We start from the raw sequence: 57,671 nt of genomic DNA, 5'->3' as shown, positions 1-57,671 counted from the left end.
GGAAAAATCGTTATATCGCAAATGTGCAAATTACGGCGAGTGAGATTGTCGGCGTTGAAGAACGGGCAGGCTATTATGATAAAGCTGGGGCACTTCGTGATATGTTCCAGAACCATATGCTGCAATTGCTCATGATGATGGCGATGCAGCTTCCAAAAGGCAGTACACCTGAAGAGATCCGCGGGAAGAAAAGATATGTCATGGAGCGCCTCATTCCGTTAAGTAAAGACGAGGTTAATCAATACGTTATCCGCGGACAATATGCTGAAGGTGAAATTAAAGGTAAATCTGTTGCAGGATACTTAGATGAACCAGGAATTAGCCAATCCTCACAAAATGAGACGTTTATTGCAGCGCGATTGTTTATAGATGATCCATTGTGGAATGAAGTTCCGTTCTATATCCGTACCGGCAAGAGAATGAAAGAGAAATCAACAAGAATTGTTATAGAATTTAAAGAACCGTTTAATGATAACAATAACAAAAATAAAGGGAATGACGTTCCAAATCTACTCATCATCGAGATCGGTCCGAATGAAGCCATTACGCTTCAGTTGAATACGAAGGATCAGTTGCAGAAAGGGAAACTTGAACCTGTCCTCGCTACTTATGAAGCCGGAACTTCAGACGTACCAGAAGCTTACGAAAATCTGATCTTTGATGCGCTTCGTGGTGACGCCACTTTCTTCGCTCACTGGAAAGAAGTCGAGCTGTCATGGCAATGGGTTACACCAATCCAGGAAGCTATGGAGGAGGGGCTAATGCCACTTCATACCTATGCTTCAGGTTCTTATGGTCCAAATGCGGCTATGGAGCTTTTGGGTGAAGACCGCTGGTGGTTTGATGATGCAGATCAGGAGTCAGATGTTCTCGACGCTCAAGCAGAAGTTGCAGCAGCGCAGGAATCTATACGGCCAGGGGCTTAAGCCCCTGCCTGTTTTTTTTGCCAATTTAGCTAAAATACATCATAAGAATCTATAAATCGGAGGGAATTTACATGAAAGTAGGATTAGTTGGGTTAGGAAAAATGGGTTTTAATTTGGGTCAAAATTTGCTGGATCATGGACATGAGGTTGTTGCTTTTGATCTGAATGCACCTGCTGTAGAAGAAATGAAAGCTAAAGGCGCTAGTGGAGCAGTTACGCTTCCTGAATTGGTGCAGCAATTGGAAACGCCAAGAATCATTTGGATCATGGTTCCGCATCAGGTCGTTGATTCTGTAATCGCTGAACTCACTCCACAATTGTCTAAAGGTGATATCGTTATTGAAGCAGGAAACTCGCACTACAAGGAATCTATTCGCCGGTATGAGGAATTGAAGGAGCACGGAATTCACTTTATGGATGCAGGTACCTCTGGTGGTATGGAAGGGGCGCGTAATGGCGCTTGTTACATGGTTGGCGGAGATCCCGAAGCTTGGGAAGTTGTGGAGCCAATTTTCCGTGATACAGCTGTAGAAAGCGGCTTTTTATATGCTGGTAAAGCAGGTAGCGGCCATTTTCTAAAAATGGTGCATAACGGTATCGAATACGGCATGATGGCTGCGATCGGTGAAGGTTTTGAGGTTCTGGAAAAGAGTGAATTTGACTACAACTTTGAGGAAGTAGCTCGGGTGTGGAATCACGGCTCTGTAATCCGTTCATGGCTGATGGAACTTGTGGAACGCGCCTTCTCGAAGGACGCTAAACTAGATGAGATCAAGGGCATTATGCATTCGTCTGGTGAAGGCAGATGGACGCTTGAAACCGCCTTTGATCTACAAGCGGCGACTCCGGTTATCGCAATGGCGTTATTGATGCGTTACCGTTCCCTTGAGACCGACACATTCACTGGCAAAGTAGTTGCTGCACTGCGTAACGAATTCGGTGGACACGCTGTGGAAACTAAATAAGATTGGCCGACTCTGAAATGAGTGTTTACAAGCTCGAATTTCCCGCAATTTATGTTGCGGAGAAATTTGGGCTTTTTATTTTAAGGGGAATAGATAATGGGAAGTATAGATGGAGTACGAATTTAATGCAGTTTACATATTTTAGGGGTAGAAGGGGAAGTTAGGAAGCAAGGGGGAGATTTCATGCAAAGTGGAATTCGTGAGCGACTTCATTTTCTAAATAAATTTCTGCATGCGCCCCGACAATATGGTAGTGTGACTCCCAGTTCACATTGGCTGGCCCAGACGTTGCTTGATCCAGTGCCTTGGAACCAAGTGCATTCTATGGCTGAGTTGGGTGCGGGGACTGGTGCAATCACAAGGTTTATTCCGCGTGGAGAAAAGACCGGTATGAATGTTTTTCTATTTGAAATAGATCCTGATTTTCGCAGGCAATTAAGAGAGGAATTCCCCGGATGTTTCTGCAACAACGATTGTCTCCGGCTGCGTCTTGCGCTTCATAACAGCAGTCTGGAGAAGCTGGATTGTATCGTGAGTAGTTTGTCTTTGATGAATTTCTCGAAGCCAGACCGCACTAGGTTTATGGAACAGATCATTTCTTCTTTAAAAGAAGGAGGGTGGTTTATAACCTATGAATATTTTCCGCGGATGAAAACAGAGTTGAGCCAGCATTTTGAGATCCTACACACGAAGTGGGTGCTGCTGAATTTTCCGCCAGCGCTTGTATATATTTGCAGGAAAAAAACCACAACGCAAGTGCAACGCGAAAATCCCAAATCAACAGTCAACGTAGTCCCAATCTCTCAGGTTTATACAAAAAGATAATCATCTCCATACAACAAATGCCGTCACCCATTACTCATTGGGGAACGGCATTTTTAATTGGGCGCCGAAGGCGTTTGAGCCCGATTAATAGAGAAGCTCGATATTCTCTTCGTTCAGGCGTTTCAGCCAAACCTCAGAAGGCTGGCGGTCTGTGATCAAAAAGTCAATTTGGCCAAGCTCGATCAGCTTCGTAAAGGCGGTCTTATCGAATTTGGTGTGATCGGCCAGGAGTATGACCTTGTTAGCTTGACGTAGCATATATTTCTTGAGCTCACACTCCGGTTCATTAGAATCTGTGATGCCTCGCTCCATATCAATTCCTTTACAACTGATAACCGCAGTGTCCACATTGTATCTTTGAATGGTGTCATGTGCTACAGGACCCACGAGTGACATGGATCGGTAACGTAAAGAACCACCGGTAGAGATGATATCCATCCCTGAATTCGAGAACTCATGCAAAATATTAATCGAGTTCGTGATAATGGTCAGATTGTTTTTATTGCCAAGCAGTTTTAGAAACTCAAAGGCTGTGGAGCTAGGATCCACCATTAACGTATCTCCATCATTGATTAAATCGAGCGCCTTGAGGGCGATTCCCCGTTTGATATCTGTATTCAGCGCATTGCGTGTAACAAAAGGCAAATCCTCGTTCGTGTGACGATTCAGCATGGCCCCGCCATAGGTTCGGCTCAGAATGCCATCCTTCTCCAGCTTCTCCAAATCTCTGCGTATCGTCTCTTCTGTAACTTCAAACATCCGGCTTAGATCAGAGACTAATACTCGTTTATCCTGATGAACAAGATCTATTATTTTTTTTCGTCTTTCAGCTGCAAGCATAGGGATCACCTTTCCGAAATCTGTATATTCCTTAATCATAGCTCCAAATATCTGTGTTTTGCAATAAAATCAACGTAGAATCATGTTTGTTTTCCAGTAATATTCACAAAACGGATATAAAACAAATAAAAACAACATAAATAATATTTAAAATGTTGACAACAAAGATTCGGGAGCATACGATGAAGGAGAAAAGAAGTCCTGTAGTGGTAATTAGATTTGAAAGATACCAGAGCCGGCCCAGTTGCGATTCAGAGGCCAGCCTGAGGCGCTGCAGCCGGAATACTACGCTCTAGCTTGCAGAGTTGTGTGTAAAACTTTGGTGTTGATAAATTAACTTTAGGAGGCTGGTCAAGCAATGAGCACGCATGTGTATTATGTTCCATCGATCAATATTATGGGCAAGGGATGCTTGCAGGAGATTGGTCCATACATCCAAGAACTTAAATTAAAAAAGGCGCTTGTAGTTACGGACAAATTCCTTATGAAAAGTGGCATTGCTGGTAAATTGCTGGCGGTATTGGACGAAGCGGGGATTGAATATGCCATCTATGATGAAGTGAAACCCAATCCCACCTGTAAAAATGTCCACGATGGCGTAGATTATCTCAAGTCGCAGAATTGTGATTATCTGATTTCCATCGGCGGTGGATCACCACAGGATACTGCCAAAGCCATTGGTATCATTGCCACAAATGGCGGTCATATCAAAGAATATGAAGGTGTACACAAGTCTAAGCATAAATCACTGCCGATTGTCGCCGTGAATACCACTGCTGGTACTTCGGCTGAAGTGACCATTAACTATGTAATCACAGACGAAGATCGCAAAGTGAAGATGGTTATGGTAGATAAAAACAGCCTTGCGACGATTTCAGTCAACGATCCTGAGCTTATGATTGATAAACCCGCTGCACTTACCGCGGCCACGGGTATGGATGCACTGACTCATGCGATTGAAGCGTTGGTGACGCCAGGAGCTTATCCGGTAACTGATGCTACGGCACTAGCCGCAGTGGAGCTAATTTTTGCTAACCTGGCTCGTACTGTGAAGAATGGCCATGATATCGAAGCGCGTGAACAGATGGTATACGCGATATTCCTTGGCGGATTGGCTTTCAATAATGCGGGGCTTGGTTATGTGCATGCGATGGCGCATCAATTGGGCGGCGTATACGATCTGCCGCACGGCGTATGTAACGCGATGCTGCTGCCTTTTGTGGAAGAAGAAAATGCCAAATATGTGCCTGAGAAATTCAGATCCATTGCTAAAGCGATTGGACTTAATGTAGAGAACCAAACGGATAAACAATGCGCGGATTTCGTAATTGAGTCGATCAAGGCGTTGTCTAAAGAAGTAGGGATTCCAGCCAAATTATCCGAGCTTGGTGTAGAAGAAGTAGATCTTGATCTTCTGGCTGAAAATTCGATGAAGGATGCTTGTGCACCAGGGAACCCTTTTATTCCTACTAAAGAAGAAGTTATTACACTGTTCAAAAAAATATTATAAATCACCCCTTATCATAGGAGATTGTTTATGAATAATCACATCGCCGTTGACATCGGTGCCTCAAGTGGGCGATTGGTGCGCGGAATATTGCAAGAAGGTATTCTTTCCTTAGAAGAGCTTCATCGCTTTAGCAATAGCTTTACGGAACAAGAGGGTTCCTGTTTCTGGGACATTGATTATTTAGTAGAGCAGATTATGATCGGGCTTCAGAAGGCTAAAACCGATGGAATTACTACCTGTACGCTCGGTATTGATACATGGGGTGTAGATTATGTGCTGGTAGATGCGGACGGGAATCGTGTTCAGGAAGTATACGCCTACCGGGACCGCAGAACGGATCTGGCTGTGGATCTGGTGGCAAAGCAGCTTTCACCACAAACCGTCTATGAAAAGACAGGAATCCAGCAGTTATCCATCAATACCTTGAATCAGTTATATGTTCATAATGAAGAAGAGTTAGCGCAAGCGGATCAAATTTTACTTGTACCAGATTATCTATATTACCGACTGACTGGCCGCAAGATCAATGAGGTTACTATTGCATCTACAACACAGCTGTTGAATCTGGAAAGCCGGGATTTTGACGATGACCTATTAGAATTCTTGAATATCAGGAAAGATCAATTTGCAAAATTAACTGAGCCTGGTGTAGTGGTTGGTCCTCTTGACGAAGCTTTAATCCAACAATATGACCTGCCAGAATGCCAACTGATCTGTGTGGCTTCCCATGATACGGCCTCAGCAGTGCTAGGTGCTCCACTTCAAGAAGGCTCAGCTTATATCAGCAGTGGAACTTGGTCTTTACTCGGTGTAGAAAGAACGGAGCCTCTAAATTCTCTACAAGCCATGCAGGCCAACTACACCAATGAGTGGGGAGCCTACGGAACTTATAGATTCCTCAAAAATGTAATGGGCTTATGGCTTATTCAAGAGGTTCGCAGATTACTGAACAATTGTTATAGTTTTGCAGAGCTTGCAGAGCTTGCGCAGGGAGAAGAGGGGTTTCGTAGCCTCATCCCTTGTAATGCACCAAGGTTTCTAAATCCATCCAACATGATAGAAGAAATCCGCAGTGCCTGTATGGAGAGTGGGCAGCCCGTTCCGGAGACACCTGGACAGTTAGCACGTTGTGTTTTTGACAGCTTGGCGTTATCCTATCTAACTTATTTGGAAGAGTTGGAGGAGCTGACAGAACGTCGGATCGAGGGGTTGCAAATTGTCGGCGGAGGGGCGAACAACCGGCTTTTATGCCAACTAACAGCTGACGTTATCGGCAGGGAAGTAAAGGCTGGACCAACGGAAGCGACTGCTCTAGGAAATATAGTAGTGCAGATGATTAGCACAGATTCCATTGCAGACATAACTGAGGCAAGAGCTATTATCGAACAATCTTTTGAAATAACATCATACATTCCGCAGCCGATCAAGCATTTTGATAACATTCTAAATCGCTGGAGAAGCCTTCATCTGTCCAGAGTGAATGAGCTTATCTAAGCGAAACAGACATTGCACTATTTTAGGAGGATAAACAGCATGGATCAGAGCATTATCACTAGCTATAACGAAGCCAAAAAACTATACGCCACCCACGGTATTGATGTGGATAAAGTGCTGGAGCGACTCGCGCAAATTAAAATTTCCATACATTGCTGGCAGGGTGATGATGTAAAAGGTTTTCTTTTTAAGGAAAAAGAACTAAGCGGGGGCATTGCGGTAACGGGAAGTTATCCGGGCCGGGCGGGTACACCAGATGAACTACGTCAAGATTTAGAAAAGGCGTTATCTCTTATTCCTGGTAAACATAAGGTTAACCTGCATGCTATTTACGCAGATACAGATGAACCTGTAGATTTGGATGAACTAGAGCCACGACATTTTCAATCCTGGGTGGATTGGGCGAAGGAGCAGGGCTTAGGGCTTGATTTTAACCCTACTTGTTTCTCACATCCGAAAGCAGCCGATGGATTCACTCTCAGTCATTCGGACGCGGAGATTCGGGATTTCTGGATCAGACACTGTAAAGCTTCACGTACGATCGCTGAGCATTTTGGGCGGGAGCTGGGTCAGCCTTGTGTGACGAATTTTTGGATTCCAGACGGTTATAAAGATACGCCAGTAGATCGGCTAGCTCCAAGAGTACGTTTAAAAGAGTCGTTGGATGAGATTTTTAGTCAGGAAATAGATCCGCTTTATAATATGGATGCCTTGGAAAGTAAACTGTTTGGAATTGGCTCTGAAAGTTATGTGGTTGGCTCTCATGAATTCTATATGGGTTATGGTTTAACAAATGGAAAAGCAATCTGTCTGGATGCGGGACATTTTCATCCTACAGAAGTGATTTCGAATAAATTATCTTCGATTCTGATGTTCAGTGAGCAGCTGCTGCTGCATGTTAGCAGACCTGTCCGCTGGGACAGTGACCATGTGGTAACGATGGATGATGAGCTGCTGGAAATCGCCCGTGAATTAGTTCGCGGGGATTTACTTCCTCGTACAAATATTGGATTGGATTTCTTTGATGGCAGTATCAATCATCTCGCGGCATGGGTCATTGGCACCCGCAACACTATTAAGGCGTTGCTGCGTGCGATGCTGGAACCCGTGGAAGAACTTAAGCAAATCGAGCAGTCCGGGGATTATACTTCACGTCTTGCTGTGGTAGAAGAGTTCAAATCGTATCCGTTTGGAGCGGTCTGGGATTACTACTGTGCATCACAAGGTACACCGGTGCGTGAGCAATGGCTTACTGAAGTCAAAAATTATGAACAGGACGTTTTGTCTTTAAGATAAAAGTGGATACGGAGAGCAGCAAATACAAAGGAGAGAATAGACTATGGGTACATCCTTGTTAGAGTCAAAAGGTTATATTGCCAGCAGTGAAGCTCCATTTATTCAGGAAATGTCAGAGATCACCCGTCATATGTGGGAGCTTGGCTGGGATGAACTGAATGGTGGGAATGTCAGCTATTTGCTGGATGAGAATGAGGTGGCTAAGTATATTAATGTACTGGAGCCGTTGCGCACGATCAAACTCACCTTTCCGGTAAAAGAATTAGCAGGCAAGTATTTTATCGTAACAGGTTCGGGCAAATATTTCAGAAATGTGATTAAAGACCCTGAAGCGAATCTGGGTGTGTTAAGGGTTAGCGGCAATGGCGAAAGTGTGGAAGTATTGTGGGGATTGCGGAATGGTGCAGTTCCTACGAGTGAGCTCGCTTCGCATTTTATGAGTCATATTGAACGCTTGAAAGTAGATCCCACACACCGTATCGTGCTGCATACACATGCTACAAATGTTATCGCGATGACCTTCACGCATGATCTGGACGAACTGAAGTTTACCAAAACACTATGGGAAATGTGCACAGAGTGCCTTGTTGTTTTCCCTGATGGGGTCAGCGTTATTCCGTGGATTGTTCCGGGCAGCAGTGAGATCGGCCGTGAGACTGCCAAAAAAATGAAGGATCACCGTTTAGTCATCTGGCCGCAGCATGGGATTTTTGGCACGGGCTCCACCATGGATGCTACCTTTGGTCTAGTAGAAACGGTTGAAAAGGCTGCAACGATCTACAACTTGATTGGCGGTAGAGAAATCAAACAAAAGATCACAGACCAACAGCTATGGGATTTAGCTAAAGCATTTGGAGTTACACCTAAAGCGGGGATTCTTGAAGTCTAGAGAGTCATTATAATTTGGTGAAAACCGGGCATTCGTAGATTCTGCGAGGTCCGGTTTTTTTTGTCTTTTTCTTAAAATTTGCATTTCCCATCTTTTGGGTAGATAATAAGCTTACTTAAAGTAATCAATTAATAAATTGGAGGTAACATATGAATACAGAGCAACTATTTTCACCTTTTCAAGTGGGGAATCTTTCGCTGTCGAACCGATTTGTAATGGCGCCGATGACACGCGCGCAGTCTCCGAATGGTGTGCCGGGAAGCAATGTTGCCGCTTATTATCGTAGACGTGCAGAGGGTGGAGTGGGATTAATTGTTACTGAGGGTACTGCGGTAAATCATCCAGCGGCTGTCAGTCACCAAGATATTCCTAATATACATGAAGAAGCATCTTTAGAAGGCTGGAAGAAGGTTGTGGAAGAGGTTCACGCAGCTGGGGGCAAGATCATCCCGCAGCTTTGGCATGTGGGGATGGCGCGTACAATCGGCGAGTATCCTAACGTAGAAGCCCTTCCTGTAGGCCCTTCGGGACTGAATTTAGCAGGTGAGCCGGTGACAGAGCCGCTGACCACAGAAGAGGTTGAAAGCTTAGTAACAGCCTTCGCTCAAGCGGCGGCAAATGCCAAAAGCGTTGGCTTTGATGGCATCGAGCTGCATGGCGCTCATGGGTATCTGATAGACCAGTTCTTCTGGGATAGAACGAATAAACGTACCGATCGTTACGGTGGCGATTTGGTAGGAAGAACAACATTCGCTGTCGAGATCATTAAAGCATGCCGTCAAGCGGTTGGACCAGACTTCCCAATCGTGCTGCGCTTTTCCCAATGGAAGTTGGGGGCGTATGATGAGAAGCTGGCGAAGACTTCAGAAGAACTTGCGAGTTTCCTGGCACCGCTTAGCGAAGCGGGTGTAGATATTTTTCATTGCTCGACCCGACGCTTCAGTCAACCTGAATTTGCTGGCTCTGATCTTAATTTAGCTGGGTGGACTAAGAAGTTTACCGGGAAGCCGTGTATTATAGTGGGCTCTATTGGCCTGCAAAGCGATTTCTTCGCAGAAGATAAAGCTCAGAAGCCTACGGATAATATCGATGAGTTAACTGAAAGGTTCGGTCGGGAGGAGTTTGATTTGGTTGCAGTGGGCAGAGCGCTTATTAGCGATCCGGCTTGGCCCGCCAAAGTACAAAGCGGAGCGATAGACGAAATCATCCCATTTACTCCTGAAGCGACGAACACTCTTTACTAAAACTAGCAGAATATACAATGACTATTTTTTTAGGTAAGAGGTTGTATAACTGTTTCAAGAGTAGTGTATCTGCTTATAATAGTAGCATACCCCCCTTAATATGATAGAACTTGACCCTGCCAAACGTTGGCGGGGTATTTTTTTGTCGATATGCAACGCTCCTTTACATCATTAATAGATCGGGCACTTCTATGTTAGGCCAGCATTATGTTATAATTTTAAATTAGCAAAGTATAAAAATAATTGTTGAACAATAGAGGACGTGAAAACAGCATGACAAAGGGGAACCACAACTCACCGGACTTAAAATCCGGCAAGGGTTCTAAGGATTATTCGAAATATTTTGATTTTAGTGATGCAAAGGTAATTAGTGAAGAAGAAGGTAAGGTTACTTACCGGATTAAAGGAAGAAATGTGCAAATTAATAGCCAGCCTGACTATAAAGAAGGAAAACGGCGCGGCAAGGAAGAAATAGAAGTGCATTATGATTTCGAGATTCCTGAAGAGATGCAGAATTTCGGAGTGGGCAAATATTATCATATAACGACTTATGGCTGCCAAATGAATGAGCATGACACGGAAACGATGAAGGGCCTATTGGAACAGATGGGCTACCGCAGTGTCGCTGACCGTAATGACGCGGATCTCATTTTGCTGAATACTTGTGCGATTCGGGAGAACGCCGAGGATAAGGTATTTGGAGAGCTAGGACATCTTAAGAACCTGAAGATCGAGAAGCCGGGTCTGTTGTTAGGGGTATGCGGTTGCATGTCCCAAGAGGAAGGCGTAGTCAACCGGATTATGTCAAAGCATGGCTTCGTGGATATGATCTTCGGTACGCATAATATTCACAGATTGCCACACCTCATTAAAGAAGCGGTATTTAGTAAAGAGCTTGTGGTTGAGGTATGGTCTAAAGAAGGCGACATTATTGAGAACTTGCCGAAGAAGCGGGAAGGCATGCGCGCTTGGGTGAACATTATGTATGGCTGTGATAAGTTCTGCACGTATTGCATCGTACCGTTTACGCGCGGTAAAGAACGCAGTCGTCGTCCAGAGGACGTTATCGCTGAGGTGAGAGAGCTTGCCCGCCAAGGCTTCAAGGAAGTAACGTTACTGGGGCAGAACGTAAATGCTTACGGTAAAGATTTTACAGACATTGATTACACTTTCGGTAACCTGATGGATGATATGCGCCTGATTGATATTCCGCGCATTCGCTTCATGACATCGCATCCGCGGGATTTTGACGATAAATTGATTGAGGTTCTAGGCAAAGGCGGCAACTTGGTGGAGCATATCCATCTGCCGGTACAATCGGGAAGTACTGCCGTTCTTAAGAAAATGAGCCGTAAATATACCCGGGAAGCTTACCTGGAATTAGTGCGTAAGATTAAGATAAGTGTGCCGAATGCTGTATTAAGTACCGATATTATCGTTGGTTTCCCTGGGGAGACTGATGAGCAATTTGAAGATACCCTATCGCTTGTGCGTGAGGTTGGGTATGATATGGCATATACGTTCATTTATTCTCCGCGGGAGGGTACACCAGCAGCCGCTATGGAAGATAATGTACCGATGTCGGTGAAGAGTGAACGTCTGCAAAGATTAAATGATCTCATCAAGGAGAACAGCCGGATCATTAATGACCGGATGCTGGGTGAAGTTGTAGAGGTGCTGGTAGAAGGGGAGAGTAAGAATAACTCCGAAGTCCTTTCTGGCCGTTCCCGCGCTAACAAGCTGGTCCATTTTGAAGGTCCGAAGGAGCTTATCGGCACATTTGTAAACGTGAGAATTACAGATACCAAAACATGGTACATTAAAGGGGATATTGTGGTTGAGGCCGCAGCTGTTCATTAATCACATACGAATGGGGAGATGACTAATGAGTACAGAAGAACAACGGTTGAATAAATATGGAATGAAGACTTATAATACCCGTGATCTGATCGTTCGCGAGGATATTATGGGCAAAGCTAAAGAATTAGCGTCATTAATCTCAACCAGCGAAGAGGTTCGCCATTTTCAGCAGGCGGAGCAAAAAATTCTTAATCACGAGCGTGTGCAAGGACTGATTGCAACCATTAAGAAAAAACAAAAAGAAATCGTGGCCTTCGAAAGCTTCAATAATAAAGATATGGTCGCCAAAATTGAACGTGAAATTGAAGTGCTGCAAGATGAGATCGACGGTATTCCTGTCGTCAATGAATTTCAGCAAAGCCAGAGCGATATTAATTATTTGCTCCAGCTAGTAATTTCCGTGATTAGAGATACCGTTTCGGAAAAAATAAATGTGGAAGCCGGCACCGAAGCGCCTCCGACCACATGCGGATAACCCACACTCAGTTCAGGGGGCGGATGCAGATCCGTCCCTTTATTTCAATATAAGAGGTAGAAGTAAGATTCAAGAATATACATAATCCTTATAATTCAACGACAAGGTCGTTTCTCATATAGTCTTTTTTGTAGGATAATGTAAAATAATGGAATTTAGCTGTTGATTTATGAAGAACATGTTTGGTACATTTAAAGATACGAATAAGTAAAACTACAGCTTCGGAAAAGGATGGGGCAATTATGAGCGACAATGGGGAATTAACCTATAACGCCAAAAAATATCGTACACCGGATGGTGTTCCGGCCGACATTGTAATGTTTACACTGACCAAACGCGAACGGAAGACGGTCACTAAGACGCTGCCTTTACGTGAATTGAAGGTAATGTTAATTAGACGGAAAAAATGGCCATGTGCAGGCATGTGGGCTCTACCAGGCGGATTCTGTCAGGAAGATGAGTCTATTTATGATGCTGCAACTCGTGAGCTGAAAGAAGAGACCGGTGTCGATGGAGGTCACTTAGAATATCTTGGAGTTTATAGTACACCTGGCCGCGACCCTCGGGGATGGATTATCAGCCATGCCTTTTTCGCCTTAGTAGAAGAGTGGATGCTGGAGCAAAGACAAGCTTCCGACGATGCGGGTGAAGTGGGTTTATTTACGTTGCAGGAAGCGTTAGAAGAACTGGAGCTCGCTTTTGACCACCATGAAATTATCAAGGATGCATACGTACGTATCCAACAGCAAATGCTGCAGACAACGATAGCAAGACAGTTTTTGCCTAGACATTTTACGCTAAGTGAGCTTTATCAGGTGATTCAGACAGTAGTGCCGGAATTTAAAGAGCCAAATTTTATTCGTAAAATCACGTCAACACGCAGCCGTCAGGGTATATTAAAAGAAGTGAGAGATGAAGAGGGCAATGCACTAAGCTCTAATCAATACTCACAACGCCCGGCTCAGCTGTATATGTTTACAGATCACGAGCCATTGTTGTCCATTTATACGTAGTGTCTTAAATCAGGGGAGGGACGATTCTCATGAGAGCACTAATAGTAATTGACTTTACCAATGATTTTGTCAATGGGAATTTACCGGTTGGGCAGCCTGCAATCGACATCGAGCCAAGAATCAGCCAATTAACATCTGAGTTTGTCCAAAATGGCGATTATGTTGTAATGGCTGTAGATTTACATGAAGACAATGATCCTTATCATCCTGAGAGTAAACTGTTTCCAACTCACAATGTACGAGGGACTGAGGGGCGGGAGCTTTATGGAAGTCTGAAAACTGTTTATGAAGCTGACCAGGATTCCATCTATTGGATGGACAAAACTCGATATAGCGCTTTTAGTGGAACCGATCTAGAGATCAAGCTGCGGGAACGTGGCATTACTGACCTTCATTTGATTGGTGTATGTACAGATATATGTGTTTTGCACACTGCGGTGGATGCATATAACAAAGGTTTTATTATTACTGTGCACGAAGATGCGGTCGCCAGCTTCAACGCGGATGGACATAAATGGGCACTAAATCATTTCCGGGGAAGTTTAGGAGCAGACGTTGTTAAGGCATAATACTATAAAAAACATACACATACAGCAACGTGGATATTAGGAGATGAGGACTTGAAGAGAGAACTTGCGCTACATACAGATAAATATCAGATCAATATGATGTATGCTCACTGGGTGAATGGAAGCCATAAGCGAAAAGCTGTATTTGAAGCTTATTTCCGCAAGTTACCTTTCGGAAACGGCTATGCCGTGTTCGCAGGATTAGAGCGTATCGTTGGGTACATCGGCGGTTTGCGTTTCACCGAAGATGATATCCGTTACTTGTCGGAGCAAGAAGAAAATTACGCTCCCGCTTTTTTGGAAGAATTGCTGCAATTTCATTTTCAGGGCAACGTTTATTCGATGAAAGAAGGGGCGTTGATTTTTCCGGATGAGCCACTAATCCGTGTGGAAGGGACGATCATGGAAGCGCAGCTGGTGGAGACCGCCATTCTGAACTTCATGAACTACCAGACGCTGATCGCTACGAAGGCTTCCCGAATTAAGCAGGTGGCTCCGAATGATATTCTGCTGGAGTTTGGTACCCGACGGGCACAAGAAGCGGATGCGGCGGTCTGGGGCGCTAGAGCGGCTTATATCGGCGGCTTTGATGCAACCTCTAACATGCTGGCAGGTAAAATGTTTGGCATCCCTACCAAAGGTACACATGCGCATTCTTGGGTTCAGAGCTTCAGCAGCGAGCAGGAAGCTTTTGATGCTTATGCCAAGGTGATGCCTGATGAAGTTACACTATTAGTTGATACCTTCGATACGTTGCGCAGTGGTGTGCCGAATGCGATTAGAACCGCCAAAAAGCTTGAAGCTCAAGGTAAAAAGATGATCGGTATCCGCTTAGACAGCGGTGACTTAGCCTATCTATCCCGGCAGGCGCGGAACATGCTGGATGAAGCTGGGCTCGATTATGTGAAGATTGTGGCATCCAATGATTTGGATGAGAATACAATCATGGATCTGAAGCTGCAAGGTGCAGCCATCGACACGTGGGGCGTAGGCACACAATTGATTACGGCTTCGGATCAACCCTCTTTGGGTGGGGTCTATAAGCTGGTAGAAATTGAGTCCGCAACGGGAGAAATGGTACCGACGATCAAGATTTCTTCTAACCCTGAAAAAGTATCCACGCCAGGCAGCAAGGACGTATTCCGGATTATCGGGAAAAATGGCAAAGCGCTAGCAGATTATATCTGCTTCCCGGAAGAGGAAGCTCCGCGCAACGGCGGTCGGGTGAAGCTGTTTAATCCGCTGCATCCATACATGCACAAGTATGTGGAGCGCTATGAAGCGCTGCCTATGCTTGAGCCGATCTATGTGAACGGCTTCCAGGTCTATACTTTGCCGGATCTGAATGAAGTTCGCCGTTACCATCGGGAGCAGAAGGATCTGTTCTGGCCGGAATATCTGCGTAAGCTCAATCCTGAGGTGTACCGGGTGAATCTGAGTGAGAAGGTCTGGACCAACAAGCAACAATTGATCGCGGAGCATATTCAGCCGGAGATCGAGTAGATTTTGTAGTTTCGATGGAAAGAAGCACGGGAGGATTAGATTCCCGTGCTTTTTTGCGTTTGGGTGAAGCTTGCGTTTGTTAACTTCGAACGCCGCGAGTTTATTTTCTGAAAGTATATTAAGCTAGTTTGTCCGCGTATATTTGATTTGGCTTTCGTTGCATTTTGTGCAACAGAACACTAGTTAAAGTATATCGACAAATTACCATAAACCCAAAAGAATAAGTAAATCCCGTAGAATGAGGCGAACCCGGTGCGAGTGAGCAAATCTACGGTATAAATCCCGCAGAATGAGCCGAATCCGTGTGAGTAGGCAAATCAACGGTATAAATCCCGTAGAATGTCGCTCGTCCGGTGCGAGTAGGTAAATCAACGGTATAAATCCCGCAGAATGAGGCGAATCCGGTGTGAGTAGGCAAATCAACGGTATAAATCCCGTAGAATGGAGCGCATCCGGTGCGATTAGGCAAATTAACGGTATATCTCCCGCAGAATGTGGCGAATCCGTTGCGAGTAGGCAAATCTACGGTATAAATCCCGTAGAATGAGGCGAATCCGGTGTGAGTAGGCAAATCTACGGTATAAATCCCGTAGAATGAGGCGAATCCGGTACGAGTGGGCAAATCTACGGTATAAATCCCGTAGAATGAGCCGAATCCGTTGCGAGTAGATAAATCAACGGTATAAATCCCGCAGAATGTGGCGAATCCGGTGCGATTAGGCAAATTAACGGTATATCTCCCGCAGAATGTGGCGAATCCGGTGTGAGTAGGCAAATCAACGGTATAAATCCCGTAGAATGGAGCGCATCCGGTGCGATTAGGCAAATCTACGGTATAAATCCCGTAGAATGAGGCGAATCCGGTGCGAGTAGGCAAATCAACGGTATAAATCCCGTAGAATGAGGCGAATCCGTTGCGAGTAGATAAATGAACGGTATAAATCCCGTAGAATGTGGCTCGTCCGGTGCGAGTAGATAAATCAACGGTATAAATCCCGTAGAATGAGGCGCATCCGGTGTGAGGAGGTAAATCAACGGTATAAATCCCGTAGAACGGGACGAATCCGGTGCGAGTAGGCGAATCAACGATCCCATAAGAAAAGGTGTATCACCATTCTACGCGATCGCGTAGAACGTTGGATACACCTTTTTACATGTCAATGCGAGCAATTTAGTTTAGTTCTTCTTCCGGAATTTCGCGAATGACCAGATGGTAAGCATCAGCAGGAAGCCCAGACATGTGCCTATGCTGATCCGGTTCTGAGTGTCGAAAAGAAAGGAAATCGTAATAACCGACAAACAGATAAGTGTCAAAATCGTTATATAAGGAAAGCCCCAGACTTTAAAGCTTGGCTCTTTAGGATAGGTTTTCCGCAGCTTCAGCTGTGATAGACAGATGCTGATCCATACCAAGCTTACTACGAAGCCGGGAACAGCCATCAGCAGCCGGAAAAGTCCATCCTGTGCGAAGTACGCTAACATAGAACCAACAAAAAGAACTATAGCGCAAAGTTTAAGACTGTTGATCGGCACACCTTTTGCTGAGGTCTTTGCTAAGCTACGTGGAGCTTCACCCTGTGAAGCCAAAGAGTGCAACATCCGTGTGGCGCCATAGATACCGGAGTTAGCAGCAGAGAGCACAGCTGTAATCAGTATGAAGTTCATAACATGGTCAGCACCCTTAAGTCCTGTAGCTGCTAAAACCTGCACAAAGGGGCTGGTATGCTCGTTAAGCTGATTCCAAGGAATTAACCCACAGATGATCAGAATTGGAATCGTATAGAACAGAATAACGCGCAAAATGAAGCTTTTGACAACTCTAGGCAACACTTTTTCTGCATCTTGAGTTTCTGTTAAAGTTAGTCCAATCAGCTCAGATCCGCCGTAGGAGAACATGACGACCAGAAGGGCAGAGAAGATAGGTGTCCAGCCTTGTGGGAATAATCCGCCATAATCCGTAAAATTACTTAAATAGGGAGTCCCTTCAGACATAGGCAATAGCCCAAACAATAATGCAGCTCCCAGAATAATAAAGATGATAATCATAGCTATTTTGATTCCTGCTAACCAAAACTCCGTCTCTCCATAACCGCTTACACTCATCATATTGATGCCAATAATTAAAGCACCACTTGCTAGACTCAGTAGCCATAACGGAACATCCGGTAACCAGTATTGCAAGAAGCTTCCTGCCGCCAGCACTTCGATCACGCAGACAGTCAACCACATGAAGCAATATAGCCAACCCACGATAAAGGAGAGCCGTTCTCCAAAAGCCTCGCGAATGAATTCCTTCATATTTTTGTTCGGGTATACCGTGGCCATTTCGGCAATTGCACCCATAACGACTAGTAGCAGCAAGCCTGCCAATACATAGGAGAGAACAACCCCTGGTCCAGCAATGCTTATCGTCTCAGAGCTTCCTTTGAAAATCCCCGTACCGATTACGCCGCCCATCGCCATAAAGCTGATATGCCGTGGAAGCAATTTTTTCTGTAATGATGCTTCGTTTGACTTCACATTTAATGCCTCCTAAGTAGGTTCAAAAAATTACACCAAGAATCAGTTTATCCTGAAATGGACTAGTTGAAAAGTATAAATGATACACATTTGCAGAAATAGAGGTGATTTTTCATCGGTGTGTGATATTTATCATGAACAATGTGATGAATTTAACATCTTAATTTTTAATTTTATTGCTAAATGAAAGTAGATAAATAAGCTTAGGCAACACTTGGAAAATGCAAGATTTGTCACTTCGCGTCTTGCGAAATCAAGTTACAATCGTTGAAAAAGTCAAAAGGATATTATACTAGATGACATTCTGAAAGGGGCTATGTCGGTGGTACAGTTACCAAAAGTGAACGAGCTCGGATTTTTTGAGATTCGTCTGGAGTCAATTGGAGGGTTGGGTGCGAACCTGGCTGGTAAAATGCTTGCGGAAGCAGGTGTTGTCGGTGCTGGAATGAATGGGGTCAGCTTTTCGTCATATGGTTCGGAGAAGAAGGGATCAGCGGTAAAAGCGCATATCCGGTTTTGTGATTTGAACACACCTATTCGTGACACGTCTCCGGTTGAGCGCCCGCATGTTGTTGGGGTATTTCACGAAGCACTAGCAAAGACAGTTAACGTAATTAGCGGAATTTATGAACATAGCACAGTATTGGTAAACTCAGCAAAATCGCCGGAGGAATTGAAATCCTCCCTGAATATGATGGCAGGAACTATTGCAGTCGTTGATGCTACAACTATCGCCTTAGATGAGAAAAACCGCGTTAATATGGCGATGCTGGGCGCGTTGTTCCGGATGTGTGATTTCTTGGACCCTGAAATTATGAAAGGCGTTATAGAGAAATCACTAGGCAAAAAGTATCCACAGGCAGTACAGTCAGCGCTGACTACTTTCGACCGTGGATTTAATGAAGTTAAGTTTATGCATTTTCCACTGCCTGCGGGCGTGACAATGCCTGAATTCGTGCGGTCTGATATTTCCGCATTGGGTTATGAAACACAGCCTATCGGCGGTACCATTACGAATCCTGGGAGCAGCTTTTTAAAGAACTTGAGCATTTCTCGCTCCGGTTTGCTGCCTCATTTTAAGCAGGAGGATTGTATTCATTGTGCGCAGTGCGATACGGTGTGTCCTGATCTGTGTTTTGTTTGGGATGAGCAGCCTGATAAGAAGGGGCGTCCACAAATGTTCCTGCAAGGTATTGATTACCAATACTGTAAAGGCTGTTTAAAATGTGTAGAAGCTTGTCCTACAACTGCCTTGTCTGGCGAACGTGAGGAAGAAGGCTACGCAGAGAGTCATACGGTCCGGCATATTTTTGATCTCGTTACTGAGGCCTAATTAACGGAGGAAAGGTGGAATACACGTGGCAATAGATTATGAAAAAGAAGTAGGCTCTGCTAAAGTAGAGCAGAAATTCCTATATGAATCCGGCAATGAAATGGCAGCTTATGCTGCTCATCAGATTAATTATCATGTAATGGGGTATTTTCCGATTTCTCCATCGACAGAAGTAGCGCAATTTCTTGATACGATGAAAGCGAACGGACAGCATGATATTATGCTGATTCCGTCAGATGGCGAGCATAGCTCTGCTGGAATCTGTTATGGCGCTTCAACGGCTGGCGGACGTGTATTTAATGCTACCAGTGCCCAAGGTTATATGTTCATGCTTGAGCAATTGCCTGTACAAGCTGGTACGCGTATGCCTATGGTTATGAATCTAATCTGCCGTTCGATCTCTGGACCGCTGAATATTCACGGGGATCATTCTGATTTGTATTTTGCCCTGAATACAGGTTGGCCAATTTTAATGTGCCGGGATCCACAATCTGTTTATGATATGAATCTAATGGCATTGAAGCTTGCTGAACATGCTAAAGTTCGTCTTCCGGTAATGGTGGCCTCAGATGGATATTTCACTTCCCACCAGAAGCGCCGCGTACAGGCCTTTACTCATCGGGAGGATGTTCATAAATTTGTTGGAGCACAACCTCCAACAGGTTTCACCGATACTTTAGACCGCAATAATCCGGTAACCGTTGGCCCTTATATGAACGAACCTGACTATATTAACAACCGTTATCAACAGTCCGTAGCTATGTACAATGCGGGTGAAGTTTTTGAAGAAATCGCGAAGGAATTTGCTGAGTTAACCGGACGTTATTATCCAATGATCGAGGAATATCGGATGGAAGATGCTGAAGTAGCCGTATTCTTGATGAATTCTGCCTCTGAGATTATTAAGGATGTTGTAGATCAGCTTCGTTTGCAAGGAATCAAAGCCGGTGCAATCTCGCCGAATATGATCCGTCCTTTCCCACAGAAGCAAATTGCTGAAGCGCTGAAAAACGTTAAAGCAATCACCGTTGGTGACCGCGCAGATTCTGTTGGCGGACACGGTGGTAACATGGTCAATGAAATTAAGGCAGCCCTGTTCACATATGGCAACACTACGACTAAAGTAATAAGCCGTATTTACGGTTTGGGTGGTAAGGACTTCTACGCAGAAGATGGTCATGCATTTTTCCAATTAGCAATTGATGCTGTTGCTGCAGATCGAGTAGACATACCATTTGATTATTACGGCCACAATCCGGGTACACCTGATAAAGCTCCACAACGTCTTCTGAAGCCAATGGACTTTGACTCACTGAAGACAGGCTTGATCACTGTGAAACAGGATGAAGCAACGGGCAAATTAAGCGTACGGATTCCGCCGCTGCGCAGCTTGACGAAGAAACCTAAACGGCTCTCCCCAGGGCATGGTGCGTGTCCGGGTTGTGGGATTTTCTCAGGACTAGAGACTTTCTTCAAAGGGATTGAAGGGGATATCGTCGCACTTTATCATACAGGCTGTGCCATGGTAACGACTACGGGGTACCCGTATTCCTCCCATAAATCAACGTTTATCCATAATCTTTTCCAAAATGGAGCGGCTACCTTGTCCGGTGTCGTAGAGATGTTCTGGGAACGCAAACGTCGCGGTGAGCTGGATGGACTAGGGCTTAAAGAGGACTTTACGTTTGTTATGGTAACCGGAGATGGCGGTATGGACATCGGGATGGGACCGGCAATTGGAGCTGCACTGCGTGGTCACAAAATGATTATTGTAGAGTACGATAACGAGGGTTACATGAATACTGGAGCACAGCAGTCCTATTCGACACCACTGGGTCATCGTACTTCAACCTCCAGTATCGGCAAGCAGCAGCAAGGTAAAGTGACTCAGCATAAAGATACAGCACAAATTATGGCGGCTACTAACATTCCTTATGTCTTCACGGGTTCGGAGGCTTATCCGCAGGATCTGGTGAAAAAAGCGGCAAAAGCACAGTGGTACGCACAAAACGAAGGTTTGGTGTATGGTAAAATCCTGATCGCATGTCCGCTAAACTGGATGTCTGATGATAAGGAAGGCACTAACATCGTTTCATTAGCTGTTGAGTCTTGCTTCTTCCCGTTATATGAAGTAGAGCATGGTTCTACGAATATCACATATAATCCTGAAGACAAGGGCAAACGTGTCGAGCTCTCAGCATGGCTGAAGACAATGGGTAAAACTCGTCACTTGTTGAAACCTGAGAATGAGCCAGCTTTGCACAGCTTCGAAGAAGAAGTTGAGCGCCGTTGGAATCGTCTCAAGGCAAAACACGAACATCCTGACTTATAAGATGTGTTTATCTCCAGCATATAAAATATGAAAAAACCCGGCAGATTTGTCTGCCGGGTTTTTTGTGGTTAGGGAGCATTTGCGCGTAAGAAACAGTTTTCGGACACCACTGACCTTAAACACAGTCTTCTTTCCCATTTGGAATTCTAACGGACTGCATAGCAGTTATCGGCCCTAAAAACTCCCAATATGAACCCTTTTTGAAGGAATAGTGTCACTGGAGTCCGCGAAACTTCTGAAAAAGCTAAGAACCGGCAAATAACGTCATTTAGGTCCTATGTGTTAAAGACTTGGTCATTTACAATTAGAATAAAGTCCAATTCCCTTTTACTCTTGCATGTTGTTCTGCCCTAACCAGAAGATAGCGGGTACAAATGACAAGACAAGAACTACCTACGATTAAAGCGCCGAGAGCCCACCACCAGCTAATCCCGATATTATCGTATAACGCCCCGCGCACGAGAACCAGACTATATGTGAGTGGAAACAGAAGGGATAGGCCCGTTGCCCATGCTGGGAATACCGCTGGTGGAATACGAACCCCACCAAACAGCTCCATTGGTGCTTGAAAGATGTAATAGAGTAGCCCTGAATCCCTTGAGAATAGAGATATCGCACACAGCAAAGCTCCCCATATAACCGCTGATATCATGATAAGTACTAATACAGGCAATAAGGCGCCCCAGTTAACAGTCGTTGCATCCGCAAGAAAAATGAAAGTCAGGATGGAGAAACAAGCGAACATCCATATTCCGTGAAATAGTGAATATATGGAACGTCCATACAGGAAGGTCATTTTTGACGCTGGGGTTAGGAACACTACCTCAAGTGTGCCCCCTTTACGTTCTTGTTCGAATAACCATGCGGCTTGCACAACCGTCCAGTATAACTGAAAGACGAGATATCCGCTCAGCAGAAAAAGGGGAATCCGTCCATCTGGTATTACTTTTGAGAGTGCTGATCCTACTCCTGTTCTAAAGGGCTGCATAGTAAAGTAGGTGGTTAAAAAGGTGAGCGCCGGCCAGAGTAGAAGTGAAAAAAACACTGCGCGTCCTTTAACTCTATTTCGATGCTGCTTAGTGATCTCCGCGCTAAGGGTAAACCATAAGCTATGTAAGTTCATGATACCCTTCCTTCCGAAAGGAGGATAATCGCATCCTCCAAATTAGGTTTTTCGGATGCGAAGCTTTTAATGCTAAGCCCATGCTCCGTAGTCCATGGCAGCAGCTCTGTAATGATCCTATCAGCCGAAGGTGTCTTTACAGAAATGCGCTGCAGTACATCATTTCGAAGTTCAAGTTTTTCTGTTGCGCAGACACCCATTAATTCCGCAGGCTGAGTATATGTTCGTAGATGCTCTAGTAGCTTGGGACGAAGTGATTCATGCCAGCCTGTAACCTCTAAATGAGCAGTTTGCGAGCCTGCAACCTGATGGACAATCCGCTCAGGTTTGTCACAGAGCAGAAGCTCGCCTCGATTCAGTACATAAACCCGGTCACAGAGTTCTTCGACCTCCTGCAAATAATGGCTGGTCAGAAGGATACCCTTTCCACTGTCCAGTGCAAGCTTTCTTATCGTACCGCGAAGCTGCCTGGAAATGGGGGCATCAAGGCCAAGTGTGGGCTCATCTAGAAATAAGTATTGTGGATCGTTGATAAGTCCGCGGGCGATTTGCAGCCGTTGCTTCATCCCTTTAGAATATTGTTCAACGGGTTGGTCAGCAGCTTGGGTCAAACCTACTTCCTCCAGAAGACGTTCTGCTTCTCTAGCGATTTGAGGGCTGTTCATTCCATAGAGTTTACCGAAGTATTGAAGATTTTCTCTACCAGTGAGTCGCCAGTACAACATTCGTTCTCCTCCGGCGATCATATTTACTTTTTGCTGAATGGCCTTTCGATTCTTGTGCAGTGACATTCCATCGACTTCAATACTGCCTGAGGTTGGCTCTAGGAGAGTAGAGAGCATACGTATTGTAGTGGTTTTTCCAGCGCCATTTAGACCGAGAAGACCTACGATTTCCCCCGCAGCGATATCTAAAGATAGTGATTTCACTGCAGTCACTGATCTTTTTTCCGAACGGAACCAGCCCAGTCTATGTTTGCTTTCGTAAATTTTAGTAACTTCATGCATGTTTATCAATGGTTTTCACCCTCCAAGGTTTTAGAAACGTTCGAACAACCCGCGCTCTATGCGCCGATTTGTCCATTGACCAACCGTTATGTATACAACACTAAGTAGTATGATAGGCAATGCATCAATTAATCGTATTGATTCTCCAGTTAGCAGCGTGCCTCGTAGCAGTTGTAGCGCATAGGTCAATGGGAAAATCTCACCTATAGCCTGCAAGTAGTCAGGCAAGTATTGCCTTGGAAACTGAAATCCACATAGTAGAGCAGTTATCGTAAATAGAGTATTTTGAACAATGAAGGTGTCCCTTGTATAAAGCATAATGCTTCCTAGCACCAGCGCCATCGCATAACATGATAGTAAAAACAGCAAAATTCCCACGAGGAGAGATATAAAGTGAACAGAGGGGAGCCGAAGTCCTGCCAAAAGGCCAAAGAAGAGAACCACCAGCAATTCCGCCCCGCTTCGATACAACTGCTGGACTGCGTTTCCTAGAAAATAACCGCTCCGGCTTGAAGGGGAGAGCAACAGTGCCTCAAGTGTACCTTCTCTCCATTCGGTAATAAGTGCCCTGGATACATTCATCATCATACTGACGGAAAATATACTGAGCATACCTCCAATAATTACATAGGTCAGATAGTCATCACTGCCACTATAGATAGCGAATTTTGAATCTATATCCCCATTGATTAGATACACATAAGAAAAATAAGAGATGATGACTAGATAAACTCCATCAATAATGTGCCCGAATGTAAAGGTCCAGGGAAAGGCTCTAAGATTAGATTTTTGGTTTCTTTTTAGGGTTGCGATAGCGATATGCCACAACTGTACTCACACCTTTCATTAACCTTATTGTTCAAGGTACTGCCTTTGCAGAACGAGAAGATTATCAAAGACTTCTTTGTTCACTGAATAAAATAAATAATTCCCTTTTCGCTGTGATTGGGTAAATCCTGCTTCACTTAGTTGTTTTAGCTGTTTAGAGACCGCAGCTTCAGAAATACCCAATATTGGCGCAAGCTGCTTGGTACAATGTGGACTTTTCCACAGTAGTTTCAGAATTCGCATCCGCGTATCATCACTTAAAGCTTTGAGTTGGCGCAACAGGTCACTCGGCGGTCCTTCACTAAAGGCAAGACCGGGAACATCCACCGTGAGTGGCAAAAATAAAGTGTCTTCGAACCAGCCAACAAGCAGATGCGGAAATATGAATGTAGAAGGAAAAACGTACACTTGTCCAAGCTGGTCATAAGGAAAGTAATACGTTACAGCCTTTTGTACTGTCAGAGTCCCGTTCTCAGCGAGGAGGCGTGTGTGGAGCGCATTTAGTGCCTTTTCCGGGGAACGATTGGCTAAGTCTTGAAACTGAGCGGCTGAGATGTTCATAAATGGTTCAATATAGTCCCATTCCTGCCCGAAATAATCATGTTCGTATGTAATTAATGTTGAGATTAACAGCTTGCGAACACTAGCCAGATTGTTTATCAGGTACTTAACGTTTCCACTCAACTTCATCAGCGAACGCTTGCTTTCAGATTCATTCAGCCATTCGACTAGGGTACTTAGTGCAATTTCTTGATTCATAAATAGATACACTAGCTCTGCATCCGGAAGTTTTTTGAGTAGGGTGATTCCTTGATTGCAAGAAATAGGGACACCCATACGGTCCGGTAAATCTAGCAGAGCGATCCAACGGTCTGACAACTACCCAAGTGTGTGGATGTTCTCCTGTAGAGCAAGAGGCATCCTTTTCTTGAGCTCCAGAGCCCATTGTAATCTTGTTGGATGGTGTTCTGGTTGATGGAAGACATGCAGACTGCATAATAACTCATGAAAAGGACTGACGACCGTTTTGATCTTTCGATTTAAAGTTTGGAGTGAGCTCATCTCTTTCCTCTCCGATTAACTGTTTGGTTAATCAAAAACCACTTTCGCGTAAAGTGTTCAAAATTATAGGGGGATTGGTCAGGATTGTCAAATCTTTTATGCAGAAAAAAGCGAGAGCACATCCCCATGCGATGGACATGGATGTTTCTCTCACTTATAGGATTCTTTTGATAGAGTTATGAAGTAGAGTTATCTTCTGCCTCTAGGCATCATGGAGTTATCGCACATGATATCTTTAACAGAATAGGTGTAGCAATGACGAGGAACTGGGACACAGTGATGGCGTCTAACGATTTCTACCGGGTGAATAACATTCACAACTTGAGGGTGGTAGTAATCTTGATAAACCACCTTAGGTGGGTCAGTGACAGTTTGGGCCGGGCATTTTGGACATCCTTCTGACATTTCCTTCAGCTCCTTTGTGTGTGAACTTACCGTATTATACGCACAGAACAAAGGCATGCTTGGTTATTTGTCTAGTTTATAAAAAAATGGGTGGGATTATTGTTTGTATATCTCTCGCATTACATGACGAAGCTCCGGGATAATGAGCCGTTCCATAGCCAATTTAACGGCTCCAGTGGAGCCGGGCATAGAAAAAACAGCTGTGTTGCCAATCGTACCTGCAATTGCCCGGCTAAGGATTGCCGCCGAACCAATGTCCTCTGTGTAGCTTAACATTCGAAAAATCTCACCGAAGCCCGGTAGCGTTTTATCAAGCAAGGATGAAACTGCTTCGTAGGTGGTATCACGGGGAGAGATTCCTGTTCCACCTGTCAGCAACACGGCCTCAACTTCAGTGTGATCAGCGTTTTTATAGAGTAGTTCACGAATGTCCTGATAGTTGTCTTTGATAATGGTATGACCAATAACTTCATACCCGGCAGCCTCGAGCATGGATTTGATTAATGCTCCACCGGTATCTGTTTCAGTAGTTCTGGTGTCTGAGACGGTAATGATGTAGCAGGAAACGGATTGTGGTGCTTCCTTCCGATGTTCTTCAACGGATGACAATGAGATCAGCTCCTAAATTAGAGATGTTCTCATGATAGGGTATGGGGAAGGCAAAGACAAGTTTTGTTATCAATCGCTATTCTTTTGAGGTTATAGGTGTGCCGCTTGCGTGCTTTGGCATCATGTAGTAAACTCGCTACCATACCCGTAATTTGCAAGGAGCGATGAATCATGGAACAGGTTGTACCTGTGTATATATTGTCAGGATTTCTGGGAAGCGGCAAAACTACCCTGCTGCAGCGCCTGCTGGAACATTGGAAGGATCAGGGTTTGCGCCCGGCCGTAGTGATGAATGAGCTGGGTGAAGTGAACCTGGATGGGCTGCTGGTTGAGCAAACCGTTCCTATGGCAGAGCTGCTCGGCGGCTGTATCTGTTGTTCTATCCGAGGGGATCTTAGCACAGAGCTAACTACTCTTATCAAGAAGGAATCACCTGATGTGGTTGTTATTGAGGCCACAGGTGCGGCGAACCCGTTGGAAATTGTAGATGGTGTAACCGAAACTTCACTGTATCAAAAAGTCGAGCTAAAAAGCTTGATCACCGTCGTTGACGCCGCGCATCTGCTCGAATTGTACCGTGCGCAGCAGGGGGCAACCTATCGACTGATGCAGGAGCAAATTCGCTGCGCATCTGTTTTGATTCTGAATAAAAATGACCGTGTCTCAGCAGATGAAGCGGAAGAGATCACAACTGTTCTGCGAAAATGGAATTCTTATGCACCGATTATGCCAGCGGAGCGTTGTGAGATTGACATAGAGGAGCTCCTGCGTAGCGCAGGTGGAGTTCTTACGGATACACAGCTTGAAGAGAGCGACAGCGAAAGCCATGTGCATGAGGAAGCTCTGCAACCTTCAGGAGGCACCCATGCTTCCCACGATCACGTGATGGCATACACACATTACTTCAAACGACCTGTCAACAGCGAGACCTTTGAACAGTTCGTCAAGGAGCTTCCGCGTGATGTTTATAGGGCTAAAGGCATTGTGACCTTTAATGACACCTCCAGTCGTTTTCTTTTTCAATATGCTTACCGTGAAGCTGATTTTATGAAAATCACACCTCAAGGCGAAGTCCCAGACGTAGCTGTATTTATCGGGGAACACTTCTCATCCAGTGAGTTACGCACGAAGCTGCTGGAGATGGAAGGACGTATTTTAGTTCGGCCTGGCACGATCAAAAGAAGCCTGTAATCCGTTCTGCTTCAGAAGAAGCTGTGGTTCATTCCTAATCTTGTAGGTTAATAGTAAGGCATACCCATTAAAAATGCAGGAGGTTGAAGGCTATGACCCGAATTCAATATCAGGAGTGCATTGACGCTTGTCTCGAAAGTATGAATGCCTGTAACTACAGCTATGTCTCAAGCCTAAAAGAATATGATCTTGCATCACTTCGTGAGAGCATGCGACTCGATCGTGAATGTGCGGATATTTGTTCTTATGCCATTCAAGCAATGACCCGTCAAAGTCCGTTTGTATCTGGAATTCTAAAACTATGTGCGGAGATTTGTGAAGCATGCGCAGATGAGAGCAGCAAGCATATACATAATCACTGCCAAGAATGTATTAATGCCTGCCGTAAAGCTGCAGAGGCATGCCGTTTGATTAGCGATGCTGTTGAGGTATATGCGTAAGAACGTATAGCTTAACTCTCATATATGAACTAATAGCCAGACTGTTGCTGTAGAAATATAGCAATAGTCTGGTTTTTTATATTCAGGTCTGTTTGATTAATGCTACTGGTAGAAAAAAAGGGGAGGAATACTGGATAGAAAGGAAGTTTTAGAAAGGGCTGCTATAGCAGTTCTTTCATTTTTTTGATTCCTAGAAGAGGAAATTCGTAGGGAACCGGAGAATTAACAGTAGATATGAAGGGAGAATGTTAAGTGGCGAACTTAGTAGATCGTAACTTTGCCAGCGGTAGTATAGATGTTGCTATTCCCCTGATAGAATTAGAACAGATCAGTAAACAGTATGGACGCCGACCCGTATTGGAAGAAGTATCGTTTACTATTGAAAAGGGGACTGCAACTGCTCTGATCGGACGGAACGGATCCGGCAAAAGTACGCTGTTGTCAATCTTAGCTGGACTGGTCCATATTTCCTCTGGAAAGCTGAGTTGTAAGGATTCAAATCTGAGAATTGGTTATGCACCTGAGATGTTTCCAGGGTTGAAGCTGACCCCAGAACAGTACTTGCGAAGTATGGGACAGATTAGCGGCCTTGCGCCAGTCCTGATCGAGCAGGAGCTAACAACGTTATTTCAACTTTTTAAGCTGGAGCACTTTCGCAAGCAGTCTATGCTAAACTTCTCCAAAGGAATGCTGCAAAAAATTAATTTGATTCAAAGCTTGCTGGGAAGTCCCTCATTGCTGCTTCTTGATGAACCTATGTCGGGCCTTGATCTCCCCTCAATGAATAAGTTAGCTGATCTTCTTATTGGTTTGAGAAATAAGGGTACTGCTATAGTCTTCTCTGTACATGAACCCCAATGGATTGAATTGCTTGCGGATCAGGTTCATGTGATACATGAAGGGAAAATTGTAAAGTCAATTCAGGGGTCAGAGAAGCTGAACTTTAAACCCTCTACATACATACTATTGTCTAATCTGTCGATTCAGAAACTGCAGCAATTGAAGGAAATGGCAGGTTTCATTGCAATAAATACGTTTAAGGATAGTTGTAACATAGAACGTACGGCATTGACAGTAACAAGTTCAGAATCAGATGCTTTTTTGCGGGTTATCTTGGAGTCGGGTGGTTCAATACAATCGGTAGAACCTCGCGGAGGATCGCATGACTTAGAAAAATGGATGAATCCTAGAAGTTGAACAGGGGGTCTTACGTGTATCCGTTTATCGTTTACATGCTGCGAAGTTATACTCGATCTCAGCGTTATTTCGGCCCGTTAGCAGGGATTGTGATTGCAGTCTTGATATTGTATTCTTATAAGCCCAATCCAGTTATGAATAGCTATGCCGCTACAGCAGTAATGCTCTTTATAAGCTGCGCTTGGATGAGTCTTAGTTTTTTGAATCATGAGCACGCTGTTCATCGGCAGATTGCAGTTGTTCACATGCGAAGTGCGGCAAAACATAGTGCAGGTGGTATCTTAACGCTTGCATTTCTAACGTTGCTGATAGATCTATTGATTGTCCTTTATCCTTGGGTAACAGGTCATTTCGCAGAATCACCTGGGGCATATCGGTTAATTCTAGCGCTTATAGGACATGGATTGTTGGGTATGCTTGGTGTGGCTATTGCCCTATTCTTTCAATCTTCTTGGATTCAAAAAGGCAGTCACGCAACAGGTATGTTATTAGCTATCGTTGTATTATCACTGGGTGGAGCACAAATCAGCGAAAGTTTGCCTGGTATATTTCATTTTTTGATCTGGTTGTTGCCGCCAGTAACTCCTGTAATGGAGGCCATGATGAAAGCTGATACATTGTCATTAGCGGAGTTGTTAGGTTCATTTGCACAAGCATTAGTATATATAACACTGCTTATCGGTTTTTATTTGTACAGATCAAGACAGAGGGATTACAACAAAACATAACTTGTATAGATAAAAGGAACAAGGATACAGAAGTGGGGGAAAAGATGAAGGATACATATGTACCTGAGAGTGAACAATCGAAAGAGTTATTCGCCTATTTTGGACTGGCAGTTTATTATGGACAGGCCCTCGAGCAGCAGCTTACCAACTTGCTATTGCTTACTAAGCTATCACAAGGAAAAACGCCAACAGAAGCAGATCTGACAGACCTTTATCAGCGAAAACTCAGCAATTCACTCGGCCAACTCATCAAAGAAATCCAACATCATTTTCCTTTCTCGGAGCAAGAAACCGCTCAGTTGGAGGAAGTGTGGAAACAACGTAATTACATCGTTCATGATTACTTTAAAGAGCGTATACAGGAAACCTTTACGCCTGCCGGAAGAGCTAAAATGATTCGGGAGCTGAAACGTTTTAAAAATAAAGCAAGTAGACTTGAAGTTAAACTGCAAGGCTACTGCACAGAAATGTTCACGAAGCTTGGATTAGAGGAGGAAAACTTATTGTAATAATCCTTCTAAGCCGCAAGCTGTTACAACCTCTGGTCTAAAATGAACCGAAGAAGCTCTAACACAGCGAGAGAGTGCAGTTAAAGCTTCGCCTAATGCCGGAATCATCTCCGGTGTTAGGCTTTCTCCAGGTTCCCACCACCAATTGTTAATATTCAATGTTTGGTTCTTCTTATCCATCACCGGTTCAAATCTGCCAACAAAACGATCATTATATAATATTGGCAGTACATAGTAACCATATTCTCGTTCTATTGCCGGCTTATAGACCTCCCAGCGGTAATGAAATCCGAATAATTGCCGAACCAGCTCGCGTTCCCACAACAAATTATCCAGCGGAGCCAAAACAGCCGCAAATGAATCACGTGGTTGAAGCCCAATCTCTTCAGATTCTTGCAGCATCACAGACTCCAAGGTTGGAGCATCTATACTGCGGATATAAAGCGGAACCTTAATCCCCTCGACCCAAACTTCTCTGAGACTATCCTTCTCCAGCAATCTCTGAACCGCCGCCGCACGCTCTTTGCTCTTCAGTCCGGATATGCCCAGCCATCCGTCTCCAGATTTATTCCATAACAAGCCGATACTTCCTATTCTACGTAACACATACCAATCGTGAAATTGTTCTTCCGTGACATTTGGATCGGCTGAACTCAGCAGCTCTGAGGGTAACAAACGTTCAACGAAATCATAATATCGCCGAGTATGTACACGATGGTGGACAACAATCTCTCCCCAAAAGTACATGCTTTCCATTGCAGCTCGTGATAATCTTGTCGGAGCCCAAGCCCAATCTACTTTCTCCTTTCCGTCTAAATCCAAAGAGGAGAGGGGACCGCGCTTCTGAAGCTCTTCACGAACCTGTGCTACAGCGACCATTACAGGCTCATTAGCCTGATGGTGGGAGGCAGCAGCTGTTCTTCTCCGCTTAAAATAAGGCCAATCCTCTGTACAATAAATAGACATGTTCTTGTCCCAGCCATCAACGAGCAACCTGTCTTTATACAGAAGCTCTTGGACCAGTTCTGGCGTAAATCCCGGAATCCGTGCTTGGAGGACCAGCTCATGATTATGGCCGGCAATATTAAGGGGGTCATATTGGATGCAGCCTACGTGACGAACATAGTCATAAATACTAAGTTTTCCGGAAGGGATAGCTCCGGCAGTTAACTTTTGATGAGATAGCAGAAAAAGCCTGGCTTGTTTCTTAGTCAGATTATAAGTAAGCATCGTTTACTCCTCCAAGGATATGTATTAATTCCCATAATACAGAACATCTGTTCTAAGATCAAGCAGGAAAAAACCCTGAATCACAATGAAGTGACTCAGGGTTGTAAATTACATTTTCTCAAGAGAGGGTTGCAAGTTTCCGAGTGCTGGACGGTTGCTTGCGCCAGCGTTATCGTCAGAGCTGTTAGCAGCGGCACCTACTTGCAGCTGGTACATACGGAAGTATCTTCCGCCAAGCGCCATCAGTTCATCGTGGCTACCGCGTTCTACGATCTCTCCGTGATGTAGGACTAGAATCTGATCTGCACTGCGAATCGTGGATAAGCGGTGAGCGATGATGAAAGTGGTGCGTCCTTTTTTGAGAACTTCCAGCGCATCCTGAATGACGCTTTCCGTTTCTGTATCGATGTTGGAGGTAGCTTCATCTAGAATAAGAATAGCTGGGTCAAAGGAGAGAGCTCTCGCAAAAGAAATCAATTGCCGCTGACCCGCAGATAAAGTACTTCCTTTCTCAATTACCGGTTCATCAAATCCTTGTGGAAGATGAGCGAGCAACTTATCCGCACCAACCTCACGCAATGCACGTTCTACACGTTCACGTGAAATTCGTTCATCCCCTAGGCTGACGTTCGAAGCAATGGTGCCCGTGAAGAGGTACGGATCCTGCAGCACGATGCCCATGTGATTCCGCAGCCACTGCTTCGGAATATCCGTAACCTTTTGACCGTCAATCGTAATATCGCCTTTTTGTGGATCATAGAACCGGAACAGCAGATTGATGATTGAGCTTTTGCCGGAACCCGTATGACCTACAAGAGCGACAGTTTCACCCGGGCGTGCTTCAAAGGAGATATCGCGAAGGACGTAGTCTTTTTTATAAGCAAAAGATACATTCTTAAATTCCACTTTTCCTTTGTAGCGTGGCATGGAGCCGTCCGTAACATTCTCTCCAGGTTCATCCATAAGCGTAAACACACGTCCCGCAGATACCATAGAAGTATCCAGGTTCGCCAACTGGTTCACCATACCCGTGATAGGCTGGAACAAACGTCCGAGCACATCGACAAAGGCATATAGAACGCCTAAGGATACAAAGGTTGAACCAGTAATACTGCCATGTCCGAAATACCAAAGCACCATCACAAAAGAGAGAGAACGAAGTGAGTTCACCAGATTGTGGGACGTGAAAGCATTCAGATTTAACATTTTATTCTGATATTTCAAGTAATCATCGTTCAGGTTCTCAAATTCTGCACTAAGCTGCTTCTGACGGCGGAATATCCGGACGATTGACATCCCCTGAATCGATTCATTAATAATGGCGTTAATTTCACTTAGACGTGAGCGAATGATCGTATTGTATTTGGTCGCAATTTTGCGATAGAGCACGATCCACAGCACAAGAATAGGTACAATGAACAAGCTGATCAGACCCAGACGGACATCAAGTAAGAACAGAGCGATATATACGCCAGTTATATTGATAATACCGGTGCTGAAATTGGAAAGGACGGCAATGAATAGATCCTTAATCGCCTCGGTATCATTTGTAACCCGCGACACTACCTTACCAGCAGGCAAATTGTCAAAAAAATGAACGGGTAGTCGCTGGATATGTGCGTATACATCTGTCCGCAGCTTCCGGATTACCTGATTCGCCGAAGATTGCAGCCAGTAGGTTTTTCCGAATTCAGCAAAGATGGAGATTACAAGAAAAATAGCATACATTCCGACCAACTGATAGATTCCAGGAAGCTCAGGTTTGTAAAAAGCGAACAGCTCATCGGCCGATAGCTTAACCGCCGGATAGATAACTTCGTTATCACCACGGGTGATATGCATCTCTCCATCGATGAACTTTCGTTCACCGTCAGGCTGTGTTACAGCTTCGTTAATAAAATAAAAACTTCTCCCTGCTTGAAGAACACGAATTTCTTGGCCTTTAGTTTCACCAGGCTCAAAGCGATCGCCGCGTTTGTATAAACTATTGTTATATTCAGCCGCCTTATCGGGAGACGTGGTGCTGAAATAGGGCTTCTCGATGGCCAGCATGTGATTGTCGATCATGCTTTTGGCTATAAATGGACCTGCCAGCTCTGCCGCTACCCCGATTGAAAGCAGCAGAAGGGCTGCGATAAAGGTTTTCTTTGCGGTCAATGCATATTCCAGCAGGCGTTTGCCTGTACTTTGTGTCAACCGTGACACCTCCTAAAATGTTTTGCGTAGTCGTAGCTCGTTTATTTATGGTTGTAGTTTAATCATTCGACAAGTTATTTTCGACTTGCTGCCGATCATATTGTTCACGGTACCAGCCATTCAAATCCAACAGCTCCTGATGTGTACCTCGCTCAACGATTTGTCCGTTATCCAGTACAACAATCATATCGGCATGTTGGACGGCGGAGAGACGGTGAGTAGAGATTAATGTGGTTTTTCCGGCACGTTCATTCCGGATATTGTCGATAATCTGAGCTTCCGTACGAGCGTCAACGGCTGATAAGGCATCGTCCAGAATAAGAATATCAGGATTAGCGATAAAAGCTCTGGACAGAGAGACACGTTGCTTTTGTCCACCGGAGAGAGATACACCACGTTCACCCACCAGAGTATCCAGACCATCGGACAATGTGCCCAGGTCGTTCTGGAAAGCGGCAGCTGTAATGGCTTGCATAATCGTATCGTCATCGGCGTTGTCTAGACCAAATTGAATGTTTTGCCGAACGGATTTGGAGAAAAGAATTTGCTCTTGCGGAACATAACCCATCCAGCTATGCAGCTGATCCAGGGAAATCTGTTGAATAGGCACGCCAGAGATAAGGATCTCTCCATTACCTGTCGGATATTCGCGGAGCAATTGTTTGAGCAGTGTAGATTTCCCGCTTCCTGTACGCCCGACTACACCTAATGTCTGCCCTTGGTTCAGGGTTAAGTTGACATGGCTTAGATTGTCAATCGTCGAAGAAGGATAACGGAAAGTCACATCGTTAAGCTCGATTCGAGTAGGATGGGGAACTTGAACAGGATGGGCAGCATTTTGAACATCGGGTTTGGAGTTTAACGTCTCGTCGATACGTTCGAGGGAAGCTCCGCCACGCTGCATAATGTTGATCAATTCTCCAATAGCGAACATCGGCCATACAATCATACCGAGGTACATATTAAAGGAGACTAGATCACCCAGTGTGATCTGATTGCGGAATACAAGGTAAATCCCATAAGTAAGACCAATAATGTAGCTGAGTCCAACGCAGAAGCGGATAGTTGGTTCGAAGAAAGCATCGACACGAGCTACGGCCATATTTTTGTTGTAAACATCTTCAGTAATATCCGAGAAACGTTTTTCATCAAGACGCTCTTGGACATAAGCACGGATTACGCGCACACCAGAGACAGATTCGAGCACTTGGTCATTCATATCTCCGAATGCATCCTGCGCTAAGCTGTATCGATCATGAATAGCTTTACCATAAAAAATCATAGCTATTGCAATTAGGGGTAATGGTAATACTGCTGCAAGGGTCAATTTCCAACTCACGAGAAAGCCCATCGCAAACAGCACAACCGTGAGGTAGATTGTAGAATCCACCAGTGTAAGCATCCCGAATCCTACGGTAGCTGAGACGGCTCTGATATCATTGGTTGCCCGGGCCATGAGGTCACCAGTTCTATTTTTTTCGAAGAACGAGGGTGTCATAGTCATAAGATGATTCATAAATCGGGAGCGCAGCAGGCGCTCAACAAGGTTGGAACCTCCGAAAAGTTTGTGCATCCATATGTAGGTAATCCAATAAATAACTAGCAGCAAAATAAAGATCATGCCGATATATTTGGCAAGCGAAGCTGTAGTAATCGAACCGCGTACTATGTCGTCAATGGCATTGCCTAGCAGACGTGGAGGGAGTAATTCAAGAACGCCTACACCTATGAGTAATATGAGTCCAATCAGGTAACGCCTTTTTTCTCGGCGAAAAAACCAGCCGAGATCGCGAAGAACAGAGAACAAGTAAATCCCTTCCTTTCAGGTTGTAATGATTGCTTGTGATGCTGATAAAAGCGCAAGTGATTATCTCTTCAGCAAACAAAAAAGGCATATCATCCGAAAACGGACGATATGCCTGTAATTTACAGCTATCATGCGCACGGTGCGTTACAGCACCAAGCATGTGAGAGACCTTCAAGAACTAAAGTTATACGGTCCATAAGACTCGCAAAAACTTCAGGATGGCTTAATCACTTGGGCTGCTTCGGTATTCGGTTGAGTAAAAATTCCAACAATAGTAAAATAATATGGCTGTAACTTCGTAAACACCGCGCTCACCCCTTTCATTAATTTGGTAATAACTAGAAGACGTTTAGTTATGTTCAGAGTTTATCATCCGGTTCGCGAATTTGTCAAACTTAATTTTAAATGGATTGGGAAATCATTAATTGCATAAAGTTGTTTGAATATCGACTTATTTTCGTTATGATTAGAATATACAAAGGAGCTGAGAGAAATGAACATGGAAATTAGTCAAGCAGCGGCAGCTTGGTTTAAGAGAGAATTGGACCTTAAGAATGGAGACTATATTCGTTTATTTCCCCGTTATAGCTCGGGAGGTGGACTTCACCCCGGTTTTTCGCTGGGCATTGCTACAGAAGCGCCTGGGCGTCCAGCTATTCAGGTCAAACAGGATGATATTGTGTTCTACATGGAGGAGCAGGACTTGTGGTATATGGAAGGTTATGACCTATCTATCGTATACTCTGAGTCAGAGGATGACATTAAATATAAGTACGAACCAAAGCCGGTATCCGGCGAAGTGCAGGTATTGTTGTCTTAATGATTGTTTATTTTAATCAGGAAAAGCCCTTGCCAAAAGGCAGGGGCTTTTCAAATGCTGTCTTTAAAAATGAGGGTATTCCAGTTGGAAATACATAGGTGTTATCAGTGCAAATTGCGAGAGGTTTCTTCCTCCAGAGCGAAGTCGAAGTCGTCAATATCGTACACCTGAACTGGAACTCCACCCTCGATGATCCGTTGAATCAATTCAAATTGATCCGTTAGGATAGGTACTTTCTCACGTTGTGAGGACAGCAGAAGCTCTGTTTCGATGGGATCGAACATCTCACCGTAGACAGCGGTATCCATACTGTTAATGATGGTGATTTTGGATTGCCCGCCAAGGAGAATACCTGAGCTTTTCGCCCATGGCACTGCTAAACAGCGGTTGATCTTCTTCGCGTTGAGCGGTTCTTCAAAATAAGCAATGAGCTCACTAATCTTCAACTTAACATGCTTGTCGTCGTCCGGACGGTTCATCAACGGATCATCGCTGTCTCGCAGTTCGTATAGTTCCATCACAGTAGTATAAGGCACTATATATTCTACAGGGCTGCTCGATACGAGAAGCTGGCCGTAAATCGCCATCATGACGGCTTCCGTCACAAATTGTCTAGACATCGTTATCCTCCTGAAGTTCGGTACTGCAATTGTACTTATGATCTAAAATTATAAAAACACTGTAGAGAGCAAAAGTCAACTGTACTTAGCAACTCACTAAAGAGAAGGGAAAGAATATTCCTGTGAAGCAATGGAAATCATATTTTACTTTTGTACGACCTTATATGAAATTGATTGTGTTTACGCTGTTTATCGGCATGATCAAATTCAGTATTCCGCTAACACTGCCAATGATTCTGAAATACGTGGTTGATGACCTCCTAATGAACCCGAGCATGGGGATTGAGGAACGGGTATCGCATTTGATGCTTATTCTGGGTGGTGCCTTAATTTTATTTGTTATCGTAAGAGGACCCGTGGAGTATTATCGCCAATACTTTGCTCAGCTTATCACAAGTAAAGTGTTGTTCGATATGCGAAATAAGCTTTACAGTCATTTACAGCGGCTGTCACTGCGGTATTATCAGAATACCAAGGTGGGAGAAGCCATCTCCAGATTTATTAACGATGTTGAGCAGACCAAAAATTTGGTCGAAGTCGGCATGATGAATGTATGGCTCGACACGTTTACGCTAGTTTTTGCTTTGGGATTTATGTTTTATTTAAATCCGGTGCTGGCGCTCGTGTCTATCTCGGTATTGCCTTTTTACGCAATTGCTGTTAACAAATTGTATAAGCGGCTTAAGCTTTTAACGAAAGATCGTTCCCAAGCTCTGGCTGGCATTCAAGGTTATCTCCATGAACGGATTCAAGGGATATCAATTATCCGCAGCTTTACGATGGAAAAAGTGGATCAGAAGCAGTTTGAAGACATCAACGGTAACTTTCTTAAAAAAGCGATGGCGCAAACCCGCTGGAACGCTATGACCTTCGCAATTATTAATACATTAACGGATATAGCACCTCTTTTGGTCATCGGATATGGTGGTTATCAGGTCATTCATGGCAATTTGACAGTAGGTACCTTTGTAGCTTTCTTTGGCTATCTGGACCGGATGTATTCTCCGCTGCGAAGATTGATTAATTCCTCGACGGTGCTTACACAAGCCTCTGCTTCTCTTGAACGGGTGCTTGAGCTGCTGAATGAGCCTTACGATATTGTAGACAAGCCGGGAGCAAAAGTGCTAAAGGATGCACGTGGTGAGATTGCTTTTCAGAATGTATGGTTTAAATATAACGAAGAGAATGATTGGGTCTTAAAAGATATTAATCTGAGTATTCAGCCCGGACAGACCATTGCGTTCGTCGGAATGAGCGGTGGAGGAAAGTCCTCCCTTATAAGCTTGATCCCGAGATTCTATGACATCAGTAAAGGCAGCCTCCAAATGGATGGTTATGATATACAGGAATTAACACAGGAAAGCTTGCGCAGGTCTGTCGGTATGGTCTTACAAGATAATTTCTTATTCAGCGGATCTGTGCGTGAGAATATTTTATTCGGTAATCCTAACGCCACGGAAGAAGAGGTCATTTCAGCAGCGAAAGCTGCCAATGCGCATGATTTTATTGAGCAGCTGCCACTGGGTTATGAGACAGAAGTGGGAGAACGTGGTGTTAAGCTATCCGGAGGACAGAAGCAGCGGGTTGCTATCGCAAGGGTATTTCTCAAGGATCCGAAGGTTCTTATATTAGACGAGGCTACTTCGGCGCTGGATCTGGAATCGGAGCATTTAATTCAACAAGCGCTGCAGTCCCTTTCTTCGCAACGTACTACACTAATTGTAGCGCATAGACTGTCAACGATTACTCATGCAGATCAGATTGTCGTACTTGAGAATGGTGAAATTACTGAACGGGGTACGCATGAACAGCTGATGTCGATAGAGGGTAGTTATGCGCGATTATTTAACGTACAGCATTTAGACGCTTAATATGTTTTGAATAATTAAACACTTTAGTGGTCCTCTCGAAAGAGAAGGCCACTTTTTTTGAATTCCAATCAGGCTTGTGGCACACAGTAACTTATACTATGGCAAAAATTCTACAGGGGACTTGAGTCTTTTCGGTGATCATGTGCGTCTAAAGCTTATAAACATCATGAAAGGAAGTGAGGAACGTGAATAAAACCACGCTTGAGGAAAAGGCGATAGCTGGTGATGAAGACAGCTTTACTGTTCTTATTGACGGCATGCAGGAGCGTTTATACCGAATGGCCTACTCCTATGTGCGGAATCAAGAGGATGCGCTGGAGATTGTGCAGGAGACCGTCTTCAAAGCCTATATCTCCATTCATAAATTGAAGCAACCGCAATATTTTAAAACTTGGCTCACCAAGATCGCTGTCAACTGTGCGCTGGACTTTATCCGTAAATCTAAAAAAATCGTGTATATAGATCAAGAGCTAGGAGGCAGCTATGCTCCGAAATCTAGGGAAGAAGTTATGGACTTGCATGAAGCGCTCAGCGGCCTTGATGAAAAATCAAGAATGGTGATTGTGATGAGATATTTGGAGGACTTGCCCATAAAGGAAATTGCAGAGGTTCTTGATATGCCCCTGAGCAGCGTCAAAACCGTTATTTATAGAGGTTTGGAAAAATTAAAAATAAGTATGGAGGAGAGTGAGAACTTTGGATAAGCAACTAGAACGTCTACAACAAGCCTATAATGAGATTGAAATTCCTAAAGAACTATCATTCGCTTCTCGTAAAGGAATTGAAAGAGGGAAAATCTATAAACAGAAAAACAGTTCTTCAAAACGTGCCTTGAAATGGACAGGATCAGTAGCTGCTGCTGTATTGATTTCTTTTACGGTGGGTGTAAATACGGTTCCTGCTTTTGCGAGTAGTATGGATCAAATACCGGTTCTAGGTAAGCTGGTCAGTGTTCTGCAATTTACGGAGGGAAGCGCAGGAGGGGGAACCATTCAGGATGGAGTAGATGTGAATTTTATTTCGGTCAAACAACTGAAGAATAGTGATCAATTGATTTTGAATTTTGCAAATCCGGATGAAACTCAACAGATGGCAAGCTCATATAACGTAAAGTTTACGGAAAATCCGGCAACAATGACGATTACAGTAAGTGGGGCCAGAAAATTCTCAGCAGTCAAAGATCTGGAGACATTAAAACAAAGCCGATATGTTCAGGATGCTTATCCACTAATTACACTAGATGATTCGGCCATTCGGTTCAATGTCACACTTACGGACTCGGTTGCTTATGAGGTGAAAGAATATAAAGAGCCAGCACAGGTAGTGATTACGTTAAAAGAGAAAGGAGACGAAGCAAAAGGGGGCTCTGTATATTCCTTAAGAACGGTCTCACAGCCTTCTGGTGAGGCGCTGGGTATGGCTGAAGAAATGTTATATGGGTTAGAGGATGTGCGGATGTTAAAGGATCAGAAAGGCTTATATCTCGTGGAAGCAGGATATTTTAATTCAGAAGAAGAGGCTTTGAAGCAGTTGCAGAAAATTAAGACAGAGTATGGCGTTGAAGATTTATTAGTCGTTGAAAAAAGAGCGGCGCAGCAAATTCCGCAGTCCATTTCTCAGGTGGAGGAATAGTGAAGAAGATGGTTGTATAAAAGGCACAATAAAAAAGACCGCCAAAAGCGGTCTTTTTTGTGCTGTTCTATTACATTTTGCCGATCATAAGTGATAAAATGCCGGCTGCGATCAGCGGTCCGACCGGAACGCCTTTAAATAACGCAACCCCGATCACCGTGCCAATCAGCAGACCTGCAACAACTGTGGGTTGGTTGGTCATGAGCGTAGCACCGCGGCCTCCAAGAAAAGCGACGAGAATGCCAATAGCGATAGCAAGCAAGGACTTCCAGTGCAAGAAGGATTGACCGACTGTCTGCAGCGATATTTTGCCGCTGGCTAATGGGGTCATGACCCCGATGGTCAGGATGATAATCCCGATGGTTAAACCGTATTTTTCTAGCCAAGGAAAGGTTTGCTGCAGGCCAAGTACTCTTAGCAGTAATAGGACGACCATTGCTATTGTTACAGGGGAATTGCTGCTGATAATTCCCAGCGCTGCAAGTCCAAGCAAAAGCAAAGAGGTCATGTCCATCTTAATGTTTCAACTCCTTAGGATTAGAACTTTCTTTTGACACAATGTGATCTGCGATAAGCTTACCATGCCCTCTTCCGGTCTCAATAAACACTTCGTTAGCATTGCGGCCGGAGGCGATTACTCCAGCAACATACAACCCTGGAACATTACTTTCCATGGTAGAGGTGTTAAAAGCAGGCTTATCCATGTCGTCATCCATGATCACACCCGCTGAAGTGAGGAGGGTACGGCTAGGACGGAAGCCAGTCAAGGCAAGAACGAAATCATTATCCAATGCTTTCTTGTCCCCCTTATGATCCGTAACAATTACTGAGCTTGCAGTAATTTCAGTGACACGCGAGCCTAAGTGCAGAGTGATTTTCCCTTTTTGCACCATGCCTTCAAAGATTGGCCGAACCCAAGGTTTAATATTCTCTGAGATGCTTTCACCACGATATACCATATCTACCGTAGCTCCTACACGCATAAGCTCCAGCGCTGCATCTACTGCGGAATTACTGCCGCCAATTACAGTTACCTTCATTCCCGTGTAAGGATGAGCTTCACCGAAATAATGAGTAACTTTAGGTAGTTCTTCACCTGGAATGCCAATCATATTCGGCTGATCAAAATAACCTGTTGCTATAACTACATTAGCAGTGATACGTTTCTGATGCTCACCACGCATATTTGACGTATGTACGGCAAAGGTTCCATCTTCAAGCGGCTCAATGGATAAAGCTTCTTCATAAGCGGCGATCTCTAGACCATATTGCTCAGCGGCTCGGCGATAATAGACAAGCGCTTCGTGACGGTAAGGTTTGTCGTTGGTCGAAGTGAACGGAACATCCCCGATTTCTAATAACTGAGCCGTACTGAAAAATTGCATATTTGTTGGATACAAATAAATGGAGTGTACAATAAAGCTTTTTTCAATGATAAGGCTGGACAGGCCTTGGCGTTGGCATTCGATAGCTGCCGAGAGGCCGCAAGGACCTGCACCGATAATAATGACATCTTTCATAAAGCGGGTTACCTCCTGATTGTTACTATCTTTTCTTTAAATCCTACCCTAAATTCATGAATTTTTCCATAAGAGCAGATTGAGTATAATAACCATTGCAAGAATAACGTTGATTATTATATAATTAGATATATATCTAATGTTTCAATTTATTGTGAAATTCTAGGAGCGTGAACCCAGTGCAGTTGGAGAAAATCGTGAGTTATCATAAAGCTTTAGCTGATCCAACGCGTCTTCGCTTATTGTTGCTTCTGTCCCAAGGAGAAATGCACGGGCAAGCGCTGGCTGAGAAGTTGAATTTATCGCAGCCTACAGTCACTCATCATGCGGCTAAATTACGTGAAGCGGCTCTAATAAAAGAAAGACGCGACAAAAATACAGTTTATTTTAAGTTGAATCCGGAGTTTATCAATAATGGTGCTGAGGCTTCACTGCAGTTTATTTTTTCGAAAGGAGCTGAGAATATGGAAGAGCAATTACCTGAGAATAGTCTTCAGGATACTGTAATTCGTAATTTTTTCTCTAAAGATGGCCGGCTGCGGCAAATTCCAGCACAATACAAGAAGAAATTGATAGCGCTTCAATACATGGTTGAGAAGCTGGAGCCAGGAGTTGTTTATACGGAAAAGGAAATCAATGAGTTTATTAAGCAGTTTCATGAAGATTTCGCCACTATTCGTCGTGAATTCATCATGCATCAGTTTATGTATCGTGAGAAGGACAAGTATGAACTAAATCCTCGAGAAGTATGGACTCGGTGGGAATATGTCAAATAATGATCTTTTAAATATTAACATTCTGTGTCGATTTGAAATGTACTGATTAATTATTCGAATTTCGAATAAAATGGAATTGTAAGCGTTATCTGAGACATATTTAGAAAGGAGACTTTCGTTATGTTATTTAAACGCACAAAAAAGCAACCCAAATCAGATCATGTAACCGTCACATTACCCCAAGTGAAACAGGCGATTCGAAAGTTCGAAGAAGATATGCCTGGACCTATTAATAGAACAGCATTAATCTTAGAGGACAAAAGAATCGATATGAGTCGCCTGAAACGTTATTTGGGTGGAATACCCGAACGGAATTTCTATATGTCACGAGAGACCTATGAAATTTTCGAGGAAGAAGACAAGTTAGTGCCGTATTATCTGGATTTAGTTCAGGCTGCTGTAGACAGTTATATTAGTGATACAGGCAAGCTACCGTTGCTTGAAGACACCTGGTTGCCAGAGGTTCATTATCGATTGTTATCTACAGAAAGTTATCTAAAAGAAACACCTCCTTTTCCGCTGTATATTACGGATGAAGAAATGATGCTGACCCATCGGGCAGAGCATTTCGAGTAAAGGAATGACGCAGATACGAATCTTCATAAAGACTGTTCAGTAAAAGGGAAGCCATAAATCCTTTTTGTTGAATAGTCTTTTCTTTGTCTCTTAAGGCATAGTACAATTACATTCTGTAGGTTAGGTTTGAAAATTAACAGCATGTAAGGGGAATCGCTTGATGAAGGAAGTACAAGCTATTTTATTTGATCTGGACAATACTTTAATGGATCGCGACTATACATTTCGCAGCTTTAGCACTCAGTTCGTGCAGGATTTTCTTGGGCATCTGAAACCTGCGGAAGCGCAGGCCGTGATTGAGGATATGATCCACAGAGACGCTGATGGCTATCGTGATAAAGACGGATTTTTCTTAGAACTTAGTGAGATCCTGCCTTGGGAAAAGCCTGTGACGGCTGAACATATCCGGGCGTATTATGATGCGAGCTACATCAATCATGGCGCAGTCATGGAGCATGCTTTGGAGGTTCTGGAGTATTGCGTGGAGCGTGGATATACTTTGGGGCTGGTCACCAACGGTAAAAAAGAAATCCAGAACACCAAAATCGATATTCTCGGCCTGCGAGAGTACTTCAAGGCTATAGTTATATCTGGAGAAGTTGGCATTGCGAAGCCTGATCCTGCGATTTATCAATTGGCACTAGACAAGCTGGGTGCCTCTGCGGATCAAACCTTGTTTATAGGGGATCATCCGGTAAATGATATCTGGGGTGCAGGTAAGGCTGGCCTTGAAGGAATTTGGCTGCAAAGGAAACATCCTTGGGACGATCAGCTGGACATCCGACCTTGGAAAATGATCCGTGAGCTGAAAGAATTAAAGGCTATTTTGTAATCCGGAAAATTTGGGGTTGACATTTTACTGCTGCACCAATTATGATAACAGCATCTTAAATTTCGGAAGGAGACGATGTTTTATGACAGTTTTAAATGTAATGAACTCAACTGTTGTGGATACGTGTCTTCCGGGAACAGCTGCTGCCGAATAATTGATTCGTGCAGTTTAGCAGGTAAGCTCAATTACGCTTATTAGAGCCGCCGGGAACCGTATAGGGTCCGGTGGCTTTTTTGCGTGTGTAGAAAGATTGGATTTGGTGTAATAAATCCACATGTCTATATACCGCCGCCGGAGTCTTTATTTCCGGCGGCTTTTTGTGTTCTCGGAAAACGCCAAGGGGCAAGAAAAAACATAAACATATCTTTTAGGAGGAAATGAATGAATAGCATAAAGCAATATGGTTGGAATGAAAACTGGAGTACAAAATGGAATGAAAAGTGGAGTCATGCAGAGGATAAACAATTTATACCCGGGAGAATCGTTGGTGATTTCGGCAGTAAGTACAAAGTGTTAACTGATGTAGGAGAGACGTGGGGAGAGCTTGCCGGGAAGCTGAGACACACATTTGTAGCCTCGGGTGATTTTCCTGCCATTGGAGACTGGGTAGCATTAGCAATGCAAGATGGCGGCGAGCATGGAATTATACATGGCGTATTGCCCCGGCAGAGTGTGATCTCACGCAAGGTCGCAGGAAATACACAAGATGAGCAAATTGTTGCCTCCAATGTAGACACGTTATTTCTGGTCAGCGCGTTGAATGATGACTTTAATGTTCGCCGGATGGAGAGATATCTGATCATGGCTTGGAATAGTGGGGCAAATCCAGTTATTCTACTCACTAAAGCGGATCTTTGTCCGGATGCAGACAGTAAAATCGCTGAAATGGAGAGCGCGGCTCCCGGAGTATCAGTACATGCTGTTAGTGCATTACAAGATGAAGGGCGCGAGAAGCTGCTGCCTTACATTGGTGAGGGTCAAACAGTAGCTCTAACGGGCTCCTCCGGTTGTGGGAAGTCGACAATGGTCAACTGGCTATGCGGGAAGAACCTTCAGATTACTCAGGATGTTAGAGAAGGGGATAGCCGCGGACGTCATACTACTACCCACCGTGAACTGTTTGTTTTGCCGGATGGGGGGATTATCGTAGATACACCGGGGATGCGGGAGCTGCAGCTCTGGGAAGATGAAGGTGGTCTTGATCTAGCCTTTAGTGATATCAGCGGCCTAGCTATTAAGTGCCGGTTTAGTAACTGTAGTCATGAACGCGAAGAGGGCTGTGCTGTACTTGAAGCAGTCCAAACAGGTGAACTGGAAGAGAAGAGACTAATCAACTACCGAAAAACACAACGAGAAGTATTGTACCAAAATAATAAAGAAGCCAAGCTTAAGAGAAAAAGCGCAGCTTCCACTAAAGTGAGTTCATCCAGAACCAGAGGATACGGATGGCGTAAAGAGCTGGATGAATATTAAAAAGAATTGATATAACGGCATAGACATTGGAAAAGGGCGCCCCTTAGCTTTTGACAGCTAAGGGGCGCCCTTAATTATTGAATTGAATCTAAACGGTTATGGTTTAGAAGGATGCAGCAGTTTCCTTAGCCAGTTGCAATCCGTTTTCAATGATTTCAGCGGATTGTGCTGGAAGTTGGTTGTGGCCTTCGATGATTACTTGTGTAATATCTTTAATTCCCCACAGGTTAAGGTTACCAACGATGAAGTTTACTGCCATTTCAGCACTTGCTGCAGGACCTTCAGAGTAGATACCGCCTCTTGCATTCAGAACGATTGCTTTTTTACCTGTCAAAAGACCAACTGGACCTTCAGCAGTGTAAGAGAATGTTTTACCAGCTTGGCAAAGGTAATCTACATAAGTGTGCAATACAGCAGGTACAGTCATGTTCCACAGTGGGAAACCGAATACTACCTTATCTGCAGCGATGAACTGGTTAAGATATTTATTAACGATAGCGGCACCAGCTGCTTCATCAGGTGTTGCTTCGTATCCTTGAGCGGCTTTATACATACCAGTGATCAGGGTATTGTCGTAGTATGGAAGTTGCTCTGCGAACAGATCAAGCTCAGTGATTTCATCTTCTGGGTTGTTGAGCTTGTAGCTCTCCAAGAATTCATTGTAAAGCTTAACACTTACGGATTGTTCTGCTGGACGGTTGTTTGCTTTAATAAATAGAACTTTAGACATTATGATTTCTCCCTTGCATGTGTGTATTTAATATTAACTATATTTAATATAGCATGTAATCTTTTGTTTGTAAATTATTTTTTTGTCATTGAAATTTGTTTATGCTCAAGGAGTTTGAAAAAATGAAAACAAGGTTAATAGGTGATACAAGAGAAACAGGAAATAATTTCCTGTCTCTATAAGTTCCAGAATGATCTAAAAGGAGCGATTGACATGTCCATCGATCGGTTTATCATTAAAAAATTGGACAGCTGTCACGAAGAGCATACGCGTCAGAATTTAGTGAAGCTATTTAGACTTCGAATCCAAAAAGCTGAAAAAGCAGAGCAGAAGAATTACAAGATCAGCTGATAATTGCTTAGCTCTTCCTAATAGTAGATTTTTCGCTGAATGAGACAGAGTCCTTGGGTTAAAAAAGTCCGTAAATATAGCAGAGCAGTGATCCTCCCGTTAAGGGGGGATCACTGCTCTGCGTTTTTAGTCTTGGGCAGATTGTTTCAGCTTAGAATCAGCAAAGGAAGCTGACCGACCACAAACGTTACTTTGGCAAGTGACATTGTAGCGTCAGGTAAACCGCTACCTCTAATCTGCTGACAAATGCAAAGTCATTTGTTGAGTTACACACTAAGTGACCTTCCAAGTTATCCTCAGCGGCCAACGGACTCAGATGACGTTATATGCGAAATTATGGGCATTAGAGCAGAGTTTCGGACTCCAACGCAGCTATTTAGCTTTTTGAGGTCGTTAATTAGTGTTTTTCGTGCCAATAGTGACTCTGGGGTCCGATAGGATTCTAAATGAGCCAAAAAGCTGCGATTAAGGTCAACTGAGTCCGAAAGCATCCAACAATGAGTCCAATAGCAGTCAGCTATGTGACTAGTCAGTAAACAGCAATTCAATTTTGCTATATAGCAGTCCCAAGTCGAACCAAAGCAAACCATGCAGAACTCAAGCAGAACCAGACAGAACTAAGGTCGCATACTTTAATAGTTGAAGCTATGTATGTGTAAATGGTATCTAATACAAATGATGGCTCGGATTTATATCAAGATGCTAGAGGGAGCTCCAAAATGGTCAAGAGTCCCAGCGGCTATTATAGTGTTAAGTGACAACTCCCTGGAATGTCATGTAACCCGCTATACATACATCTGCACCACCGAGTAATAAACATCCATCGCAGCCAACGGACTCAGATGACGTTATATGCGAAGTTATGGGCATTAGAGCAGAGTTTCGGACTCCAGCGCAGCTATTCAGCTTTTTGAGGTCGATAATTAGTGTTTTTCGTACCAATAGCGACTCTGGGGTCCAATAGGATTCCAAATGAGTCAAAAAGCTGCGATTAAGGTCTTCTGGGTCCGATAGCAGTCGGCTATGGGGATGGCCGGCAAGCAGCAATCTAAAATGTGCTATGAAATAGCACAAAGCAGTACAAAATAGCACCAAGCAGAACCAAGGTCGCTGATTTTGATAGTAGAAGCTATGTATGCGCAAATGGTATCTAAATCAAACGGAGTGTCATTTTGGATCAAGTTTAGCTTCAAAAAGAAAACGAGTCTAAGCAGCAATTCTTAGTTGCTTAGGACGCTCTTTATTAGAAGCGTAGGACTGCAATGTTGTGACAAAAAAACTACCCCTCCATTAATAGAGGGATAGCGCCAATGAATCATTTTCACTGTAACTGTGCAATATAGCTTCAGAGCCTTTAATTTCGATACTAATCAGAGAATTGAGGCATTTCTGGAGGGCACTTTTGCCCTTTTGAATTTTGAGCTCCAGCGTACTGTTAAGTAATCTAAGTACTTTTTGAGTGGGCTGTTTATTTTCTGTTGTGAAATACACAGGTACAAGTTTGTTCTGAAATGTGATGAGCATTCTCATTTTGAAATCACCTCGCTACAAGTATTTCATGTTAATGATCATACCCCTTGTTTCTTAATTTTACCTTAAAATTAGCTTATGATAACATAAAGATTGCTAGTTTAATATATATTTATATGTAATACAGGAAGGATACAATAATGTGAATGAGAAAGAACGAACGGATTTAACGGATTTAACGGAATTTTTATTTCCAGATCGGGTAACCGACCAAGTAGTATTAAATGAATTGTTAAATACTGCGCCTACAGCAGAAAGGATAGGTAGATTCAAATATAGAGAGAAGGAGAAAACTAAAGATCTGTGTTTGCAAATACATAAGGATAAAATACTAGCCTACTGCAATAATACACCGGACTCTCCTCCGTGTGTGCTGAAGAGCAGAGATGAAACAGAGAGCTTTTGTCTCGAGTTGTTCGAATGTGAGAGAGCGATGGAGCCCTTTGCTCACGGGATTCCGGCGTTGTTAATGTCAAAAAAAAGGTTTGAGGAGCTGAAAAAAGGCTCGGATTCCTCTACGGTTCACAGTCTCTCAGAGTGTTTAGCTGCAGAGACAGGGGATGACGTCCATTCCAACCATCTTGCACGAGTGATGAAATGCTTCGACGCAGAGGGAGAATTACGACTTTGCATTTCTAGTGATAATGGCTGGAAGTTTCAGTATGCTAGCTTCATAAGCGATCATTCAAGTGGCTGGTTGCTGCGAATGAGCAGCGATCCTTCCCAAGACTGGATTGTAGCTCTTCCTATATCGAAAGCACAATTATGTAGTTCAGTGGCAGAGTGGGTATTAGATTCCTCCTCTTTTCCTACTTCACAATAACCGTTGAATAGGGAGGAAGAGTAAGCTGATCTGAATTTAAGGTCACTTTGTCAGCAGTTGTCTTTTGGATCTTGGTGTAAGAGATACCTTCGACATTTGGATGAAGCGTAATGATTTGTTCATCTCCAGTTAGGTTATGAACAACGAGGACTTGATCCTTTGTTGTTATACGTTCGTAGGCCATTACCCCTACATTGCCAGAAGTGTAGTCTCGAATTCCGCCATCACGGAGCGCAGGGACTTCGTTTCTTAACGCAATGAGTTCGCGGTATCTTTTAAGCAGTGAGCTGCTGTCGTTAGTCTGGCTTTCGACATTAATGCTAACATCATCAGCGTTATTGCTGCCGACCTCCCAAGTAGTCTGCCCCTCACCCTGATCCGCTGTCATCCATCTCATGGGCTCACGAATTCCTTCATCTGGTTTTACACCAAGCATTCCTATTTCTTCACCATAATAAATAAAAGGATTTCCAGGCAAGGTTAACAGCAGGGCTGCTGCCATTTTTGCATGATCCAGATTGCCGTCTAATTGACTCATGACTCTGTTTTGATCATGATTTGTCAAAAAAATCGCATCGGTAAAATGGCTCTCAGATATTTTGGAGTACAGATTATACGTACGTTCCAGCGTAAAGGCAGTCCCGCTGTCTTTTTCAGTTTTCACGGAATTAATAAGAGTCTCCGCTAAACCAAAGTTAAAGCTGGAGTCAAAGGCTTGATCCAAATAAGCCCCTACGGTGACTGCAGAATTCTCCCATACTTCACCAACAATATAAGCTTGAGGATTCACTTCATTCATCGCTTTGCGGAAATCCTGCCACCAAAATACATTTTTATGGGTTGTGGCTTGGCTTTTGTCGGTTAGAAGGTCTTCGTAAATATGTTTAGCAGCGTCTAAACGGAATCCATCAACCCCTTGTTCCAGCCAAAACTTGCCGATATCCTTCATTTCATTACGAACTTCCGTATGATCAAAATTTAGATCAGGCATGCCTTCCCAAAAGCCACCTAGATAATGACTACCCAGTAAAGAGTGCCATGCATTGCCACTACCAGCGGCACTGGCTCCATTCGCCGGACGTCCTTGATCTTCAGCCCATATGTACCAGTCGCGATATTTGCTGTCCTTATTTTTAGCGGAATCTACGAACCAAGGATGTTCTTTGGAGGTGTGATTCACGACCAAATCCATAATTACTTTAATCCCACGTTTATGCGCCTCCGTAACGAGCTCCTGTAAATCCTCAATCGTCCCATAATCTGGATTGATTGCACGATAATCAGTCACATCGTAACCATGATAGCTTGGTGAAGGGTTGATAGGCATAAGCCAAATCCCACCGATCCCCAGATCGTCTGTAGTGTCAGGATTTCCGTCATTTAAGTAATCTAATTTTTTGGTAATCCCTTTGAGGTCACCGATGCCATCCCCGTCAGAGTCATAGAATGAACGAACAAAAATCTCATAATAAACCGTTGAGGGTTGTTCGTCAGTAGTTATCGTTTTTGCAGCGGGAGGTGTTGTAGTATCCTGAACAGTATTTGCTTTTGGCGATGGAAAAGGGGAGGCAGAGGAAGAAATATTGTTATTATTTCCTGAACACCCGGAGAGCAGAAAGGCAGTTAAGCTAAGACCCAAAAGTCCGTTTATTGTGTGTTTTTTGGCGATAGGTGTTGCTCGTTTATCCATATAAAATAACCCCTTCTGCTGCAATTTTCCTATAAAGGAAATGGTAAGCGCTTTAATTCTTATAGTACTGTAATCAAATCCTCAGGTAAAACGTTTGCACAGATATAAAAACAGCGAATCCAGTGATATTTATCCATAAATTCAATAAAAACTGCTGATATCATGGATATTCTTTTAATTCCCCACGATATACGGGATTTTAACCTTTCAGTAGGCATGTGCATATGCTTTAAGCAAGGGCGAAGGACCCGGTAAGAAAGGAGAATGAAGAATGAAGATTCGGAAAAAGCTGTCATTGTCGCTCATGATCATTACTTTATGCTTTTCAGTACTTGCCGGTTGCGGCGGAAAGTCAGAGACGGTAAAGGTGAAGATTGGGGAGGTTACCCGCTCTGTCTTTTATGCACCCGAGTATGTTGCCTTGACTCAAGGTTTCTTCAAAGATGAAGGGCTGGATGTAGAACTGCAGACGATTCCCGGTGGCGATAAAACGATGACTGCATTGCTCTCAGGAGCTATTGATGTGGCGTTGGTTGGTTCAGAAACCTCCATTTACGTGTATCAGCAGGGCTCGGATGATCCGGTCATTAATTTTGCACAGCTGACTCAAAGGGATGGAACATTCCTGTTCGCCCGGAAGGCTGATGGAGATTTTAATTGGGATAAAGTGAAGGGCTCTACCTTCCTTGGTCAAAGAAAAGGCGGAATGCCACAAATGGCAGGCGCGTTTACTTTATCTAAAAAAGGAATTGATCCTGCGAAGGATATTACCTTGATCCAAAATATCGATTTTGCTAATATTGCCGGTGCATTTGCTTCAGGTACTGGTGATTATGTGCAGCTGTTTGAGCCGCAGGCCTCTATCTTCGAACGAGAAGACCGGGGAGCTGTAGTGGCATCGTTTGGGGTAGAGAGCGGTTATTTACCTTACACAGTATTTATGTCAAAGAACAGCTATATAAGCAAAAATGGGGACACCGTGCAAAAGTTCACTAATGCCATCCAGCGTGCTCAGCTTTGGGTGAAGGAACATAGTCCTGAAGAAATTACGGATGCCATAATAACTTATTTTGATAAAACGGATCGTGACATTGTGATTTCTGCTGTAAAACGCTACAAGGAACAGGACACCTACGCCATTAATCCGGTTGTTGATAATGAAGAATGGAATAATCTGCTGGATGTTATGGATAACGCAGGTGAACTTAAAGAACGTGTTCCAGCAGAAAAAATCGTGAACAATACTTTTGCTGAAAAAGCTGAAAAGACCATAAAGAGCAGTGGCTCTAAATAAGAGAGATAAGATCCTAAATGGATTTTGTTAACTATAAGGAGGGGATGACCTTGCTTCCAGTAGTGCAATTAAAGGGAGTAACGCATGCCTATCTCGGCGATCGGGAAGCTTCACTGGCCGTTGAGGATCTAAATCTTAATGTCGAGCAGGGAGAGTTCGTCAGCTTAGTAGGTCCAAGTGGCTGTGGCAAGACGACTCTCCTATCGATTATTGCCGGACTGCTGCAGCCCTCTGAGGGTGAAGTATTCGTAAATGGCCAACCCATTCTAGGCCCTTCACCTGAGGTTGGATATATGCTGCAGCAGGATTATCTTTTTCCTTGGCGGAGTATTCTTGACAATGCTGTGCTTGGACTGGAGCTGACCGGAAGCATAAACGAGGAGAGCCATAAACGGACTTTGGAGCTGCTTCGCGAGATGGGATTAGAAGGGAAAGAACATGCCTATCCTTCTCAGCTATCCGGAGGGATGCGGCAACGGGTGGCTCTTGTACGAACATTAGCTACCAATCCAGGACTGCTGCTGCTAGACGAGCCGTTCTCGGCACTTGATTATCAGATCAAACTTCAGCTGGAGGATTTAGTCTCAGAGACCTTACGCAGCCGGGGAACCACGGCTATTTTGGTCACGCATGATCTGTCAGAAGCGATTGCGGTCAGCAGTAGGGTTATTTTATTGCAGCGAAATCCAGGGAAGATTCGTAAAGTGTTTCCTGTTCCGGAGCTAATCCGCTCAGCCCCACCGCTGTATGCGCGTGATCAGCCAGGGTTTGCGGAGCTTTTTCATGAAGTATGGACAGAGATGGAGATCGCAGGGAGGGAAAGCTAATGAAACGAACAGAGCAAGCGGGAGTTTTAGCTTCCCGTGAACTGTGGCTGCAGCAAATGCATGTGGATTTCAAAAAAAGAAAGCAGCGCCAGCGTAATCAGGTAATTGCTGTAAGAAGCAGTCTGTTGCTGCTGTTCTTTGTGCTGTGGGAAGCGGGAGCAAGAATGGGCTGGATTGATGAGTTATTGTTCAGCTACCCGACAAAAATCTTCAAGCAGATTTGGCAGGATATGATCAGTGGAAGCTTGTGGCCTCATTTGGGGATGACGGTAGGAGAGACTGCGGTAGGGTTTGTTCTGGGAACCTTGTTAGGAACGCTGCTGGCAGTGATTATTTGGTGGTCTCCGTTTTTATCAGCGGTGCTTGATCCGTTTATGGTTGTCTTTAACAGTATGCCGAAGGTGGCCTTGGGGCCGATTTTTATCGTAATGTTCGGGGCGGGTTTCACCGCTATCGTTGTAACAACCTTATCGATTACGGTGATCATTACTACACTTGTTGTTTACAATAGCTTTTGTAGTGTGGATCCTAATCTTGTGAAGGTGGTTCGTTCTTTTGGAGCTTCTAAAGTTCAGGTGTTTTTTAAAGTGATTCTTCCGGCATCTTTTCCAACGGTTGTCTCTACCCTAAAGGTGAATGTGGGTATGTCATGGGTCGGGGTTATCGTGGGAGAGTTTCTAGTAGCAAAATCCGGTCTTGGGTACCTGATCATATATGGATTCCAGGTGTTTAATTTCACGCTTGTGATGTCCAGTCTGCTGATTATCGCAGCCGTAGCAACGGCAATGTATCAACTGGTAGTGTATCTGGAGAAGCGCTTGTTATACCGGCGGTAAGTCTAATGTAACGTTGTGTCCGTACACAAAATCTTGTAACATGTCTATATCTTTACCTATTAACGGTTAGTGCTTTTAAGGAGAGATAGGGTTATGGGATTTCGTGTGATTAAAACAGCTGCTGCGACGTTAATGTCCGTTCTTCTCGCGTCTGCAGTAGGCATACCCAATGCACAAAGTGCAGGGCTTTTAGCCATTTTGGGTGTGGAGGTTACCTTGAAAAGGAGTTTCCGGACGATAACGGCGCGTTTTTTGGCCTCGCTCGTGGGACTCTTTTTTGGGTGTATTTTATTTTGGATATTAGGGTTTCATTACTGGGTGCTTGGACTATACGTTCTGGTTGGCTTTCCGATGATTGTGAAGTCTGGCTACAAGGAAGGGATTGTCACTAGCTCTGTTATTGTGTTTCGTGTTTTTGGACAAGCTGAGTTATCGCTTCATGTGTTGTTGCAGCAAGTAGAGCTTCTGGCCATAGGTCTCGGTTCAGCGGGGGTGGTTAACTTGATTTACATGCCACAGACCGGGGGAGTTATTTATGGAATCCGCAAGGAAGTGGATCGATACTTTTCAGTTATTTTTACTCAGATGGCCCGTACTTTGCGTGAACCTGCGTATATGTGGGATGGCAAAGAATTAATTGATGCGGATAATGCAGTGCAGCGGGGACTGACTGCCGCTACTCGTGAGATGGAGAATCATGTGATTCATCCTGATGAAGCTTGGAATGTCTATTTCTATATGCGTAAGGAGCAGCTGGAATCGATTCAAAGCATGATGCAGCTGATTTCTCAAGTATATCGCCATTTACCGCATGGAGAGATGGTAGCTGAATTGTTCGACCAGCTTAGCGGAGATGTTTTGGCTGAAGAATATACAGGCCGCACGGAACATTTGCTGGAAGAGCTTGAACAAGAATTTGAAAGCATGGATTTGCCGGAGACACGTGAGGAATTCGAAGTGCGATCAGCGATTCTGCAGCTTTGCAGAGAATTGGCACTTTATTTGAAAATTGCGAAACGCCATAAAATACCGGTCAGCTATAAGCCTGAGAAACGTTTGCTCACCCGGAAAAAAGCTTAAAATTAGGCTTTAATAAAGTGAAGTATTAACATTCGCCCCTGAAATCACGATAAAATATGTATGAACTAAAAGTTGATCTCCGAAAGGGATTAACAATTATAGGGTGAGTTCAAATTCAAGCAGGAAATTCATATACGAATTTTCCGCATTGGCAGGTGAGGCGTATGGACAAAGATATGGAATCATTTATCGGAAAACAACTTGTAGCTAACCTCTTTAATGACAAAGGAGTATTTGTTTTACCCGCATTGACTTTATTGAGTGCTGAACATATTAGATTAATTCGACAACATAAGATCACTCTGGAATCTCATGACGTCGTCCAGCTGGATAGCGCGGAATTTTTCCAGCTTGCAATTGATGATTGTACAGCTGCGATTGAGAATATTTTTGAACAGATTCGTCATAACAAAAATAAAAGAATTCCTATGCTGGAAGTTAGAAATGAAGTGATTCCGTTTATCCAGCAGGTAAGCGAAAAGAATGACTTCTACGGAGTATTGGCTGCTTTGCAGACCAAAGATGATTATACATACAGACATAATGTAGCCGTGGGCATAATATCTACCTTGCTAGGCAAATGGCTGAAGCTAAAGTCTGAGGATTTGAGCATGTTGACCATTGCAGCGACTCTTCATGATATCGGCAAAATGAGAATCCCGGATGACATATTAACCAAGCCCGGTCCATTATCCGACGAAGAGTTTCAGCTGATGAAAAAGCATACGACCTTTGGGTATGAGATGATCAGGGATACGGTAGGCACAAACCATACCCAAGCGCTAGTAGCCTTACAGCATCATGAAAGAATGGACGGCAGTGGTTATCCATTTGGTGTGCTTGGGAACCGGATTACTGATTTCAGTAAAATCGTTGCTGTGGCTGATGTGTTTCACGCGATGACCTCCGACCGTTTTTATCGCAAAGCGGCTCCTTTATACGAAGTATTACTGCAAATGGAGGAGAGTGTGTTCGGTAAGCTCGACCCTTATATTTGCAGAGTGTTTATTAATAAGTTAATGCAGTCAATGCTAGGGAACGAAGTGGAATTGACAGATGGGCGAAAAGGAAAAATTGTTATGATTCTTGCTACAGACCCTTTGCGGCCACTGGTGAATATTGATGAGGATTTTATTGACTTAAGCAAACATAGATCGCTTGGAATTGTGCGGGTAATCCCGCAATAGCTGGTGTTTTAAGGTTTTTTTAGGGGTCAGGAATGGCTCTGGAACAGGTTGGACCATTTTTGGAATCTACTCATATATGTACAAATTTTGAAATAAAATGAACTATGAGTCTCCTGAAAAAGCCTTCTTGAGGGCTTACTCAAATTTATTTATAGTCTAACAATCAACAAATGCCTAGAACCTGCATACACTTGATAGTGAATGATTGTATGGAGGAGGTTCAAAGATGTCATTAAGCCATAAACGTCAAACAAGGGAGATCATTACGAAGGCAATTTGCGGCAAAGGTCGTAAGTTCTCTACAGCAACCCATACCGTGACTCCGCCACATCATCCGACTAGTATTTTGGGGGCTTGGATTATCAACCACCAATACGAAGCGGTTGCCGCCGGGAACGGAATCGAAGTAATTGGTACTTATGATGTAAACATCTGGTACTCGTACGACAAGAACAAGCAGACCGAGGTAGCAAAGGAAACAGTCTCTTATGTGGAGCTCATCCCGCTTTCCTACCTGGACACGAGACACCGCACTTCAACAGTTGAGGTCTCTGCGGAGGCAACGCAGGAACCCAACTGTGTAGAAGCGGGCGTATCGCCAGGCGGAGGCAGTGTGACACTTCGCGTAGAGCGCGAATTCGAAGTGGAGTTGGTGGCTGAGACCAAAGTCCGTGTGTATGTCACTGAGCAAAGTGATGATCCAGAAGACAAGGATTATGATTTTGAAGGTGATAGCTTCGATTACGATGATCTGGACCCTGACAATCTGGATGATGAGCTGTAAGGAAGGATACGCCGCCGTTAACTGAGTATCAATGGGTTATGGTCCATTATATGTAGGGAGTGCGGCGGCGTAGAGGGCGAATGCCCTCCTTTTTTTTATTTATTTTTAGGATGAAAAAAGGTTCACGCTCGGATGGAGGCGCTAAAGAGTATGAATGAAGGTCTTAAGGTGTATTCAGAATTGTCTGTGGCAGAGAGAGAGTCTAGATTGCTTAGAAGCGGAGTTGAAGCAACGCTGACGCCATCTGTAAAACGTTTTGTCGATACATATGCTTTACACGCTACTGAGAAGGGGCACAGGCAGTGTTATAAGATATTGGTTTATCATTTGACTGTGCTCCACATCTCTTTGCTTGGAGCGGGTCTTGGAATGCGTGCGGCCACCGATAATTATAGCGAAGCTGTGAGCTTTGCTAATGCCGAGAGCAATACCACGGGAGGCCGAGTGCGGGGAGAGCTTCGCGGGGTGATGAAATTGCTCCAGCGGATTGCTG

At 44.0% G+C, this 57,671-nt stretch carries 55 protein-coding genes (2 of these 55 cut by a window edge); 37 read left to right on the top strand and 18 right to left on the bottom strand.

The genetic code is table 11. The features are described 5' to 3' along the window. From zwf to NSQ50_RS17390, 3 genes are all read left to right on the top strand, one after another. Positions 1-926, top strand: the 3' portion of a protein-coding gene (gene zwf / locus NSQ50_RS17400) for a glucose-6-phosphate dehydrogenase (protein ID WP_076225283.1). The gene continues 610 nt to the left of window position 1, outside the view; only the last 926 of its 1,536 coding nucleotides appear in the window; the start codon falls outside the window, past its left edge; its stop codon occupies positions 924-926. Positions 927-997: 71 nt separating this feature from the next. Next, positions 998-1,891: a phosphogluconate dehydrogenase (NAD(+)-dependent, decarboxylating) gene (gene gnd / locus NSQ50_RS17395; protein WP_036688068.1), complete on the top strand. Its 894-nt coding sequence runs from the start codon at positions 998-1,000 to the stop codon at positions 1,889-1,891. 183 nt (positions 1,892-2,074) lie between these two features. Beyond that, the gene (locus NSQ50_RS17390) at positions 2,075-2,716 is read left to right on the top strand and encodes a class I SAM-dependent methyltransferase (protein ID WP_076142135.1); all 642 of its coding nucleotides are present in this window, start codon (positions 2,075-2,077) and stop codon (positions 2,714-2,716) included. Positions 2,717-2,800: 84 nt separating this feature from the next. Here NSQ50_RS17390 and NSQ50_RS17385 read toward each other — a convergent pair whose 3' ends face one another. Next, complete coding sequence (locus NSQ50_RS17385) at positions 2,801-3,556, bottom strand: DeoR/GlpR family DNA-binding transcription regulator (RefSeq protein ID WP_036688147.1); 756 nt, start codon at positions 3,554-3,556, stop codon at positions 2,801-2,803. A 358-nt stretch (positions 3,557-3,914) separates the two neighbouring features. Here NSQ50_RS17385 and NSQ50_RS17380 point away from each other — a divergent pair, with 358 nt between their 5' ends. From NSQ50_RS17380 to NSQ50_RS17335, 10 genes are all read left to right on the top strand, one after another. After that, positions 3,915-5,066, top strand: a complete 1,152-nt coding sequence (locus NSQ50_RS17380; RefSeq protein WP_076225282.1) for an iron-containing alcohol dehydrogenase — start codon at positions 3,915-3,917, stop codon at positions 5,064-5,066. A 27-nt stretch (positions 5,067-5,093) separates the two neighbouring features. Further along, positions 5,094-6,560: a rhamnulokinase gene (rhaB, locus tag NSQ50_RS17375; protein WP_076225281.1), complete on the top strand. Its 1,467-nt coding sequence runs from the start codon at positions 5,094-5,096 to the stop codon at positions 6,558-6,560. Between the two features lie 39 nt (positions 6,561-6,599). Next, positions 6,600-7,856 (top strand): L-rhamnose isomerase, encoded by a 1,257-nt coding sequence (gene rhaA, locus NSQ50_RS17370; protein WP_076225280.1) that lies wholly within the window; start codon positions 6,600-6,602, stop codon positions 7,854-7,856. 43 nt (positions 7,857-7,899) lie between these two features. After that, positions 7,900-8,745: a rhamnulose-1-phosphate aldolase gene (gene rhaD, locus NSQ50_RS17365; protein WP_076225279.1), complete on the top strand. Its 846-nt coding sequence runs from the start codon at positions 7,900-7,902 to the stop codon at positions 8,743-8,745. 149 nt (positions 8,746-8,894) lie between these two features. Beyond that, entirely contained in the window at positions 8,895-9,989 is a 1,095-nt protein-coding gene (locus tag NSQ50_RS17360) for an NADH:flavin oxidoreductase (RefSeq protein ID WP_076225278.1), read from the top strand. 273 nt (positions 9,990-10,262) lie between these two features. Beyond that, positions 10,263-11,849, top strand: a complete 1,587-nt coding sequence (miaB, locus tag NSQ50_RS17355; protein ID WP_038571650.1) for a tRNA (N6-isopentenyl adenosine(37)-C2)-methylthiotransferase MiaB — start codon at positions 10,263-10,265, stop codon at positions 11,847-11,849. Positions 11,850-11,874: 25 nt separating this feature from the next. After that, positions 11,875-12,324 carry a RicAFT regulatory complex protein RicA family protein gene (locus NSQ50_RS17350; protein WP_036688057.1) on the top strand — a complete coding sequence of 150 codons (450 nt, stop codon included), beginning with the start codon at positions 11,875-11,877 and terminating at the stop codon, positions 12,322-12,324. Positions 12,325-12,566: 242 nt separating this feature from the next. Continuing rightward, positions 12,567-13,337, top strand: coding sequence for an NUDIX domain-containing protein (locus NSQ50_RS17345; protein WP_036688055.1), 771 nt, complete (start codon positions 12,567-12,569; stop codon positions 13,335-13,337). A gap of 29 nt (positions 13,338-13,366) precedes the next feature. Then, complete coding sequence (locus NSQ50_RS17340) at positions 13,367-13,906, top strand: cysteine hydrolase family protein (RefSeq protein WP_036688054.1); 540 nt, start codon at positions 13,367-13,369, stop codon at positions 13,904-13,906. Positions 13,907-13,957: 51 nt separating this feature from the next. Next, positions 13,958-15,409, top strand: a complete 1,452-nt coding sequence (locus NSQ50_RS17335) for a nicotinate phosphoribosyltransferase (RefSeq protein WP_036688051.1) — start codon at positions 13,958-13,960, stop codon at positions 15,407-15,409. A 268-nt stretch (positions 15,410-15,677) separates the two neighbouring features. Here the strand turns inward: NSQ50_RS17335 and NSQ50_RS17330 are convergent, their stop codons facing one another. Next, positions 15,678-16,286, bottom strand: coding sequence for a hypothetical protein (locus NSQ50_RS17330; protein WP_340949632.1), 609 nt, complete (start codon positions 16,284-16,286; stop codon positions 15,678-15,680). A gap of 299 nt (positions 16,287-16,585) precedes the next feature. After that, positions 16,586-17,929: an amino acid permease gene (locus NSQ50_RS17325; protein ID WP_036688050.1), complete on the bottom strand. Its 1,344-nt coding sequence runs from the start codon at positions 17,927-17,929 to the stop codon at positions 16,586-16,588. A 322-nt stretch (positions 17,930-18,251) separates the two neighbouring features. Here NSQ50_RS17325 and NSQ50_RS17320 point away from each other — a divergent pair, with 322 nt between their 5' ends. Continuing rightward, positions 18,252-19,262, top strand: coding sequence for a 2-oxoacid:acceptor oxidoreductase family protein (locus tag NSQ50_RS17320; protein WP_038571642.1), 1,011 nt, complete (start codon positions 18,252-18,254; stop codon positions 19,260-19,262). A 25-nt stretch (positions 19,263-19,287) separates the two neighbouring features. Further along, positions 19,288-21,594, top strand: a complete 2,307-nt coding sequence (locus NSQ50_RS17315; protein ID WP_076103970.1) for a thiamine pyrophosphate-dependent enzyme — start codon at positions 19,288-19,290, stop codon at positions 21,592-21,594. Positions 21,595-21,898: 304 nt separating this feature from the next. Here the strand turns inward: NSQ50_RS17315 and NSQ50_RS17310 are convergent, their stop codons facing one another. The 6 genes from NSQ50_RS17310 to NSQ50_RS17290 form a co-directional block, all read right to left on the bottom strand. After that, positions 21,899-22,717 (bottom strand): ABC transporter permease, encoded by an 819-nt coding sequence (locus NSQ50_RS17310; protein ID WP_036688042.1) that lies wholly within the window; start codon positions 22,715-22,717, stop codon positions 21,899-21,901. Then, positions 22,714-23,733, bottom strand: coding sequence for an ABC transporter ATP-binding protein (locus NSQ50_RS17305; protein ID WP_200870232.1), 1,020 nt, complete (start codon positions 23,731-23,733; stop codon positions 22,714-22,716). The genes NSQ50_RS17310 and NSQ50_RS17305 overlap by 4 nt, the downstream gene beginning before the upstream one ends. A 21-nt stretch (positions 23,734-23,754) precedes the next feature. Further along, positions 23,755-24,552, bottom strand: a complete 798-nt coding sequence (locus NSQ50_RS17300; RefSeq protein WP_036688041.1) for an ABC transporter permease — start codon at positions 24,550-24,552, stop codon at positions 23,755-23,757. Positions 24,553-24,576: 24 nt separating this feature from the next. Then, entirely contained in the window at positions 24,577-25,431 is an 855-nt protein-coding gene (locus NSQ50_RS17295; protein ID WP_076223851.1) for an ArsR/SmtB family transcription factor, read from the bottom strand. Beyond that, positions 25,432-25,614, bottom strand: coding sequence for a DUF5937 family protein (locus tag NSQ50_RS31615; RefSeq protein ID WP_076223849.1), 183 nt, complete (start codon positions 25,612-25,614; stop codon positions 25,432-25,434). A gap of 501 nt (positions 25,615-26,115) precedes the next feature. Then, positions 26,116-26,634 carry a MogA/MoaB family molybdenum cofactor biosynthesis protein gene (locus NSQ50_RS17290; RefSeq protein ID WP_036688034.1) on the bottom strand — a complete coding sequence of 173 codons (519 nt, stop codon included), beginning with the start codon at positions 26,632-26,634 and terminating at the stop codon, positions 26,116-26,118. A gap of 165 nt (positions 26,635-26,799) precedes the next feature. On the opposite strand from NSQ50_RS17290, the gene NSQ50_RS17285 reads away from it, so the two are divergent. From NSQ50_RS17285 to NSQ50_RS17265, 5 genes are all read left to right on the top strand, one after another. After that, positions 26,800-27,819 (top strand): CobW family GTP-binding protein, encoded by a 1,020-nt coding sequence (locus NSQ50_RS17285; protein ID WP_076142128.1) that lies wholly within the window; start codon positions 26,800-26,802, stop codon positions 27,817-27,819. A gap of 92 nt (positions 27,820-27,911) precedes the next feature. Next, positions 27,912-28,259 carry a four-helix bundle copper-binding protein gene (locus tag NSQ50_RS17280; RefSeq protein ID WP_036688030.1) on the top strand — a complete coding sequence of 116 codons (348 nt, stop codon included), beginning with the start codon at positions 27,912-27,914 and terminating at the stop codon, positions 28,257-28,259. Positions 28,260-28,511: 252 nt separating this feature from the next. Then, entirely contained in the window at positions 28,512-29,456 is a 945-nt protein-coding gene (locus tag NSQ50_RS17275) for an ATP-binding cassette domain-containing protein (RefSeq protein ID WP_076223846.1), read from the top strand. Positions 29,457-29,470: 14 nt separating this feature from the next. Then, entirely contained in the window at positions 29,471-30,184 is a 714-nt protein-coding gene (locus NSQ50_RS17270) for a hypothetical protein (protein ID WP_076103966.1), read from the top strand. A gap of 44 nt (positions 30,185-30,228) precedes the next feature. Beyond that, on the top strand, positions 30,229-30,693 hold the full coding sequence (locus NSQ50_RS17265) for a hypothetical protein (protein WP_038571625.1): 465 nt from the start codon (positions 30,229-30,231) through the stop codon (positions 30,691-30,693). Here the strand turns inward: NSQ50_RS17265 and NSQ50_RS17260 are convergent. The 3 genes from NSQ50_RS17260 to NSQ50_RS17250 form a co-directional block, all read right to left on the bottom strand. Beyond that, the gene (locus NSQ50_RS17260; RefSeq protein ID WP_076223844.1) at positions 30,685-31,923 is read right to left on the bottom strand and encodes a winged helix-turn-helix domain-containing protein; all 1,239 of its coding nucleotides are present in this window, start codon (positions 31,921-31,923) and stop codon (positions 30,685-30,687) included. The genes NSQ50_RS17265 and NSQ50_RS17260 overlap by 9 nt on opposite strands. Before the next feature lie 108 nt (positions 31,924-32,031). Further along, entirely contained in the window at positions 32,032-34,119 is a 2,088-nt protein-coding gene (locus NSQ50_RS17255) for an ABC transporter ATP-binding protein (protein WP_036688022.1), read from the bottom strand. A 58-nt stretch (positions 34,120-34,177) separates the two neighbouring features. Next, positions 34,178-35,926: an ABC transporter ATP-binding protein gene (locus tag NSQ50_RS17250; RefSeq protein WP_036688020.1), complete on the bottom strand. Its 1,749-nt coding sequence runs from the start codon at positions 35,924-35,926 to the stop codon at positions 34,178-34,180. Between the two features lie 493 nt (positions 35,927-36,419). On the opposite strand from NSQ50_RS17250, the gene NSQ50_RS17245 reads away from it, so the two are divergent. Next, on the top strand, positions 36,420-36,746 hold the full coding sequence (locus tag NSQ50_RS17245) for a HesB/YadR/YfhF family protein (RefSeq protein ID WP_076144725.1): 327 nt from the start codon (positions 36,420-36,422) through the stop codon (positions 36,744-36,746). A 104-nt stretch (positions 36,747-36,850) separates the two neighbouring features. Here NSQ50_RS17245 and NSQ50_RS17240 read toward each other — a convergent pair whose 3' ends face one another. After that, positions 36,851-37,366, bottom strand: coding sequence for a hypothetical protein (locus tag NSQ50_RS17240; RefSeq protein WP_038571616.1), 516 nt, complete (start codon positions 37,364-37,366; stop codon positions 36,851-36,853). 122 nt (positions 37,367-37,488) lie between these two features. Between NSQ50_RS17240 and NSQ50_RS17235 the strand changes: the two genes are divergently transcribed. The 3 genes from NSQ50_RS17235 to NSQ50_RS17225 all read left to right on the top strand — a co-directional run bounded on the left by NSQ50_RS17235 (position 37,489) and on the right by NSQ50_RS17225 (position 40,869). Further along, positions 37,489-39,237 carry an ABC transporter ATP-binding protein gene (locus NSQ50_RS17235; RefSeq protein WP_036688015.1) on the top strand — a complete coding sequence of 583 codons (1,749 nt, stop codon included), beginning with the start codon at positions 37,489-37,491 and terminating at the stop codon, positions 39,235-39,237. Between the two features lie 185 nt (positions 39,238-39,422). Next, positions 39,423-39,941 (top strand): sigma-70 family RNA polymerase sigma factor, encoded by a 519-nt coding sequence (locus NSQ50_RS17230; protein ID WP_036688013.1) that lies wholly within the window; start codon positions 39,423-39,425, stop codon positions 39,939-39,941. Then, the gene (locus NSQ50_RS17225; RefSeq protein WP_036688011.1) at positions 39,934-40,869 is read left to right on the top strand and encodes a DUF4179 domain-containing protein; all 936 of its coding nucleotides are present in this window, start codon (positions 39,934-39,936) and stop codon (positions 40,867-40,869) included. Before NSQ50_RS17230 ends, NSQ50_RS17225 begins: the two co-directional genes overlap by 8 nt. A gap of 70 nt (positions 40,870-40,939) precedes the next feature. Here the strand turns inward: NSQ50_RS17225 and NSQ50_RS17220 are convergent, their stop codons facing one another. Together NSQ50_RS17220 and NSQ50_RS17215 are read right to left on the bottom strand one after the other, a co-directional pair. Further along, the gene (locus NSQ50_RS17220) at positions 40,940-41,383 is read right to left on the bottom strand and encodes a DUF441 domain-containing protein (RefSeq protein ID WP_036688009.1); all 444 of its coding nucleotides are present in this window, start codon (positions 41,381-41,383) and stop codon (positions 40,940-40,942) included. Position 41,384: 1 nt separating this feature from the next. Next, a complete protein-coding gene (locus NSQ50_RS17215; protein WP_036688007.1) occupies positions 41,385-42,389 on the bottom strand; it encodes a YpdA family putative bacillithiol disulfide reductase in 1,005 nt (334 codons plus the stop codon). Between the two features lie 179 nt (positions 42,390-42,568). On the opposite strand from NSQ50_RS17215, the gene NSQ50_RS17210 reads away from it, so the two are divergent. The 4 genes from NSQ50_RS17210 to rsgA all read left to right on the top strand — a co-directional run bounded on the left by NSQ50_RS17210 (position 42,569) and on the right by rsgA (position 46,046). Next, on the top strand, positions 42,569-43,165 hold the full coding sequence (locus NSQ50_RS17210; RefSeq protein ID WP_036688006.1) for a DUF2087 domain-containing protein: 597 nt from the start codon (positions 42,569-42,571) through the stop codon (positions 43,163-43,165). A 120-nt stretch (positions 43,166-43,285) separates the two neighbouring features. Further along, positions 43,286-43,741 carry a DUF3939 domain-containing protein gene (locus NSQ50_RS17205; RefSeq protein ID WP_036688004.1) on the top strand — a complete coding sequence of 152 codons (456 nt, stop codon included), beginning with the start codon at positions 43,286-43,288 and terminating at the stop codon, positions 43,739-43,741. Between the two features lie 160 nt (positions 43,742-43,901). Next, positions 43,902-44,573 (top strand): HAD family hydrolase, encoded by a 672-nt coding sequence (locus NSQ50_RS17200; protein WP_036688002.1) that lies wholly within the window; start codon positions 43,902-43,904, stop codon positions 44,571-44,573. A gap of 381 nt (positions 44,574-44,954) precedes the next feature. Next, a complete protein-coding gene (gene rsgA / locus NSQ50_RS17195) occupies positions 44,955-46,046 on the top strand; it encodes a ribosome small subunit-dependent GTPase A (RefSeq protein WP_036688000.1) in 1,092 nt (363 codons plus the stop codon). Between the two features lie 103 nt (positions 46,047-46,149). Here the strand turns inward: rsgA and NSQ50_RS17190 are convergent, their stop codons facing one another. Then, positions 46,150-46,776, bottom strand: a complete 627-nt coding sequence (locus tag NSQ50_RS17190; RefSeq protein ID WP_036687999.1) for an FMN-dependent NADH-azoreductase — start codon at positions 46,774-46,776, stop codon at positions 46,150-46,152. A gap of 213 nt (positions 46,777-46,989) precedes the next feature. Between NSQ50_RS17190 and NSQ50_RS17185 the strand changes: the two genes are divergently transcribed. After that, entirely contained in the window at positions 46,990-47,127 is a 138-nt protein-coding gene (locus tag NSQ50_RS17185; protein WP_170914292.1) for a hypothetical protein, read from the top strand. Positions 47,128-48,417: 1,290 nt separating this feature from the next. Here the strand turns inward: NSQ50_RS17185 and NSQ50_RS17180 are convergent. Beyond that, positions 48,418-48,657, bottom strand: coding sequence for a hypothetical protein (locus NSQ50_RS17180; protein ID WP_036687997.1), 240 nt, complete (start codon positions 48,655-48,657; stop codon positions 48,418-48,420). Positions 48,658-48,799: 142 nt separating this feature from the next. Here NSQ50_RS17180 and NSQ50_RS17175 point away from each other — a divergent pair, with 142 nt between their 5' ends. Continuing rightward, on the top strand, positions 48,800-49,480 hold the full coding sequence (locus tag NSQ50_RS17175; RefSeq protein WP_038571599.1) for a hypothetical protein: 681 nt from the start codon (positions 48,800-48,802) through the stop codon (positions 49,478-49,480). Here the strand turns inward: NSQ50_RS17175 and NSQ50_RS17170 are convergent. Continuing rightward, a complete protein-coding gene (locus NSQ50_RS17170; protein ID WP_076223842.1) occupies positions 49,467-51,170 on the bottom strand; it encodes an alpha-amylase family glycosyl hydrolase in 1,704 nt (567 codons plus the stop codon). The genes NSQ50_RS17175 and NSQ50_RS17170 overlap by 14 nt on opposite strands. Before the next feature lie 271 nt (positions 51,171-51,441). Between NSQ50_RS17170 and NSQ50_RS17165 the strand changes: the two genes are divergently transcribed. The 7 genes from NSQ50_RS17165 to NSQ50_RS17135 all read left to right on the top strand — a co-directional run. Beyond that, positions 51,442-52,464: an ABC transporter substrate-binding protein gene (locus NSQ50_RS17165; RefSeq protein ID WP_038571597.1), complete on the top strand. Its 1,023-nt coding sequence runs from the start codon at positions 51,442-51,444 to the stop codon at positions 52,462-52,464. Positions 52,465-52,481: 17 nt separating this feature from the next. Beyond that, complete coding sequence (locus NSQ50_RS17160) at positions 52,482-53,291, top strand: ABC transporter ATP-binding protein (protein ID WP_179086363.1); 810 nt, start codon at positions 52,482-52,484, stop codon at positions 53,289-53,291. After that, positions 53,291-54,127 carry an ABC transporter permease gene (locus NSQ50_RS17155; protein WP_036687759.1) on the top strand — a complete coding sequence of 279 codons (837 nt, stop codon included), beginning with the start codon at positions 53,291-53,293 and terminating at the stop codon, positions 54,125-54,127. The genes NSQ50_RS17160 and NSQ50_RS17155 overlap by 1 nt, the downstream gene beginning before the upstream one ends. Positions 54,128-54,220: 93 nt before the next feature. Beyond that, on the top strand, positions 54,221-55,207 hold the full coding sequence (locus NSQ50_RS17150) for an aromatic acid exporter family protein (protein WP_036687757.1): 987 nt from the start codon (positions 54,221-54,223) through the stop codon (positions 55,205-55,207). Between the two features lie 164 nt (positions 55,208-55,371). Then, positions 55,372-56,394, top strand: coding sequence for an HD-GYP domain-containing protein (locus NSQ50_RS17145; protein WP_051491532.1), 1,023 nt, complete (start codon positions 55,372-55,374; stop codon positions 56,392-56,394). 226 nt (positions 56,395-56,620) lie between these two features. Further along, positions 56,621-57,178, top strand: coding sequence for an outer spore coat protein CotE (locus NSQ50_RS17140; protein WP_036687755.1), 558 nt, complete (start codon positions 56,621-56,623; stop codon positions 57,176-57,178). A 150-nt stretch (positions 57,179-57,328) separates the two neighbouring features. After that, on the top strand, positions 57,329-57,671 hold the start of the coding sequence (locus NSQ50_RS17135) for a putative amidoligase domain-containing protein (RefSeq protein ID WP_179087753.1). Its footprint extends 968 nt past the window's final position; 343 of the gene's 1,311 nt are visible here — the first part of the coding sequence; the start codon lies at positions 57,329-57,331; the stop codon falls past the right edge of the window.

Source organism: Paenibacillus sp. FSL R10-2788 (assembly GCF_038003885.1).
Taxonomy (GTDB): domain Bacteria; phylum Bacillota; class Bacilli; order Paenibacillales; family Paenibacillaceae; genus Paenibacillus_AQ; species Paenibacillus_AQ odorifer.
The sequence above is the reverse complement of the archived record's forward strand: the minus strand, read 5'-3'. Positions and strand labels throughout refer to the sequence as shown.

Excerpts from the sequence above, each read along its gene's own strand:
- gnd (WP_036688068.1), top strand. The coding sequence starts at position 998 with ATGAAAGTAGGATTAGTTGGGTTAGGAAAAATGGGTTTTAATTTGGGT.
- NSQ50_RS17390 (WP_076142135.1), top strand. The coding sequence starts at position 2,075 with ATGCAAAGTGGAATTCGTGAGCGACTTCATTTTCTAAATAAATTTCTG.
- NSQ50_RS17385 (WP_036688147.1), bottom strand. The coding sequence starts at position 3,556 with ATGCTTGCAGCTGAAAGACGAAAAAAAATAATAGATCTTGTTCATCAG.
- NSQ50_RS17380 (WP_076225282.1), top strand. The coding sequence starts at position 3,915 with ATGAGCACGCATGTGTATTATGTTCCATCGATCAATATTATGGGCAAG.
- rhaB (WP_076225281.1), top strand. The coding sequence starts at position 5,094 with ATGAATAATCACATCGCCGTTGACATCGGTGCCTCAAGTGGGCGATTG.
- rhaA (WP_076225280.1), top strand. The coding sequence starts at position 6,600 with ATGGATCAGAGCATTATCACTAGCTATAACGAAGCCAAAAAACTATAC.
- rhaD (WP_076225279.1), top strand. The coding sequence starts at position 7,900 with ATGGGTACATCCTTGTTAGAGTCAAAAGGTTATATTGCCAGCAGTGAA.
- NSQ50_RS17360 (WP_076225278.1), top strand. The coding sequence starts at position 8,895 with ATGAATACAGAGCAACTATTTTCACCTTTTCAAGTGGGGAATCTTTCG.
- miaB (WP_038571650.1), top strand. The coding sequence starts at position 10,263 with ATGACAAAGGGGAACCACAACTCACCGGACTTAAAATCCGGCAAGGGT.
- NSQ50_RS17350 (WP_036688057.1), top strand. The coding sequence starts at position 11,875 with ATGAGTACAGAAGAACAACGGTTGAATAAATATGGAATGAAGACTTAT.
- NSQ50_RS17345 (WP_036688055.1), top strand. The coding sequence starts at position 12,567 with ATGAGCGACAATGGGGAATTAACCTATAACGCCAAAAAATATCGTACA.
- NSQ50_RS17340 (WP_036688054.1), top strand. The coding sequence starts at position 13,367 with ATGAGAGCACTAATAGTAATTGACTTTACCAATGATTTTGTCAATGGG.
- NSQ50_RS17310 (WP_036688042.1), bottom strand. The coding sequence starts at position 22,717 with ATGAACTTACATAGCTTATGGTTTACCCTTAGCGCGGAGATCACTAAG.
- NSQ50_RS31615 (WP_076223849.1), bottom strand. The coding sequence starts at position 25,614 with ATGAGCTCACTCCAAACTTTAAATCGAAAGATCAAAACGGTCGTCAGT.
- NSQ50_RS17285 (WP_076142128.1), top strand. The coding sequence starts at position 26,800 with ATGGAACAGGTTGTACCTGTGTATATATTGTCAGGATTTCTGGGAAGC.
- NSQ50_RS17280 (WP_036688030.1), top strand. The coding sequence starts at position 27,912 with ATGACCCGAATTCAATATCAGGAGTGCATTGACGCTTGTCTCGAAAGT.
- NSQ50_RS17265 (WP_038571625.1), top strand. The coding sequence starts at position 30,229 with ATGAAGGATACATATGTACCTGAGAGTGAACAATCGAAAGAGTTATTC.
- NSQ50_RS17260 (WP_076223844.1), bottom strand. The coding sequence starts at position 31,923 with ATGCTTACTTATAATCTGACTAAGAAACAAGCCAGGCTTTTTCTGCTA.
- NSQ50_RS17245 (WP_076144725.1), top strand. The coding sequence starts at position 36,420 with ATGAACATGGAAATTAGTCAAGCAGCGGCAGCTTGGTTTAAGAGAGAA.
- NSQ50_RS17240 (WP_038571616.1), bottom strand. The coding sequence starts at position 37,366 with ATGTCTAGACAATTTGTGACGGAAGCCGTCATGATGGCGATTTACGGC.
- NSQ50_RS17220 (WP_036688009.1), bottom strand. The coding sequence starts at position 41,383 with ATGGACATGACCTCTTTGCTTTTGCTTGGACTTGCAGCGCTGGGAATT.
- NSQ50_RS17215 (WP_036688007.1), bottom strand. The coding sequence starts at position 42,389 with ATGAAAGATGTCATTATTATCGGTGCAGGTCCTTGCGGCCTCTCGGCA.
- NSQ50_RS17205 (WP_036688004.1), top strand. The coding sequence starts at position 43,286 with ATGTTATTTAAACGCACAAAAAAGCAACCCAAATCAGATCATGTAACC.
- NSQ50_RS17200 (WP_036688002.1), top strand. The coding sequence starts at position 43,902 with ATGAAGGAAGTACAAGCTATTTTATTTGATCTGGACAATACTTTAATG.
- rsgA (WP_036688000.1), top strand. The coding sequence starts at position 44,955 with ATGAATAGCATAAAGCAATATGGTTGGAATGAAAACTGGAGTACAAAA.
- NSQ50_RS17190 (WP_036687999.1), bottom strand. The coding sequence starts at position 46,776 with ATGTCTAAAGTTCTATTTATTAAAGCAAACAACCGTCCAGCAGAACAA.
- NSQ50_RS17185 (WP_170914292.1), top strand. The coding sequence starts at position 46,990 with ATGTCCATCGATCGGTTTATCATTAAAAAATTGGACAGCTGTCACGAA.
- NSQ50_RS17180 (WP_036687997.1), bottom strand. The coding sequence starts at position 48,657 with ATGAGAATGCTCATCACATTTCAGAACAAACTTGTACCTGTGTATTTC.
- NSQ50_RS17170 (WP_076223842.1), bottom strand. The coding sequence starts at position 51,170 with ATGGATAAACGAGCAACACCTATCGCCAAAAAACACACAATAAACGGA.
- NSQ50_RS17165 (WP_038571597.1), top strand. The coding sequence starts at position 51,442 with ATGAAGATTCGGAAAAAGCTGTCATTGTCGCTCATGATCATTACTTTA.
- NSQ50_RS17160 (WP_179086363.1), top strand. The coding sequence starts at position 52,482 with ATGGATTTTGTTAACTATAAGGAGGGGATGACCTTGCTTCCAGTAGTG.
- NSQ50_RS17155 (WP_036687759.1), top strand. The coding sequence starts at position 53,291 with ATGAAACGAACAGAGCAAGCGGGAGTTTTAGCTTCCCGTGAACTGTGG.
- NSQ50_RS17150 (WP_036687757.1), top strand. The coding sequence starts at position 54,221 with ATGGGATTTCGTGTGATTAAAACAGCTGCTGCGACGTTAATGTCCGTT.
- NSQ50_RS17145 (WP_051491532.1), top strand. The coding sequence starts at position 55,372 with ATGGACAAAGATATGGAATCATTTATCGGAAAACAACTTGTAGCTAAC.
- NSQ50_RS17140 (WP_036687755.1), top strand. The coding sequence starts at position 56,621 with ATGTCATTAAGCCATAAACGTCAAACAAGGGAGATCATTACGAAGGCA.